This window comes from Cupriavidus sp. 05L411 (assembly GCF_056398045.1).
In genome coordinates this window covers 111,257-166,141 of the sequence record NZ_JBFTOQ010000012.1, presented here as the reverse complement: position 1 = coordinate 166,141, position 54,885 = coordinate 111,257, and the positions used below count along the sequence as shown (strand labels likewise).

The window sequence follows — 54,885 nt, the reverse complement described above, 5'->3', positions numbered from 1 at the left end:
GCGATTGTCAGGCTACAGTCTGCGCAAGGAGCGTGTCATGAACAGCATCGTCTGGTTGGTAGGCGCGGTGGTCATTGTCCTGTTTGTACTCGGCTTTTTCGGCCTGAGGTAACAGCGGGCCGCGACACCAGTTCGATATAGCGTCGAATGGTCGCGGCCTTCTCGTACTGGCGCGACATCAGCGACAGATACGACGTCACCGCCAGGCCCGCGATATCCCGGTAGACAAGGCTGGGCAGGCTGATGTGGCCGGCCACGGCGTTCGGGACAATCGCCACGCCTTCGCCCAGCGACACCAGCGTCAGCACCGCCACCAGCCCGCCCGGCTGCGGGCCCAGCCTGGGCACGAAGCCACCCTGCTCGGCGGTGGACAGCGTGCCCGAAACCTGTTCGGGAAGAATGAATGTCTCCGCCTTGAGATGCGCAGGCTGGATCTCGGCCAGGCCGCACAGCCATGAATCGCTGTGCAGCGCGAGGATAAAGCCTTCCGGCGCCAGCGGCAGCGCGTCCACGCCCTCGGGCAGGTTCATCGGGGAGCGGATATAGGCAATGTCGACCTGCCCATCCCTGACCTGCTCGGGCAGCGTGCCCATGGGCGCCTCGCGCACCAGCAGCTGCACGTCGGGGCAGGCCTTGCGGAATGCCGCGACTTGCCGCTGGAGCACGCCCGAGTAGGCCGCCGAGGCGACATAACCCACATGGATCTTGCCCGTCTCGCCACGCGCCTCGCGCTGCGCGCGCAGTTGCGCGGCCTCGAACTGCGCCACCACGGCTTGCGCCTCCGCCAGCAGTACCTCGCCGGCCGGCGTCAACGCCACCGAGCGCTGGTTGCGCTCGAACAGGCGAATGCCAAGGCTGGCTTCCATCTCCTGGATCTGGCGGGTAAGCGTCGGCGTGGAAATGCCGAGCCGCGCGGCAGCGCGGGTGAAGTGCAAGTCCTGGGCTACCGCGATGAAGTAGCGAAAGTGGCGCAGTTCCATCGGTTTGCTGTTTTCCTTCTTAGTACATTCTGATTGTTAGCTAATAGGCAACAAAATAGCACGGCCGGCGTAACAACGCGCGGCCCTGCCCGCCGTATCCTAGCCCGCATCCCATCAAGGAATGCGACAGGAAGCGACGACATGCAGCGCAAGACGAATCGGCACCCACAGCCCGCCGGGCAAAGCACATCCGGATTTATTTCATTTCAGGCAATATCGCCGGCAGGGCAGTATGAGCGGGAGACGGCATGAGCGGCATGAACTCGCGCGCCGCGCTGCTGACCGCCTCGGGCGCCTGCGCGCTGATCGTCCTGGACACCAATATCGTGGCTGTCACGCTGCCGCGCATCGCGAGCGACCTGCATGCCACGTTCTCCGATATCGAGTGGGTGGTCAGCGCCTACATGCTGACCTTTGCCGGTGGCCTGCTGCCCGCGGGCAGCCTGGCCGACAAGTTCGGCCGCAAGCGCATGCTGCTGACCGGCCTGGCGGTCTTCATGCTGGCCTCGCTGGGCTGCGGCCTGGCGGGGAGCAGCCTGGCGCTGAACCTGGCGCGCGCCGTCAAGGGCGTGGGCGCGGCCATGCTGCTGACCTCCGCGCTGGCGACCATCGCGCACGCCTTTCACGATGAGCGCGAGCGCGCCCGGGCGTGGGCCTTCTGGGGCGCGTGCATGGGTGTGGCCATGCTGGTCGCCCCCGGCCTTGGCGGCGTCATCAGCCAGGCGTTGGGATGGCGCTGGGTGTTCCTGCTGAACCTGCCGGTCGGCATCCTGCTGGGCGCCATGGTGCTGCGGCATATCGCGGAGTCGCGCGACACGGGCGCGGCGCGCATCGACCTGTGGGGCGGGCTGTGCTTTTGCGGCAGCCTGTTCCTGATGATCTGGGCCCTGATCGAGGCCAACCGCATTGGCTGGGGCGATACGCACACCCAGATGCGGCTGGCCGGCGGCGCCGTGCTCTTCGCGCTATTTATCGGCGTGGAGCGCATCCAGCGCCGGCCCATGGTGGATCTCACGCTGTTCCGCAATCCGCGCCTGATCGGCGCATTGCTCGGCATGGCCGCCTATGCCGCCTGCGCCCAGGTGATGATGACCTTGATCCCGCTATATCTGCAGACGGGCCTCGGGTTCTCGGCGATCGCCTCAGGTGCCGCCATGCTGCCGTTTGCGCTGACCATGCTGATCTTTCCGCGCATCGGCGTGCAGCTGTCGGGACGGCTGGACGCGCCGTCGATGCTGGTGTTCGGACTCGTGCTGGTCGGCCTCGGCAACCTGCTCAGCGCGTGGGCAGCCGTCACCATGTCCTACCTGCCTTTCGCGCTGGCCATTGCCGTCACCGGCAGCGGCGCGGGCCTGCTCAACGGCGATACGCAGAAGAACATCATGGCCTGCATTCCGCGCGAGCGCTCCGGCATGGCGTCCGGCATCAGCACCACCACGCGGTTCAGCGCGATCGTGCTGTCCTTCGGCTTGCTCGGCGGCCTGCTCGCCTACCGTACCCAGGCTACATTCGACACGGCGCTGCATGCGCATGAGGAAAGCTCGGGGATGATGCCCGGCCTGGCCGCACACATCATCCCGCGCGTGGTGGCCGGCGACCTGCACGGCGCGATGGCCGATGTGCAAGCACCGCTGCGCAGCGTGCTGGAGCCGCTTGCGCGCACCGCCTTCGCGGATGGCTTCGCCTGGATTCTCTGCGTGGCCGCCGGGGTTGCGCTGCTCAGCGCCGTTCTGGTGCGCCTGCTGATGAAAGACGAAGCGCCGGCGCACCAGGCGGTGCGTGTGGAAGTGCCGGCGCGCCGCTAAAGCGCGTCGTGCCAACCAGTCAATCGATCGTCATGTGCGCGTCGTGCACGATCTTGCCAAGGCGCTGCTTCTCGTCCTGCACAAAACGCGTGAACTCCACCCGCGTGCCCGACACGGGGCGGTAGCCGTAGGTCTCGAGCTGCGCGCGCAGGCCGGCATCGCTGTGGAACGCGGCCTGCGTGGCCTGCGCGATGCGGTCCAGGATCGGCGCCGGCGTGCCCTTGGGCGCATAAATGCCGCCCCAGTGCTCCATGCGGATGCCTGCAAAGCCTTGCTCCGCCGTGGTGGGCACGTCCGGCAACGCCTGCGCGCGCTTGTCGTCGGTCACCGCCAGCGCGCGTAGCTTGCCGCCGTGCAGGAAGCCGAGCACGCCAACCGGGGCTTCCGACGCCAGGTCGATCTGGCCGCCAATGACCGCGTTAAGCGTTTCCGAGCCGCTCTTGTAGTGCACCAGTGTTACTGGCACGCCGAGCGCGGTCTCCACCATCTCCGCCACGAAATGCCCGGTGCTGCCGGCGCCGGCGGTGCCGAACGTGATGCCACCCTTGGCGTTGCCGTAGGCCTGCAGCGCCTTCAGGTCCTTGATATCCTTGCGCTCAGCACCGGCGCCCACCACCATCACCGACGGCGCCGCATTGGTGCTGACCACAGGAACGAGGTCGCTGTCGGCGTAGGGCATCTTCGCGCGCAACAACGCGTTGGCGACCGCACCATTGCCGGCGATCAGCAGCGTATAGCCATCGGGCGCGCTCTTGGCGACAAACTCGGCGCCGATGATGCCGCCGGCGCCCGGCTTGTTGTCCACGATCACGGTCTGGCCCAGCTGCCGGCCAAGCGCCTGCGCGGTCAGCCGCGTGGTGATGTCGCCCGGGCCGCCGGCCGAGAATGGCAGCACCAGGCGGATCGCCTTGTCCGGCCAGTGCGCCTGGGCAACGGCCGAAAGGCTGGATAGGGCCAGCATCGCGCAAGCTGCCATCCGGGCCAGCACGGCACGCCGGGGGATTCGTTGGGTCATGTCTCACTCCTGGTGTTCTTTGTTGTCGGCAGGCACTCAGTCAAACGCGCAGCCCACCGGCGGCGCAAGCAGGGCGAGCAAGTCGCGCACATCGTCGAGCTGCTCAAGATCCCGCACCATGCGCTCGATGGCTTGCTGCCGCTCCGGCGCAATCAGCCCGTCCGTCAGGGCCCTGTACTTCGCGGCCACTTCGTCGCTCGATTGCGGCGCTTCGATGGCGCGCGATGCCGTGCGATTGACCTCGATGCGCTGCCCGTCGGTGAAGGTCACGGCCAGACGCACGCGCCCGCGTGCCCGTTGCCCGCCTGCGTCGAAGGCGGGATCGTGGCGCACGGCGATACGCGGCAGCAGCGCCCAGACATCGTCGGCATCGATGCGCGCCGGCGCGAACTGCGGCACCAGCGCCGCGCCGTCCAGCACCGCCACCGCAAGCGCGTAGCCGATGTTCATCTGCGCGCCGATTGGCGTCAGCGGCCGCTGCGGCACCCACCAGCCATGGTGATAGACGGCATGCGACACATCCACCTCGATAGCGGCGATCTCCCCGGCCTTGAGCGCGCGCTGCGCGCCCACGTCGAACAGCGCATCGAGCGGCGCGTGGATGCCACCCATGGCCGCGTACGGCTTGATGACGATGCGCTCGACTTCCCAACGCTCGCCCAGGCCATCGGTGATCTGCGCAGCGTCCGGTGCATGCCCTTCGCCGAACGTCGAGAGAAAGCCGCCGTACTCGCGCTCGAACACGCGCTTGATGCCGGTGTAGCCGCCCGCCGCCAGCACCGCCGCGTAGAGCCCATTGCGCGCGGCGAAGCCGTGGTGCATGCGCTTGCACATGGCCTCGTACTGCGCCGCCATCAGCCCGGCCGACTGCGTGCCGGCCAACCCCAGCGCATCCTCAAAACGCGCGGCGTCGAGCCCCAGCAGCTTGCCCACCGCGGCGGCGGCCGCGTGCGTGCCGAACACCGATCCGGAATGCCAGCCGCGCGACAACATCTGCGCGCCGTGCAGGGCCATGCCCACGCGCGGGCCCACCTCATAGCCGGCCATGGCCGCCTCCAGGAAGCGCCGCCCGCTGACGCGGCTCTCGCCTTCGGATGCGGCCCACAGCGCGGGCAGAACGAGCGAGGCGCTGTGCAGCGGCCCGAGCGGATGGTAGTCGTCAAGCTCAAACCCCTGGATAAAGGTGCCATTGAGCAGCGCGGCGCCCGGCGCGCTGGTGCGCGCCCCCCAGCCGACGATGGTGCGGTCCCCCWGCCCCTCCATCTGGCGGACGATGTTGGCGGCGGTGCGCGACCACGGCAATTGCGCGCCGACGATGGCACAGCCGATGCCATCGAGCGTGAGCGCCTTGGCGCACTCGCGCGCGGTGGCGCTGGCTTGCTCCAGCCGGAAGGCGGCCAGCCATTGGGCGAGCCTGCCGGTGGGCCCGTCGGGATCGGTTGGCGGCATGGGCGTGGAGCGCTGATTCTGATCCTGATCCTGGTTTTGCATGGTGTGTCTGTCTATGTGGCGTTACGTGAGGCTACGTGGAGAATGGCGCAGTCGGCTGGCAGTCGGGCCCCCTTACTCGAATGGATACTGCTTGACCAGCGCCCCCAGGCGCTCGCTTTCCTGGCGTACCTGCGCGGCAAACTCGGCAGGCGAATTCACCACCAGCTCGGCGCCCGCGGCGGCGACGGTCCGTTGCACTTCCGGATCCTTCACGGCCTCGCGCAGCGCGGCGACAATGCCCTGCGTGATCGCCGCCGGGGTGCCCTTGGGCGCGAACAGGCCATACCAGGTGACCGACTGGAACTGCGGGTAACCGGCCTCGGCCGTGGTAGGCACATCAGGCAGCGCGGCGGCGCGCTTGTGCCCCTGCGTGGCAAGGATCTTCAGCGTACCCGCCTTGTAGTGCGGCAGCGCGGCAGTGATGCCGGTGAACGCCAGGTTGACGTTGTTGGCGATCAGGTCCGTGACGATGGCGCCAGTGCCACGGTAGTTGACGACAATGAGGTTAGGCAAGCCCGCCTCCGCCGCCAGTTGCTTGCCGGAGATGCGCGCTAGACTTTCGCCGGTGCCAAGCGAACAGGTCTTGGCTACGGTCTTGCAGTACTGCACGAGTTCCGCGAACGTTTTCACGGGCAGCTTGGCGCTGGCTACCACCGCGGCGGGCGACTGCGAAATCGCCGTGATGGGGCCGAGCCGCGCCAACGGGTCGACGCCCTTGAGCCCGGGCGTGTACCTGGTGGCCACGATAGCCGGCACCTGCAGCAGCAGGGTATAACCATCGGGCTTCGCCTCCATTACGCGCCGCGTGCCAATCAGGCCGTCGGCGCCCGGGAGGTTCTCCACCACCACAGGCTGGCCCCAGAGCACGCCAAGCGGCTTGGACACCGCGCGCGCGGTGGCGTCCGTACCACCGCCGGCGCTATAGGGGACCACCAGTGTGACCGGACGGTCCGGGCGCCATGCGCCGGGGCTGGCGGAAGGGCTGGCGGCGAAGGCTAGCGTGCCGGCCGACAGCAGTGTCGCGCCGATGGCGAGCGGGCCGACGGCTAGGCGCCTGGTTTGTCGTTGGATCAGGGATGGCATGTTGTCTCCGTATTTCTTAGTGGTAACCCGTGGTGTTTCCGGCTGGCCGTGCGAGCACTCAAGCCGGCGCGACGTTCGCTGGAGTCAGCGGCCGGCCACGCCAGTCGCGCTGGAACACGCCATCGAGCCGGCCCCGCGCGATGGCATGCGCGCGCAGCCACGCCATCAGCGCTTCGCGCGCAAGAGCGGCTGGCGGCTCGGCGGCAAGCGCGAACAGCTGGAACACGTAGCGATGTGGCCCGTGTCCCGGCAGAGGCCGGGGGCCGTCGTAAGCTGCGTGGCCCAACCCGTTGACGGCCAGTGTCACGCCGCCCGGCAGCGGCGCGCGCGACAGCGCGCCTTCGGCCAGCGCGCCGACCGAGGCCGGGCCCCAGGCAAGCGCGTGCACGATGGCGTAAGCCAGCGGCACATCCGGATCCTCGACCATCAACAGCCAGTGCGTGGCCGTTGCCGGCAATCCCGTCCAGGCCAGCGCGGGCGAGCAGTTGGCGCCCACGCCCGCGCCCGCGTGGCGCATGGGCATCGCGCCGTGATCGGCAAACGACGCGCTGTGCAGCGCCAGCGTCTGGGGCAATGCGGCCAGCACGGCGTCGCCGCAAGCCAGGCTGCCATCGCCCGCGTGGCGTCCGCGCAGCAGCAGGCCGGCTGCGCGCAGCAACAGCGGATGCTGCAACCGGGCGTTCATGCCACGTTTTGCCGGCGCACCGTCCAGGCCCAGGGCCGGCAGGTGCGATCGGCTTGCTGCCAGGCACGGATCAGCGCGTCGTCCTTGAGCGTAAGGCCGATATCGTCCAGTCCATGCAGCAGGGCTGCACGACGCAGCCGGTCGACGGGAAACGCGACGGTCGCGCCATCGGGCGCGGTCAGCGTGGCGCTCGCCAGGTCCACGCGCACCGGCGCGCCGCTTGCGCATTGCGCGGCCAGCGCTTGCACCGTTTCGGCGGGGAGCTGGATCGGCAGCACGCCATTCTGGAAGCAGTTGTTGTAGAAGATATCGCCATAGCTCGGCGCGATCACGCAGCGCACGCCCAGGCCCATCAGCGCCCACACCGCGCCCTCGCGCGAGGATCCGCAGCCAAAATTGGCGCCGGCCAGCAGTACCGGCGCGCCGCGAAACGCCGGCTGGTTGAACACGCAGCCCGGGTCCTCGCTGCCATCGGCGCGGTAGCGCAGCGCTTCCAGCGCGTAGGGGCCGAGTTGCTCGCGCGGCAACGCGGTGAGCCGCTCGATGCGGATGATCACGTCGGTGTCGACGTTGGCGCGCAACAGCGGCACGGCAGCGCCCGTTACGACCGTAAAGGGTTGCATGGTCATGTGAGTTTCCGTACGTCGGCAATGCAGCCTGTGACCGCGGCGGCGGCGGCCATCGCGGGGCTGGCAAGATGGGTGCGGGCACCTGGCCCCTGACGCCCGACAAAATTTCGGTTGGAGGTGGAGACCGAGCGCTGCCCGGGCGGCACCTGCTCGCCGTTGGCGGCCACGCACATGCTGCAGCCGGGCTCGCGCCAGGCAAAGCCCGCCTCCTCGAACACGGCACGCAGCCCTTCGGCCTCGGCCGCGCGCTTGACGTTCTCCGAGCCCGGCACCACCCAGGCGGTCACGCCCGGGGCCACGCGCCGCCCGCGCGCCACGGCGGCCGCTGCGCGCAGGTCGGACAGGCGCGAGTTCGCGCAGGAACCGATAAAGACCCAGTCCACCGGCGTACCGGCGATGGGGGCATTGGGTGCCAGGCCCATGTAATCCAACGCGGCGCCAATGGCTGCACTGGCCGCCTGGTTGCTGGCGGCGGCCGGATCGGGAATATGCCCGTCGATCGCCATCGCGTGCTCGGGGCTGGTGCCCCACGTGATGGTGGGCGCCACGGCGGCGGCATCGATCACCTCTTCGCGATCGAACACGGCACCGGCATCGGTGGCGAGCGTGCGCCAGTACTCGGCCGCGACGTCGAACTGCGCGCCGGTGGGCGCATACGGGCGGCCGCGCAGCCATTCGATGGTGCGCGCATCGGGCGCCACCATGCCAAAGCGCGCGCCCAGTTCCACGCTCAGGTTGCACAGCGTCAGGCGCCCTTCCACTTCCAGCGCTTCGATGGCCGTGCCGGCAAACTCGATGGCATAGCCGCCGCCGGCCGCAGCGCCGAGGCAGCCGATGATATGCAGCGCCAGATCCTTCGCGGTGATGCCCTCGGCCAGCACGCCGTCGCATCGGATGCGCATGCGCCGCGGCTTTTGCTGGCGCAGCGTCTGCGTGGCAAGCGCGTGCGTGCTCTCGGACGAGCCCACGCCGAAGGCCATCGCGCCCAGGCCGCCATTGGTGCAGGTATGGCTGTCGCCGCAGATGACCGTCAGGCCGGGCAGCACGATGCCAAGCTCTGGGCCCATCACGTGGACGATGCCCTGCCCCGGCTGGCCAAGGTCGAACATCGTCACACCCGCCGCGGCCGAGCGATCGCGCAGCGCAGACCACAGGCGCCCGCCCGGCACATGGGTATTGCCATCGCGCCCGGGCTGGCTGGAGACGGCGTGGTCCGGCGTGGAGAACACCAGCGCCGGATCATGTAGCGGCAGGCCGCGTGCCGCCACCTCGGCCAGCGCCGGCGGGCCGGAAAGATCGTGCAGCAAGTGACGGTCGATGTGCAGCAGCGCCCAGCCATCGCCGAGCTCACGCACCACGTGCGCGTCCCAGAGCTTGTCAAAGAGAGTGCGCGCCATCGTCAAGCCTTTGCGCTTGCCGGCGCGTCGGGGTTGGTGGCGCGCTCGCCGGCATTGAAGCGCTGGCGCAGGCTATCCCATTCATCAGCGCCGAAGCGCCGGAAGGTCTGCCCCACGCTGGCCGACACGCCCGGCGCGGTAAAGGTGGCCTTGAGCTCGGCAAGCGCTTCGTCGCCCGCCTGGATCGCGGCCTTGAGCATCAGGCCCGGCAGGATGGCCAGCTTATAGCCCATGACCTCGGCCTCGCGCAGGTCGAAGATCGGCGTGCGGCCGCCGGGCACCACGTTCAGCAGGCAAGGGCCGCGCACCAGCCGCGGCACTGCCGCGACTTCCTCGATGGTCTGCGTGGCTTCCACGAAGGCCAGGTCCGCGCCAGCTTCCAGCGCGGCGTTGGCGCGCCAGATGGCCTCTTCCAGCCCGAGCATGGCGCGCGCATCGGTGCGCGCGATGATGACGAAATCCGGCGTGCGGCGCGCCTGCACCGCCGCGCGGATCTTGGAGACGAACTCCACGCGCGAGACCACCTCCTTGCCATCCAGATGGCCGCAACGCTTGGGTGCAACCTGGTCCTCGATATGGATCGCTGCCACGCCACGGGCCTCGTACTCGCGCACGGTGCGGGTGACGTTAAGCTGATTGCCGTAGCCGGTGTCGGCGTCGGCAATCAGCGGGATCGACACGGAGCGCGCCATCACTGCGGCGTTTTCAACCATCTCGCTCATCGTCAGCAGGCCGAAATCAGGGAAGCCGCGCGCCGCCGACGTGCCGGCGCCAGTCATGTAGCAAGCGGAGAAGCCGGCCTGCTCGATCAGGCGCGCGCCGATGGCGTCGTAAGCGCCGGGCGCGATGATCATGCCGGGCGCCTGCAGGCGCTGGCGAAGGATAGCTGCGAGGGTCATGGACGGGTCCTGTGTGCTTGCGGTGGATGACGGAATGCGTACGGAGTGCGCATCAGCGCGGAGGGGAACGGGTTGTCGACCGCCACCCTGTGTTTATGTGTTTATATTCTAGATACAACTTACCGGTTCCGTCAAGAATCGGGAAATTCGCCGCTGGACCGTTGTGCTATGCTGTCCACGCCACTAAACCGTCACCTCATGCCGCGCACGACCGACTCTCCTTCGACGCTGGGCCATATGCCCGGCACCTCACTGCACCGGCAGCTCTTTCTCGTGCTGCGCGACGAAATCACGCGCGGCGTCTATGCGGAAACGGGGGCTTTGCCGAAAGAAGAAGCACTGTGCGAGCGCTTTGGCGTCTCGCGCATCACGGTGCGGCGGGCGCTATCCGAGCTGGCGGCGCTGGGGCTGGTGGAGCGGCGCCATGGCCTTGGCACCTTTGTGCGGGCGGACATGCCGGCGGGGCGCAGCAGCCCGAGCCTTAGCGTGATCGACGGCCTGCGCAAAGCAGCACTGGAGACGGACGTCGAGGTCCTTGAGGTGACCACGGCCGTGCCGCCGGCGGACATTGCCCAACTGCTGCAACTCGCCCCGGGCGAACAAGCCGTGCACGCGCTGCGCCTGCGCAGCATCAAGGGCACGCCGGTGATGCTGACGGATGCATGGGTTCCCGCCGCGCTGGGCAAGCGCGTGTCGGCAGCGGCGCTGCGCAAGCACGCGCTCTATGAGATCCTGATGGCGCAGGGGGTGAAGTTTGGCCGCGTGGTGCAGGAGATCACGGCCCAGGCGGCCGACCCCGCCTATGCGGGCTGGCTGCGCACGGAGGTTGGCGCGCCGCTGCTCAAGCTGGTGCGCCTGCTGCATGACCCGGAGTCGCGGCCGGTCCAGTACATCACGGTGTATATGTCCCCGGAACGCAGCCGCATCCTGATGGATATCTCGGGCGACAAGGTCAACACGCTAAGCGCCGGGCAGTTCGTCCACGACGTGCCACGCGGCTAAGAGGCCGTTTCAACATGAAGCGAAGCGGTTCTGGCCAGGCGCGCGGCCCTGGCGTTCACTGGCTAGCCCTGCCGCTGCTCGATGGCATCGACGCGGCTGGGGTAGAAGGCCACGTGGTCCTTGATGGCCTCGACGGCGGCATACGGCGCCTCGTAAGTCCACACCGCATTGACCGATCGCTCACCGCCCGCGGGGATGCTGTAGTAAGCGCACTCGCCTTTGTACGGGCAGTAGGTGGCGTGGTCCGTGCGGGCCAGCCGTGACATATCGACATCCTTGCGCGGAATGTACTGCACCGCCGGGTAGGATGCCTCGCGCAGCGTGAGCGCGCTGCGGGTGTCGGCAATGACGACGCCGCCGAGCGTCACGACGACGCGCGCGGGGTTCGCCTCGATCACGATCGGATGATCGGGCCCCGGGATCTTGATGGGCTTGCTGGTCATGGCTGGGCTTCCTGATGTGTTGCAGGGCCCGCCAATACTACGCGTGAACGCGCCAGCTTGCCCGGCATCAAGATGCGCCTTGCACCGCCCTGCGCAGTGCCGCCTGCGCCAGCAGCCGCGTGGAATCCAGCGTCGGCAGTGGCGAGTTGGCATCGTTCACGATCAGCGGGATTTCCGTGCAGCCGAGCACAACCGCATCGCAACCCTGTGACTTCATCCGCCCGATAACCCGCTGGAAGTAAGTGAGTGCTTCCGGGGTGGCGATGCCGCCCACCAGTTCGTCCATGATGATGCGATTGATTTCATCGCGCTCGGCGGGGTCCGGCCGCATAAAGCCGAGCCCGCGCGCGGCAAGCTTTTCGGGGTAGACCTCACTGTCGACAAGCCAGCGCGTTCCCGTCAGGCCCAGGCGGGTGAAGCCGCGCGCCGCCGCGCTCTCGGCGACCACCTCGGCAATATGCAGCCAGGGCCGCGGCGAACGCGCCACCACGTACGGCAGCGCCTGGTGAATGGTGTTGTCGGGACAGATCAGGAAATCCACGCCCATGCCGGCGAGCTTGCTGGCAGAGGTGAGCATCAACTCACCTACGGCCTGCCAGTCACCGCGATCCAGGTGCTTGACGTACTCGGCAAGCGACGGGGTGTGCATGGATATCTCGGGATGCGCATGCGGCCCGAGCAGCCGCGCGCCCTCCATGCAGATGGTCCGGTAGCAAAGCGCGGCGCCTTCGGCGGAGCAGGCAACGATGCCGATATGCAGGGTCATGACGGACGGCTCCATGCGATGTGATCAGGGAATGCAGCGTTTGAACGAATTTGGCTGGTAGAGGCCAATCAATAGGCATCATAAATCACTAATCGCTATTGAACGCCTCGGCTCTCCGGCATATACTTTTGGTATATCTCACTCAACAGGAGTGCGGCATGGATACCGCGAAAATCTTCTGGTCTGGGCGATCGCAAGCCGTACGCTTGCCGAAAGACTTCCGTTTCGAGGCAAGCGAGGTGCGCATTCGCCGCCATGGCAACGCCGTCATCCTGGAGCCTATTGTCAGCGATTGGGCGTGGCTGGATCCCATCGTCGGCCCGCTGGACGAAGACTTCGCGCAGGCGGCAAGCGAACAGCCCGCAGATCAGAGCCGGCCAGAACTGGATTTTTTTAAGTGAAATTCCTGCTCGACAGYAATGCCGTCATTGCGCTCCTGAGAGGCCACGCAGGCTTTCTGAAGCGATTGCGGCAACACCAGCCGCAAGATTTCGGCATCCCGGCCATTGTGGCGCACGAGCTATTCTATGGCGCGTTCAAGAGCCAACGCGCCACGGTAAACCTCGCTCGGGTCGAAGGGTTGCAATTCGAGGTGCTGGATTTCGACCGCGAAGATGCGCGTCACGCCGGTGAGTTGCGAGCGGCGCTAGCCACAGCCGGCACACCAATTGGCCCTTACGATGTACTGATTGCGGGCCAGGCCCGCGCCCGAGCCCTGACACTTGTCACCCACAACACCCGCGAGTTTCAACGCGTACCTGGCCTGCGCGTCGAGGATTGGGAGGGCGGATAGAGCGCGCGCGCGCGGGCTCTATCCCTCCTCGCGCAATACGCTCAGCCTGCCACGCGCGGCTTCACACGTCCCGCCGCATCCTTGGCGCGCACGCGGGCCGCTTCCACATCGGCGTCATACGCCAGCGCCACGCCCATGCGGCGCTTGGTGAAGCTCTCTGGCTTGCCAAACAAGCGCAGCTCGGTCTGCGGCACGCGCAGCGCCTCATCCACGCCGTCGAACACTACGCCCTTGGCATCCACGCCGCCATAGATCACCGCACTGGCACCCGGGCTCTTGAGCGCGGTGCTGACCGGCAGGCCGAGAATGGCGCGCGCGTGCAGCTCGAACTCGTTCTGCCACTGGGTGATCATGGTCACCATGCCGGTGTCATGTGGACGCGGGCTGACTTCGCTGAACCAGACCTGCTCGCCCTTGACGAACAGTTCCACGCCGAACAGGCCTTGCCCGCCCAGGTTGGCGGTGACGGCCTGCGCAATCTGCTGGGATTTTTGCAGCGCGGCCGGATGCATCGGATGCGGCTGCCAGCTTTCCACGTAATCCCCGCTGACCTGCACGTGGCCGATCGGCTCGCAGAACTGCGTTTCCACCTGGCCGTCGGCGCCGATCGCGCGCACCGTCAGCAGCGTGATTTCGTAGTCGAAGTCGATGAAGCCTTCCACGATCACGCGGCCGTGGCTGACACGGCCACCGGCCATGGCGTAGTCCCATGCGGCCTTGACGTCGGCGGGGCCGTCAATCTTGCTCTGGCCCTTGCCGGAGCTGCTCATCACCGGTTTGACCACGCACGGGTAGCCGATGCCGCTATCGATGGCGGCCTGCAGCTCTTCCAGCGAGTCGCAGAACTTGTAGGGGCTGGTGGGCACGCCGAGCGTCTCCGCGGCCAGGCGGCGGATGCCTTCGCGGTCCATGGTCAGGCGCGCCGCGCGCGCCGTGGGGATGACGCGCACCACACCGGCGGCTTCCAGCGTCTCCAGCATCTGCGTGGCAATGGCCTCGATCTCCGGCACCACCAGGTCCGGCTTCTCGGCCTCGATCAGCGCCTTGAGCTGGTCCGGGTCGCTCATGGAAATAGTGCGCGCATGGTGCGCCACCTGCTGGCCGGGCGCATCGGCATAGCGGTCCACCGCAATCGTTTCAACGCCGAGGCGTTGCAGCGCGATCAGGACTTCCTTGCCGAGCTCGCCGGAGCCCAGCAGCATGACTTTGGTCGCGCCAGGCGAGAGAGGGGTGCCGATAGTGGTCATGTGGGACCCTTGGGATCAAGTAAAAACAGCGATTGTACGTGGACCGAAAGAGCGCGCCCAGGCGGGTCGGCAAGCCGTCGACAAGTCCCGCGTGCGTGCCGAGGGCTTTGGCGCCAGCAAGCCGATTGCCGACAATGCCAGCGAGGAAGGCCGCGGCAAGAACCGGAGGGTGGAACTGGTGCGCGTGGCTGCCTGAGGAACAAGCCTTGCCGAAATCCACGGAGCCAATACACTAGGTCAGTCGGCCTGCGCTCGGCAGGCCTCCCTACCGGGCATAACCAGGCATAACCGGGCATAACAGGAATGGCCATGAAAATTGATCTCACGGGCAAGATCGCCCTTGTTTCAGGGTCCACCGCCGGCATCGGCTTCGCAACGGCCAAGGGACTCGCTGGCGCAGGCGCCCGCGTCATCCTCAACGGGCGCAGCGACGCCACGGTGGACAAGGCCTTGCAAGCGCTGCGCGCCGCCGTTGCCGGCGCTGACGTGACGGGCTTCGTCGGCGACCTTGCCGACCCCGAGGCCTGCGCCCGCCTGGTGGCGGCCCATCCCCGGGTGGATGTGCTGGTAAATAACCTTGGCATCTTCCAGCCGCAGGACTTCTTTGAGACGCCCGACAGCGAGTGGACCCGCTTCTTCGAAACCAACGTCATGTCGGGCGTGCGGCTGTCGCGGGCCTATGCGCCATCCATGGCCGAGCGTAAATGGGGACGGATCGTGTTCGTCTCGTCGGAGTCGGCACTGAACATCCCCGCCGACATGATCCACTACGGCTTTTCCAAGACCGCGCAACTGGCAGTCTCGCGCGGGCTGGCCAAGCGGCTTGCCGGTACCGGCGTGACCGTCAACGCGGTACTGCCCGGCCCCACGCTGTCGGAGGGCGTCACCGACATGCTCAAGGATGCCATGGCAAGCTCGGGGCAATCCGCCGAAGCCGTGGCAGCGGACTTCGTCAAGACACACCGTTCCACCTCGATCATCCAGCGTGCCGCCAGCGTCGAAGAAGTCGCCAACATGATCGTCTATGCCTGCTCCCCGCAAGCCTCGGCCACCACCGGCGCCGCATTGCGCGTGGACGGCGGGGTTGTGGATACGATCGCCTGAGTCCTGTGCGCGGCTTTCCTTGCGCGGCCATGCGGCCGCGCCAGTTGGCCGTTCCCGACGCTTGCGCTTCGCCCTGAATCTGTATAGGCTGAACTACGATTCAATCTATCTCAGTTAAGCCATGTCCCACATCAGCACGGGCGTCGAATACGGACTGCACTGCCTCCTGTTCCTCGCCGACCCAACGGCAAGCGTCAAGGAAGCCAGCGTGCGCGACCTGGCCGAGCTGCAGGGTGTCCCTGCCGAATACCTCGCCAAATTGTTCACCAAGCTGGCCAAGGCCAACCTGGTCGTGGCCACCGAAGGCATTCGCGGCGGCTTCTCGCTGGCGCGGCCGGCGGCAAAGATCACGGTCATGGAGGTCGTGCAAGCGATCGACGGCGACAAGGCGCTGTTCGACTGCCGCGAGATCCGCGAGCGCTGCGCGCTGTTCGATGCGTCGCCGCCCGCCTGGGCCACCCGTGGCATCTGCTCCATCCATGCCGTCATGCAGGCGGCAGAAAAGGCCATGCGGCAGGAGCTGGCCAAGCACACGCTCGCCGATCTCGCCGAGCGGACCATCGTCAAGGCACCGGCCAACTTCGGCCCGCACGTAGTGCGATGGCTCGCCGACCGCGCCACCCACCGGCGCGGCGAGCGCGATACGTCAGAAAAAGACTAGGCTTGGCGAGCGCGATTCCGGCCAGCCAACGCAGCGGATTTACGCTACCACGGTGCGATCGGGATTGGCCGCGGCCAATGCCTGCGCGCGATCGGCGCTGGGTGGATAGATCCATTCGGAATTAATCCGGCCCTTCAGCGCCTTGGCGTCCGCGCCAACGAGCTTGACTTCACGCTCCCAGCCCTCGGTGTAGACCGCGCCCCACGGGCCCAGGTCCAGGCAGGTAACGTACCTCGGCTGGCGGTAGGGAATTGGTGCGAGGCCGAGCAGGTCCGCAGCAACGTTGTGCCCCGCCGAGCGGCCAAGGTTCATCGCGTGCTGGCATGACATCGCGGCATAGTTGCCGTCATCGTCCGTGGCGGCATAAGCGACATCACCGGTGGCGAACACGGCGTCCACGCCCTTGACGCGCAGGTTGCTGTCCACATGCAGGCGACCGAATGCATCGCGCTGCGCGGGGATCTGCTGCGTGAGCGCGCTGGCGCGCACGCCCGCCGTCCAGATCACCGTCTTGGCATCGATGCGCTCGCCGTCTGCCGTGGTCAGGCCGTTCTCGTCGACCGATGCCACCGACGCGCCTGGCCGCCAGGTCACGCCAAGCTCTTCAAGCGCTTGCGTGATGACGGGACGCGGGCCGGCGCCGAGCTCGGCGGCCACTTCGTCATGGCGATCGACCACGATGACGTTCACCTCGGCGTCCTCGCCCAGCGCTTCGCGCAGGCGCGCCGGCATTTCGGCCGCGGTCTCGATGCCGGTGAAGCCGCCACCGGCCACCACGATGGTATTGCGCGCGGCGGATGCCGGATGATCGGCAAGGCGCTTGATATGCGCCTCCAGCTCGGCCGCTTCATCGATCTGGTCCACGCTGAACGCATGCTTGTCCAGGCCTGGGATCTGCGGGCGGAACAGGCGGCTGCCCGTAGCGAGCACGAGGCGGTCATAGGACAGCGTGGACCTCGCTTGATCGGCGCCAACCACCTCGACCTCATTGCGGTCCGCATGGATCCGCTCGACGGTGCCCTGGATGAACCTGACGCCGACCGCATTGAAGATGTCGCGCAGCGGCGCCTTCATCCGCGCGGCGCCTGCCTCATAGAAGCGCGGACGCACATGCAGTTCCGGCTGGGGCGCGATCAGCGCGATCTCCACATCCTTCTGGCCGTGCAGATCGATCAGGCGCGCCGCGCCCAGCGCACTCCACATACCGGCGAAGCCGGCGCCAATGATCAGGATACGTTTGGCCATCATGCAACTCCTCTGAATTTACGCATGGGTTCATGCTGCCGGACCTCGCACGCCGTGCCACGCGCCGGCCCACAACTCCGATTCTATGAGTCGTAGTTTTGAAACTCAAGGGATTTTTTCGCGGCACGTTGCCAGCGCATCGCTCGCCGCACGCGGCACGCGATGCGCCTTGCCTGCGGCAGCAGCACGAAATCGTAGCGAGGGAATCGAGCGCGCCAAGCAGCATTGCGTGATGTTCGACATCACGTTGGCACGTCAGTGGTGGCGGCGTTGGTGTTGGTGGTGGTGGTGGTGGTGGTGTTGGTGTTGGTGTTGGTTGCCACCCTGTGATGGCCGGCACCGTGCGGGCAACACTCGCGCGGCGCCGGTGTGGCGGGTCTTGGCGAATTGCTTTTGCAGTTATCGCCGTGGCTTACTTCCGAGGGCTATTCTGCTATTCCTGATGGCTAATGCCTTTAGCTTTATTCATTTTCATTTAGCCTCTTGCTCCCGAACGATGCGCTCAAAAAGATACGCAGCCGCTTAGCGCGCATATCTTCCGATGACGCTTTGGCCGCCCAGCGCATGGCCTTTCAGCGCCTGCATCAGTTCGTCCCTGTTCAGGCCGGGTGGCAGCGCGGTTGGCGCAAGGTCTGTGGCGATGACGGTCAACACATAATGGTGCGGCGCATCACCAATCGGCGGACAAGGTCCACGATAAATCGGCTCGCCCCGTACATTCTTGCCAACGGTGACGCCGTGGCCATCGGCCTGGCCCTCGCCTTCCTTCAACTGACCGCGATCGGCGGCGATGTTGTAGGCGACCCAATGCGAATTGCCTAGCCCCATATTGCCGTCAGGATCCAGTAGCAGCACCGCCATGGACTTGGTGCCGGCGGGAAGATTCGACCACGACACCTGCGGCGACACGCCTTTTCCGCCGCAATCGGACGTATTGTTGCCATACAGCGTAGGGATCGTCGCCCCATCCGCGAACGATGCGGACGACACTTGCATGCCTGCCGCATATGCCGTGCCAATGCAGCCCAAAACCAGTGCGCCAGCCAGCGGCGCGAAGCGTGTTCTGATGAGATTCATTTGTGTCTCGCTCCGATGGAATGAGTGGAATGTATTCGGCACACGCAAAGGAAGGTGCGCGTATACCCTCTGGCATTCACGATTGACCAGACTTAATATGGGCTTGATCGTGCTCAAGGCTGTTGCTAAGTACGGACGATGTCATTAGAAATAACGTTAAAAATATAACGACTAAAGGAGACATCCATGCAAGATTATCAAAGCCTTGTGTTCATGTGCGCGATCGGCTTGGTGTGCCTCTATGTCTTGCTCGGCACACTCTCCCAATCGCTCGCGATCAAATACGGTGCGCCCGCCATCGTTTCCGTCCTGATGGTGGCGTTCTCCGTCTCGCCATGGCACGTGGTGGGRTAAACCACAATCACCAGCGGCCGCGGAGGCCTGGATGCGCCGAGTGGCCGTTAAGTGCGTTCTAGCGGGAGTGACCGCATTGCTGGCCGCGCCCGGTGTGGCGCTTGCGCAGCCTGCCCAAGCCTTTACCACTGGCCCCGTCAACTTGCGTGCCGGACCCGCGCCGGATTACCCGGTGGTAGCGCAACTGTCCGGCGGCGTGCCGCTCACCGTGATGGGGTGCGTCAGCCAGTACACATGGTGCGACGTGGCGCTGCCCAACCTGCGTGGCTGGGTCTATGCCGGGCAGCTTGGGTACGCCTATCGGGGCGGCAGTGTTCCTGTGCTGAACTACGGCACCGTGATTGGCCTTCCCATCATCACGTTCTCCATCGGCTCCTACTGGGGTAACTACTATCGCGGACGGCCTTGGTACCACGACCAAGGACGCTGGGCGCATCGTCCGCCATATGGGCCGGGACCGGGCTATCCGCCAGTACATGTGCGCCCGCCAGGTGGTTATCCGCCCGGCCGTCCGCCTGGTCATGGGGGCGGAGGCAGCCATGGTGGTGGTCACGGTGGCGGCGGTGGTCACGGGGGTGGGGGCGGCGGCGGTCATGGTGGTGGCGGTCACGGAGGCGGCGGCCATGGTGGCCATGGTGGCCACGGCGGCCGATAGCAGCCCGCCCAAACGGCCCTCGCGACGCACACTGGCAAACGGGTTCAGCCAGCCTGGAAATTTTGGCCATTGCCGGGCACGCCGGCGTGGCCCAGAATTTCGCGCACCCCCTGTCCATACGGACGGCTGCGATTCATACAAGAAAACCAGGAGACCACCATGCGCGACTACGCCGAGGCTATCGCCGGCTTTTCCTATGAGGCATCGATCTCGGAGCGCCTGAGCGGCAAGCTCGATGCCATCAATGCCTGTGTCGAATGCTGCGACCGCCATGCACTGCCAGGGCGCATCGCGCTGTTCTGGGAGAGCCGCGACGGCACCAGCGAGACCTATACCTTCAGCCAGTTGCAGAAGCTCTCCGCGCAGTTTGCCAACTTCCTCGCGGCGCAGGGCATCGGCCCCGGCGATCGTGTGGCTGGCCTGCTGCCGCGCACCCCGGAGTTGCTTGTCACCATCCTGGGCACCTGGCGCGCCGGCGCGGTCTACCAGCCGTTGTTCACGGCCTTTGGCCCCAAGGCCATCGAGCATCGGCTGCAAACCTCCGGCGCCCGGCTCGTGGTCACCGACGGCGCCAATCGCGGCAAGCTCGATGAGGTGGAGAACTGCCCCCAAGTACTCACCGTTGGCGGCACCAAGGGCCGCGGCATCGCGCGCGGAGACTTCAGTTTCTGGGCGGAGCTCGACCGCCATCCGGCCCGGTTCGATCCGGTCATGCGCACCGGCGACGATCCGTTCCTGATGATGTTCACCTCCGGCACCACCGGCCCCGCCAAGCCGCTGCTGGTGCCGCTCAAGGCCGTGGCTGCGTTCGCGGGCTATATGCGCGACGCGGTCGACCTGCGCCCCGAGGATGCATTCTGGAACCTCGCCGATCCTGGCTGGGCCTATGGCTTGTATTACGCGGTGACCGGGCCTCTGGCCCTGGGCCATCCCACCACGTTCTATGACGGCCCATTCAGCATCGAGAGCACATGCCGGATGATCGACAAGTACGGCATCACCAACCTGGCCGGCTCGCCCACCGCCTATCGCCTGCTGATCGCGGCGGGGCAGGCCGTGGCCGGCCCGCTGCGCGGCAAGCTGCGCGCGGTCAGCAGCGCGGGCGAGCCACTCAACCCGGAAGTGATCCGCTGGTTCGCCGACCAGCTCGGCGTCACCATCCACGATCACTACGGCCAGACCGAGCTCGGCATGGTGCTGTGCAATCACCACGCGCTGCGCCATCCCGTGCACCTGGGCGCGGCCGGCTTCGCCAGCCCGGGCCATCGCGTGGTGGTGCTGGACGACGACGCACGCGAATTGCCGGCCGGCCAGCCTGGCACGCTCGCGCTGGATATGTCGAAATCGCCGATGGCCTGGTTCGCCGGCTACCATGGCACGCCCACCGGCGCCTTCGTCGGCCAGTACTACCTGAGCGGCGACACCGCGGAGCTGAACCCCAATGGCAGCATCAGCTTTATCGGGCGCGCCGACGATGTCATCACCACCTCTGGCTACCGTGTCGGCCCGTTCGATGTGGAGAGCGCGCTGATCGAGCATCCGGCGGTGGTCGAGACCGCGGTCATCGGCAAGCCCGATCCGGAACGCACCGAACTGATCAAGGCCTTTGTCGTTCTCGGCCCGCAATACAAGGCGAGCCCGGAGCTGGCCGAAGAACTGCGCCTGCATGTGCGCAATCGCCTCGCTGCCCACGCCTATCCGCGCGAAATCGAGTTCGTGCCCGAGTTGCCGAAGACACCGAGCGGCAAGGTCCAGCGCTTTATCCTGCGCAACCAGGAAGTGGCGCGGCAGCGCGAGGCGCAGGCGTAGCATTGCCGGCACGGCTGCTGGCACAGCAGAACAGAGAGGGCGCTGCCTGGCAGCGCCCTTTTTCCTTTCTCCCGAGTCCGCGTGTGGCTGGAAGCGCTTTTTGACGGGCCGCTGAAGATGTCCAATCTTATCGAACAAGATTGCCAACTCTTTCGTACGGCTTATTGCCCTGCGCTGCCCATACTCCATTCACACCACCACACCACGTTCTCAGGAGAACACCATGAATCGCTTCGAAGGCAAAACCGTATTGGTCACTGGCGGCAACAGTGGCATGGGCCTGGCTACCGCGCAGGCATTCGCCGCCGAGGGCGCGCGCGTCATCGTGACGGGCCGGGACACCGCGACGCTGGAGGCCGCCAAGCCCACGCTGGGTGCCAACGCGCTAGCCATCCAGAATGACGCCGGCACCGTGGCCGCAGCCCGCGCGCTGGCAAAACGCCTCACCGATGAAGGCATCAAGCTCGACGCCGTGTTCATCAACGCGGGCATCGCCAGGTTCGCACCGCTGCCGGATGTCGAGGAATCGATGTGGGACCAGACCTTCAATACCAATGTGAAGGGTCCCTTCTTCCAGATCCAGGCACTGACACCGCTGTTCAATCCAGGCGCATCGATCGTGCTCAACGGGTCCATCAATGCGCACATCGGTATGCCGTCATCTGCCGTCTATGCGGCCAGCAAGGCCGGCCTCATCTCGCTGGCCAAGACACTCTCGGCCGAACTGCTGCCGCGCGGCGTACGCGTCAATGTGCTCAGCCCGGGCCCGGTGACCACGCCGCTCTACGGCAAGCTCGGCCTGGACGCCGACGCCCTCGCCAACACCGCTGCCCAGATCAAGAGCCAAGTTCCGCTCGGCCGCTTTGGCGAGGCGAAGGAAATCGCGGCAACGGTGCTGCATCTCTCGGCCACCGAGTCGGCGTTCATCGTCGGCACGGAGATCATCGTCGATGGCGGCATGAGCCAGTTGTGAGGCTTGAGCGGGCTTAACTGGCTTAACTGGCTTAACTGACTTTACTGACTTATCTGACCTGGCATCAGCAAGGAGCACTGAACACCATGAGCGAAAGCATCGCCTTTATCGTCCACCTGCCGGGTAAGCCGGAGCATCGCGACGAACTCGAATCCAGCTTGCTGCAAGTGCTGGAGCAAATGGCCAAGGAGCCCGATTTCGTCAACACCTACCTGCATCGCTCGGTCGAAGACCCCGATACGCTGGTGCTCTACGAGACCTGGGCTTGCAGCCCCGCGTATTTCCAGACGCATCACTTGAGCCGGCCCTATCGGCAAGCGTATGAGCAGGCATTGCCGACGCTGCTCAAGCGCGAGCGCACGCTGGAATTCCTCAAGCCGCTGCGCGCGTTCGAAAAAAAGCCGGCAGCATAAGCTCGGGCAGTTGACATTGCCCTTATGGCGGAAGGCACGGTACTACCGAAAGCACCCCCACACAGTTGGGTACGCGCATGTCGACCTTGCTGCACAGCAGCAAGCGAGATACCCAATTTGTTCGGGTATCTCCCTAGGGGCTATCCAAATAGAGGGCTCTAGAATCTGCCCTTGGATGGTGCACTGCGCAAATCGGTGATACCACCGCCTTTCCGAATCTCATATTCGACCCGCTTGCCGCGACGGCACATCCCGTGCATGTCGACCCGGCTGCCGGGCGATACACAGGAGAACACGCATGTTCGTTTTTTCGTCCGACCAGTTCGCTGAAGCCCAGAAAGCCCATTTCGCCAACTTGTTCGCGCTGACGAATACGGCTTTCGACGGTTTCCAGAAACTGGCCGAGCTGAACCTGCAAGCCGTGAAGTCGAACCTGGCGGAGAGCCAGGAGAGCGTGCAGGCGGCCTTGTCCGGCGGCGACCTGAAGGATGTCTTCAGCGCACAGGGTAAGTTCGCGCAGCCGGCAGCCGACAAGGCGCTTGCGTATGCCCGCCATGTGTACGAGATTGCCTCGGCCACGCAGGCCGAGCTCACCAAGACGGTGGAGGCGCAATACGAACAGCACAGCCGTAGCGTGCAGACCTTCGTCGATACGTTCGTGAAGAATGCGCCGGCCGGATCGGAGGCGATCACCGCCCTGCTGCAGCAGACGGTTGCCGCCGCCAACAACACCTACGAATCGGTGCAGAAGGCTTCGAAGCAAGCGGCTGAAACGGTGAAGTCCAACATCGAAGCATCGACCGCGGCCGCGACTGGCGCAGTCCAGCAAAGCGCACGCCGCGCTGTCAAGGCATCTTGAAGTGAAGCACGCCTGCGCAGCGCGGCCTTCCCGTGCTGCGCGGGAGATTCGCGCATTGCCTTCGGCTACGCCGGGCGCCCTAGAGGCTGTCTCAAAATAAAGCGAAGCGGTTCTGGCTAGGCGCGTGGCCGCAGACAGTACAAGTGGTACGGCAGGCCGCGCAACGACGCCAGCATCTTTTTGAAACGGCCTCTTAGTGCAGGTGCCCGCCAAACAGCCCTAGCAAGCCGATGATGATCAGGTAGATTGCCACGATGTAGTTCAGCAACCRCGGCATGATCAGGATCAGGATGCCCGCGATCAGCGAGATCAGCGGGCTGGCGTTCGTGATGGCGATCATGATGGATCCCTTTCACAGCAGTGCAATCCATGCACTGCGATGGACGCGCTGGCATGACGCCGTGGCGCGGCCCGCCAAGCCAGGATCTGGAGCGATCCGGGCTTGACGAGGCTGTGCGCAACAGGCTTGTCGCTTGCGCGGACTTGCGCTTGCTCGCGCTTACTTGCCCTTCGGCTTCATCAGGTTTTTCGCCTCTTCGATATTCTGCTCCGCGCGCTTGGTAATCACGGCCAGCGCCTCGGCCTGCGATTTCTGCGCCATTTCCGCCAGTTCACGCATATTGTTGAACGCCTTCTGCAGGCCCTGCTGAACGAACTCGCCCTGCTTGGCCATGGCCTCGGCCGGGTTGCCGCCGGTAGTCATCTTTTGCGCCGCCGACTGGATCTCCTGCATGGTCTTGCTCAGGATCTCCGTTTGCTTCTGCACCAGTGCCTGCATGCCTTCGTAGGCCACCTTGTTGGCCTCCGTGATGGCTTCGATATCCTTGCGCCGCGCTTCGATTACCGAGGTCATATCGACCCCGGGGAGCTTGTACTGCTCGAGCAACTTGCTGAAATCGGTGAACGGATTGGACGGTGTCGACATGATGCATCTCCTCGCTGGGGGTAGGTGAAGCAGGAAACTGGCCGCGCCGGGATCCGGATGCTTCTGCCCGATCCACCTCTCGATCGCGGGCGCGGTAGCTCAAGTGTAGCGCGTACCGCACGCCGCTAGGAGGGGAATGCGCCACCGTTTGCAGCCGAGCGCTCCGAAATTCACTTCAGGCCGCCCCGGCCCTCACCATGGCTTCACCAGGCCGTTCGAATTCGGCGAACGCTTCCTTGAAAACTATGAACTGGCCCGCCCCGGGGGCCGCCGATACACTCGCCCGCACCATAACGAATTGTCTTGCGGAGACCCCATGCTTCATCAGGCCCTGGCCGGCATCAAGGTGCTGGATTTGTCCCGGATACTGGCCGGCCCATGGTGCACGCAGAACCTGGCCGACCTGGGCGCCGAAGTCACAAAGGTGGAACGCCCCGGTCATGGCGACGATACGCGCGGCTGGGGCCCGCCCTACTTGCACCCGCCCGAAGGCAGCGCGGGCGGTGATGGCAAGGCTGGCCTCTCCGCCTACTTCATCTGCTGCAACCGCGGCAAGCAATCCGTGGCCATCGACTACGCCACCCCAGAAGGCGCCACGCAGATCCGGAAACTCGCGCTGCAGGCCGATGTGCTGGTGGAGAACTACAAGGTTGGGACGCTGCGCCGCTACGGCCTGGACTATGAATCGCTCAAGGCGCTCAACCCGCGGCTGGTCTACCTGTCGATCACCGGCTTTGGCCAGAGCGGCCCGATGGCCGACAAGCCCGGCTACGACTATGTGTTCCAGGGCATGGGCGGGCTGATGAGCTACACCGGGCACCCCGACGGCGAGCCTGGCGCCGGCCCGCTGCGCACGGGCGTGGCGGTGGTGGATCTGACCACCGGCATGTATGCCACCTCGGCGGTGCTGGCGGCATTGCTGCGCCGTCACGCCACCGGCGAAGGCGCATACCTGGATATCGCCCTGCTCGACGTGGCAGTCGCGCTCAATGCCAACCAGGCCTCCAACTACCTGGTGTCCGGCAAGGCGCCGCAACGCAGCGGCAATGCGCATCCCAACTGCGCGCCGTACGAAGTCTTCCGTTGCGCGGATGGCCACCTGATCCTTGCCATCGGCAACGACGCGCAGTTCGCGCGCTTCTGCGAAGTGGCCAGCCTCGGTGCGCTGGCAACGGACCCACGCTACGCCAGCAACTCCGGACGCATCGCCAACCTGCCGTCGCTGCGCAAGCTGCTCACCGACGTGTTCCCCACCCGCGACCGGCAGAGCTGGACGCAAGCCTTCGACGCGGCCGGCGTGCCATGGGGCCCGATCCACTCCATGGCAGAAGTGTTTGCGCATCCGCAGGTCGCGCACCGCCAACTGGTGCAGCAAGCCGAGCACCCCGTGCTTGGCCGCGTGCCGATGATCCGCAACCCCATGCTGGCCGGCAGCGGCACGCGAGCACTGGCGCCGCCGCCGCTGCTCGATGAGCACGGCCGGCGTAATGACAGCTAGTACCTGCGCGCCGACACCTAAAGAGAACCCATCCGGAGACATCGCTTGAACAATCGCATCATCGCCACCACCCTGCTCGCTGGCCTGAGCCTTGCCAGCGGCGCGCACGCCTCGGCCTACCCCGACAAGCCCATCAAGCTGATCGTGCCCTACGCGGCCGGCGGCACCACCGACATCATCGCGCGCATCGTCGGCACCCGGCTCGGCGCCGTGCTCAAGCAGCCCGTCGTGGTGGAAAACCGCCCTGGCGCGGGCGGCGCCGTGGGCAGCGCCTATGCGGCCAAGCAGCCCGCGGACGGCTACACGCTGGTCATGGAAGTGGAAAGCTCGCACGCGGTCAACCCAAACGTGTACGCCAAGACAGCCTACGACCCCGTCAGGGATTTCGAACCCATCAGCAACCTCGCCGACGTGCCCAACGTGCTGGTGGTCAACCCCGCCTTCCCGGCCAGCGACCTGCCCGCCTTCATCAAGCTGCTCAAGGCCAACCCGGGCAAGTACTCGTTCGGATCTTCGGGCAATGGCGGCCTGAGCCATATGAACGGCGAGCTGTTCATGAACGAGACTGGCACCAGGATGCTCCACGTGCCCTACAAGGGCCTGGGTCCCGCGCTCAACGATGCGGTGGCGGGCCAGATCCAGGTGGTGTTCGACAACATCCCCTCCTCCTCCAGCCTGATCCAGGGCAACCGCCTGCGCCCGCTGGCGGTGGCGGCCAGGCAGCGGCTCAAAGTACTGCCCAATRTGCCAACCTATGCCGAGGCTGGCCTGCCGGCCATGAACAATCCCTCCTGGTTCGGCCTGGGCGCGCCCGCCGGCACGCCGGCGGCTATCCTGGACAAGCTCAACGACGCAGTGCGGCAAGTGCTGGCCGATCCCGAAGTCGTCACCGCCATCGAGAAACAAGGCGCCATTCCAGCACCGATGACGCGCAAGGCATTCGCCGAGCTGATCCGCGGCCAGAACGCGCACTGGAAGAAGGTCGTCGAAGATATCCATTTCACAAAACTGCAGTGAGACCACGCCATGAGCCAAGCAGATAACAAGCAATACGCCGGCATCGAGATCAATGCGCTCGGCATCGCCACCCTCACCATCCGCGAGGCCGGCTCGCTCAATATCCTGAGCACGCCGGTCATCGCCGCACTGACCCAGGCCGTGGCCGAGCTCGCGGCCCGGGACGAGATCCGCGTGCTGATCGTGCAAGGCGCCGGAGAAAAGGGCTTTATCGGCGGCGCCGACATCAAGGAGATGGCCGCCCTGACCCGTGACAGCGCGCAGCGCTTCATCAGTGGCCTGCGTGGCCTGTGCGATGCGCTGCGCCACTTCCCCGTGCCGGTGATCGCGCGCATGCCCGGCTGGTGCCTGGGCGGCGGCCTGGAACTCGCGCTGGCCTGCGACATCCGCGTCGCCGCGGACAACACCCACGTCGGCATGCCCGAGGTCAAGGTCGGCATTCCGTCGGTCATCCACGCCGCGCTGATGCCCCGCCTGATCGGCAACGCCCGCGCCGCGTGGATGCTGCTGACCGGCGAGATCTCCGACGCGCGCGAAGCGCTGGCCTGGGGCCTGGTGAGCAAGGTGGTGCCGCTAGCCGAACTGGACGCCGAGATCGAACGCCTCGCCACGCTGCTGGCCGGCTTCGGCCCTGCCGTGGTGCGCCAGCAAAAGCGGCTGTTGCGCGAGTGGGAAGAGGCGCCGCTGGATGTGTCCATCAACAACAGCGTGGCGGAGTTTGGCAGTGCCTTCGAGACCGGGGAGCCGCAGCGGTACATGAATGAGTTCTTGCAGCGCAAGCGGTAAGCGGTAAGCGGGAAAAAGGGGCCAAGGGAGCCAGGACGGACTGTTCGCCGGCAGGAACAGTTTGTTCCGGGAACTCCCTTTTTTGCATTGTCCTTATGAGGCTACATTGACGCCGCTGCGATGCCCGAGCCCTTGGGGCGTCGCAAATCATAAGGAAATCAACGCAATGAAATCTCGTGCATGGCTGGCGCTGTTGCCGCTCATTCCCGGCGCCGCAATGGCGCAAGGCAGTATCACGCTTTACGGCGTGGTCGATGCCGGCATCGAATACCTGAGCCACGTGCCCAACGCCACCGGCGGCAGTGACTCCACGGTGCGCATGTCCACCGGCAACCTCTCTACCTCGCGCTTCGGCCTGCGTGGCACGGAAGACCTGGGCAACGGCCTCAAGGGCGTATTCGTACTGGAGAACGGCTTCGACCTCGACACCGGCAAGGTCAACCAGGGTGGCCGCCTGTTCGGCCGCCAGGCCTTCGCCGGCCTGCAGGCCCAGTACGGCACGCTGACCCTCGGCCGCCAACAGACGCTGCTGTACGATCTCTCGTCGGCGTTCGACCCCATGGTCATCTCGACCCGCTACTCCCTGCTGATGCACGACAAGTGGATGTCCGGCCGCGCGGACAACGCCATCAAGTTCACCGGCACCACTGGCGGCATCTACTACGGCCTGCTCTACAGCACCGGCTACGACAGCACCGCCGGCGGCGAAATCGCCGGCGCATCCAAGGCGGGACGGGAATGGAGCGCCAGCGTGGGCTACGCCAGCGGCCCCCTGTCCGCGCGCGTGGCCTACGACGAAGTCCGCGGCAGCACGGTCACGCTGCAGGACAACCGCGAGCGCCGCGCCGCCGTGGCCGCGGCCTATGCCTTCTCGTCGGTCAAGGTGCTGGCGGGCTACCGCTACTACCGTGGCGACTTCACCACCAGTTCCCTGCGCACCAACCTCTACTGGGCCGGCGTGCAGTACCGGGCCACGCCAGCCATTTCGCTGACCGGCGCTGCGTACTACACCGACGTGCGCAACACGTCGGCCGATCCGCTGAGCTTTGTGTTATCCGGCACCTACGCACTGTCCAAGCGTACCGATCTCTACACGATCCTCGCTTACGCGAAGAACCGCGATGGGTCTGCGATGGGATTGTCCGGGTTCGGGCCGTCGCTGAATGCCAATGCGACAACGCTGGTGAGTACCACGGAACAAGTCGGCGCCGGGCAGAGCCAGGTGGGGGCGATTGTGGGCATGCGGCATCGGTTCTGAGCCGTTTTTCCTGCAGTCGGGGCTGTGTCGGCATCGCCGGTCTGTTCGCCACCGGGCGCATGACCGACAGTGAGGGTTCCCATGTCATTATTGCCTCTTGTCTTGATCAAGCACATACCCAAGTTTTGGCACGGTGCGGATGATGTGTGGCTGCCCGCCGGCGTGACTCAACTTCTTGCGCAGGCTGACGATGGCGACGCGCAGATAATGCGCATCGCCCTGATGCGAAGGGCCCCAGACCTCGCTGAGCAGGCGAGATTCGCGCGGCGTGACCGCGATGGTCTTTACGCGGTCGAGGCTTGGTACATGAAGGAGAACAATGTTCCCGTTTGTACCGGCCAGGTTGGCAGCGACGGGCCTGCAACCCCCAATGGATGCTTGAACAGTGCCTTCTTCACCGACCCGAGCAAGCGCTTCAAAACCAGCGAAATCGCCGTGGTGGATTACCTGAACTGGCAGTTCAGCTCGGGCCGGCCAGCGGCGCGCAGCCGATGTTGCCGCTGGCGAAGGGACACGGCGGCCATCCCTGAATCCTGGCGGGTGGCGAGCGCATCGGCATGACGAGGCCAGATCGATCGCATCGCCACCGGGTCCGGCGCCGGCCGCCAGCCACGAACTATCGCGGTGCTACCGTGACCCTTTCCTCGCTGCGCGTATGGCGCGCGACCTCGCCCGCCTCCAGGCGCAGCGGCTTGCGGCCAAAGCCCGTATAGAGGGCGAGCTGGTCGCTGTAGTGCGGTGAGCGGGTGCCATCCGGCGCGACGAACCCGCTCTGCCCCGGCGCCACTACATCCCATGCCTGCGTCTTGCCGGCAGCGGCGGCACTGCCGAACACGATCAGGTCATTCTCCGTCCCGCGGTTCTGGTACTCCGGCACGCGAATGGCTTCGGCCGCATCCGCCTGCGGAATGCCGAAGAAGTTGTTCGCGCGGAAGGTGAGCATCACGGCTGGCGGTTGCCAGCGGGCGATATCGTCCCCGTACTTGGCCGACAGCGATGCCCAGGTGTCGCCCAGTGCGGCGCGAATGACATCGTCTGGCGCAGCGCCGCCAAACAGGTCCACGCGCTGGGGAATGGCCGAGCGAGATCCCAGCAACGCCTCGTAAAGAACCTTGCTGCCCGTGCTGAGGTTCAGCGAGCCGGTGGGCCCATCCTGCGTCGTCTCGTAGCCACTGGCCATGTACCACTTGTCGAACGGCGCGGGAACCGCCTTGACGACGGTCCTTGCCAGCATCGACGTGAGCCAGGCGTTCATGATGGCCGAGCCGGGCTGGGCGTACTTTCCGGTGTCGCGCGGGTCGTCGTTGATGCCGTTCCAGCCCGCCAGCGTATCGGCAAGGCGGCGGCGCGGATCATCGGCAGGCAGCGCCGCCGCGGCATTGCGGATGAACGGCAGGAAGTGCCGCACGTTCAGGTCCGAGCGGCTGGTGTCCTTCAGGATCTGCCAGGCATCGTCGCTGTCGAGCGTCGCGTGCGCCTCGATGCGCTGCTGGATTTCGACATTGCGGTCCGCCGCGCCCCACAGGAAGGCAAACAGATCCGAGGCCGGGTAGCCCTGCTCAGGCGAGTTGTTCCAGTTGGCGATATAGCCGGAGCGCGGGTTGTAGACCTGCGGGTTGGTGGAGAACGGCAGCACGCCGCGCCAGTCCCATTCCCCGGTACCGGGCACGGGCAGGCGCGGGTCGTGGCCCGTCCGACGATGCGGATAGGCGCCGGTGTGTGCGTATCCGATATTGCCCTGGCGGTCCGCGTAGTACCAATTGATGGTCAGGGCCTGTCGTGCGGCCTGGGCTGTCCAACTCTTCCAGTCATGCGCCTGCGCCTGATGGGTCCACGCCAGGAGCGACTGCACTTCCTTTCCGCTCCAGGCACGTGACTTGGCATAGGCAGTGTGCGTGGCGTCGTCCCGCTGCATGACGATGCCGTGCACGGTACGGTAGACGTCGAGTGTCACGGGCGCGCCATCCTTGACGTGGATGATCTCGGCGCGCTTTTGCATCTGCACCCACTTGCCGTTGTGCCAGTAGAAGTCAGGCCGAGCGGGGTCGACGCGCTCGGCAAACATGTCGATGTCATCGCCAAAGCCGGCAGTCGATCCCCATGAGATCTTGCCGTTGTGGCCAAACAGGATGCAAGGGTAGGCAAACGGCGTATTGCCCACGATATCGAAGCCCGCGCCATGCAGGCCGATACCGTAGGTGTAACCCGGGTTGAACCAGCCAAACTGTGGCCCATTGAGCATGATCGCCTTGGCGCCGCGCGCACGCTGCTTGCCGATCACCCACATATTGCTGGTGGTCGGGAAGCCGGCAGGGCCGTTGGCGCCGCTCTGCGCATACTGGGCGAACACGGTGTCGCGGTTGGCCTGCGTGTCGAGCGCGAGCAGCATGCCGTCGTCGCCGCGCGCGGGCCGCTCCGCCATCGGCGGCGGGCCGTCGTAGCGTGGCAATGCGTAGGCAAGTTCGCCGGTGCCTGCCGGGGCGCCAAGCCGTATCGGGTAAGTACGCTCGCCGGCCGCGATGGTGGTGACCGCCTTTGGATTGACGAGCCACTTCAACTGCGTGAACAGATCCATGCCACGCGCTTCACCATACCGGTCTTTCAGGGCGCTAAACAACGCCAGGTTGTCCACCTCGCTGGTGCTGTCGGAGAAGCGGTTCGCCATGGTACCGACGAACACCATCGCCACGTCGAATGCGCTCCAGTCTGACGGCTTGAAGCCCGCATCGTTGAACTGCTTTGGCATCAAGGTGTCAGGCCGCGCACGGACCTGCGCGATCCACGCATTCATCCCGGCGGCATAGCCATCGAGGATGTCGCGCTCCCTCTTCGGCAAGGCCGCGATTTGTTGCTCGATCGCCGCGGGCCAGTAGTTGCCGCGCGTTGCCAGGTCGAACTTGACGAACTTATCGCCCAGCACCTCGGCCACCGTTCCTTGCGTGCTGCGCTTAGCCATCTCCATCTGGAACAGCCGGTCTTGCGCGACGGCATAGGCATAGCCATAGAAGAGCTTGTAGGCGGTGTCCGCGTAGATATGGGGCACGCCATACTCGTCACGCTTGATCACGACCTGCTGCGCGGCACGGGACGAGGCCGCATGCGCCGTCGCAAGACCAATGGGAATATCCGCGATGCCGCCGAGGGCGAGGATGACGGCAGTCGACGCAATGCGGGCAAGGCGGGGGCGCAGGGTCATGATGTCTCCGGGGTCTTTGTTCTTTATGGCGCCGGCACATCCTAAAATAAACCGACCAGACGGTCAATTAATAAAGGCGCATCTGCCCCTGCAACACTTCCCTCCGGCTGTCATTTGCCATTTGTCATTTTCCGCATGCGGGGGCGGCGCCCGTGAGGCAGGGCGACTGCATCCTCGGAGTGGCCGATTGCCCATGCATTGATGTCGCGTACAGGTAGCGGCGAATCGCTGGTAAGCGACTCTTGGCAACCGTGCGGAAACTAGCCGAGTTGTGGGGGCGGCAACAGGATTCGTCAGCGTCACTTCCAGGATCGGTGACAGACGGCAATTTGCATCGTTGAAGCGACAGTACCCTGGCGCGCCTGGCGGAATGCTTGCGAAGTCATTCCCGGCTCGCCCACTAAGGTATGCACTCGGGCTCCAGAGCGGCGAAAAGAGGGGGGCTCTGACGCCTAGGGCAAATTTCTGCCGGGAAGTGAAGGCGTCCTTCCGCGTGGGCCACTGGCGCGCACTGCTTGCCGGTTGACGGCTCGCGTGCGGTTCCTGTCCCGGCCTGCTGCAGTGAGCCCATGGCTGTCGGGCAGGCTGCGGCCGCCCAGGTAATTGTCGGCGCGGCCACCGAAAACGCCGAGCCTGACTTCCTCGCCCATCCCCCCGACAACATGCTGCGCCTGGGCGGCTCCCGAGGTCGCCGCCAGCGTGGCGATCGCCATCAGGGCAAACGAGTAGATCTTGTTCATGCGATTTTCCTGCATTTCATGTTGTACGGCATGCCGCTGTATTGGCGGCCGCCGTCTTTTGTGGCTCGGGGAGCATAGTGCGACGGGCCTCCCTCGGTTGTAATCAATTGTTAGCACCTGGCAGGTGCGAGGGCGAAAAGCCACAATGCACGCCCCGTGGCGTGCTGGTCCGGCTATTGCGCCTGCCTTTCACGTCATTTTCGAGCGGCCGACTCTACAGAATCGCGATACCGCTGCCGTTAATGGAGACGGCCGTCTACAACAAGCCCTTCGCCCCGAAAGATCTCGCGATCCATGAATTCCAACCGGCCAGACCAGACCCAACCGATTACCTTCCAGTGGGCGCTCGCGCTCACCTTCGTGGCCTGGTTTGTCGAGGTGATACTGACCATGTTGCTGCGCCCGGCCTTGCTGCGCAACGGCATGCAGCCAATGGCCGCTGCCAGTCTCATTCGCGTGGTCTGCTACGGGCTGGTGTTCAGCACCTTGCTGCATGCCAGCGGGTTGAGCTATCGCAAGCTGTTCCACGAGGGCCGGGCCAGCGTGGCGGCCACGCTGGGCGTGCTGGGCCCGCCGATCCTGCTGATGGTGCCGCTGATCCTGCTGCTGGACGGACTGGCCATGGTCGGCATAGAGGCGCTGTTCCCGTTTTCCGCCGATGATGCGCGCATGATCACGGAGATGACCAGCGGGGGCATTGGCATCTGGGTGCTGGTGTGCGTGATCGCGCCGTTCGTGGAGGAGATGTTCTTCCGCGGCATCCTGCTGCGCGGCATGCTCCGTCGGTACGCGCGTGCCGATGCCACCGTGTATTCGGCCTTCGTCTTCGGCGTGGCGCACCTGAACATCTACCAGTTCGTGATTGCGTTCGCCATCGGGCTGTTCGCGGCGGCGCTCTATTGCCGCACACGTTCGCTCTGGCCTGGCATCGTCCTGCATGCGGGCCTGAACACCGGCGTCATGATCTCAGCCGCGATGGCGCCGGAAAGCACGGCGCTGGAAGCGCCGCTCGGCGTGTGGGCGTTAGCCGTACCATTGGGGCTGGCCGGGGCCTGGATGCTGCGCCGGCTGCTGTGGTACCCGCGTGGCGCGGGTGCGGCCGAAGGCCAATCCTGACAGCCCGCTTCCTCCTTGCAGGCAATCCACGAGGCCAGCGCCCGGGCAAACTTCATCCCTCGCCTCGAGGCAACCGTTGAACACCAAAGCGGGCTTAAATGTTCCAGCGATCCGCGATGGCCGCCAGACGCTGCCTGAGGTCGTCGAACTCGTCGGACAAGCGCAGCGTCAGCGAGATATAGCCAGCCCATTGCGGCGCGGCGGTGCCCGCGACTTGCGCGAGCGAACAACTACCGCGCGGGGCCAGGCGCGTCACCACGCCATGGGTCAGCGCACGCGCCATGCCGATCAGCATGGCGCAGACGCGGCGGTTTTCTTCGGCAAGATGGTCGCGCACGAATGCCTTGTCTTCTTCGTCGTCAACGCGCGGGCGCGTGGCCGCGAGCACTTCCAGCAAGCTGATGCACACGCGCATGCCATGCTGGATGGCTTCGAGCTGCTCCATCGATACATTGATCTCCTTGGCCACCGACGGCATCAGCGATCGCAGTTGTACCAGCAAGCTGCCTTGCAGCACCATGGCCCGCTGCAGCACGGCCCGGTCGAAGCCCGCGTCGTTGACGATGGCCGTGTGCATCCTGGCGCAACTGCGCAGGGCCTCGGCTAGCTTGTAGCGCCACGTATAGGTGGCGTGCAGGGGCAGCGCGAAGGAGAACAGCAGCGCGATCGCGATGCCGATCAGCACATCCGCCGCGCGCCAGAGGCCGTCCGCAATGGCGTTCTCGCCATGGCCGGCGACGATAAAGATGGTAATGGCAGAGAGCAGCGCCACGTAGCCACCCTTGCCGATCGCGTGATACGCACAGATGGCGCAAGCGATCACGATCAGCGCGTAGCTGAGCAAGGGCGCGTGCAAATACGATTGCTGCAGGATGATCACCAGCCCCGCGCCCGCGCCGATCAGCGTGCCGAGCGCACGCTCGGCCGCCTTCTTGCGGATATTGCCGTGGTGCTGCAGGCCGCCGATGACCACCAGCAGCGTGATTGACGCCCATTCGCCATGAGGCAGGTGGATGCCCGTGGTCAGCGCAATGGACGTCAGCAGGCCAAGCGCTACCCTGGCGGCATGAATCACCTTGGCATGGCGGTAGCGGCGCGCCGGATCCAGCACCGGGCGCAGCACACGCCGCAGCACCGGATGGACGCGCGCGAGCAGACGGGTGATTCTTGGCAGCATCATCGGCGACCTGGCTGACAGCGAAGCGGCGCTGGGCGCAGTCGCCCGGCTGGCACCGGCAAAGTACGCTAGTGTCCTCCGCCTTTCACCGTAAGGCAACCGGGGCCCGGGCACGCTGGCACGCGCCCTGCGTCACCAGCCGCACCAGCATCGGCGCGGGTATATTGCCCACCAGGCCTGAGGGCCGCTTGAAGATGTGGGGGTTGGCGTGCTCGCTGTACGCCATCTCAGTTCAGCCTCCGGTAAACAACTGGCTCGGCGCGATGTACACCCGTATCCCCTTGGCCTGCGCCACCTCCGGGAAGATGGTCCTCATATCGACCGAGGTCCCGCCGATGGCCTCCAGGAACGTCCAGCCGACGGTCTTGTCGCCAGCGCGAAAGGCCACCGTTTCGCCGGATGCCACGTTCACGTAGTTCATGCCCGGGGCCAGCGTGACCGTGCGGGTCGTCGTGCTCACGTCGGCGGGACTGCCGAACAGGGCGGCGACACGGGCGGCTTTCGTGGCCGGCGTGGGCGCGGTGGCGCTCCAGGCGGAGGGACTGGCGGCGGCGATGCCGAGGAGGGAGAGTGCCAGAGCGGCGGCGAGCGTTTGCTTCTTGTTCATCGTTTTTCCTTGTGCCTACCCTTGTCAGATTTGGGTACACGAGGAAAGTGTAGCGACGATGAATCTATTCTAAAAATGATATATTCATCGTGCATTCAGTCGCTTTTTTCATGTTCAGTGGTGACGCCGGCAACTACGCGACCGGGGCGCCATCCTCCCGCGTGGCGGCAACACGCGGATCATTGAGCAGGAATTGCACGAACGCCGCCGTGAAGGACGGCAGCTTGCCTTCGGCGCGCACGATCAGGTTCAGCTCGCGGCGGGCCCAGGTTTCCGCCAGCCGCACGCCAGCTATCCGGGCTTCGCGCAGGGCCGCCGCGGCCACGCTGCGCGGTACCAGCGCCACGCCCACGCCGGCTTCGACCAGTGACAACGCGGCCTCGAAGCTATGGGCGTGCAGCCGCACGTTGGGGCTTTTTCCGGCGCGCTGCGCCATGTCGCGCAGGAAGAGAAAGTTGCTGCTGCCGCGGCTCATGCACACGAAATCGAAATCCAGCGCGGCACCGAAGCGCAGTTCGGCCTGGCGCGCCAGCGGGTGGCCGTTGGGCACCGCCAGGATCAGTTCGTCCACCGCGTAACGCACGGCACGGACGTCGCTGGCATCGATATCGCCAGCCAGAATGCCGATATCGGCCTCTTGCGCAGCCACGGCGCACGGAATCGCCTGGCTGGCGCGCTCTTCCAGGTCGATGTTGACGTCCGGGTTGGCGGCCAGGAAGCGGCTCACGCTGGGGATGATAAAACCGTTGAGCGAGCTGCTGTTGGCCAGCAGCCGGATATGGCCCTTGAGTCCGGCGGAAAAGCGCCCGACCTCGCCATGCATGCGCTCCACGCCGCGCAGCAGTTCGCGCACGTGCACCAGCAAGGTCTCGCCGGCAGGGGTGAGTTCCATGCCGCGCGCGCTGCGCACGAACAAGGCCGTGCCCATCGCGTGCTCGAGATTCTTGAGGCGGTAGCTGGCGGCGGATGCCGTGATGTGGCTGGCAGAAGCGCCACTGGACAGGCTCTGCGCTTCTGCAATCGCCTGGAACAGGCGCAGGTCGGTGAGCTCGTAGCGCACTGTGTCTCCGGGGGCTGTCTTGTTGCTTCGCCGTTTGGCGCTTGATGCCGCACGCGAGACAAAGCAGACGGCCCCGCGCAAGGGGGCTCATTTTAGAGCATTGCGCGGGGCCGGCCCCGGGGACGCAGGGATGGAGATGCGTGCTTAGATCAGCGTCAGGCGCACGTCGATATTGCCACGCGTGGCATTCGAGTACGGGCAGACCACGTGCGCCTTGTCGACCAGGTCTTGCGCGACGGCGCGGTCCAGGCCGGGCAGCGCGATGTTCAGATCCACCTCGATGCCAAACCCGGTGGGAATAGCGCCGATGCCGACCTGGCCGGTGATGGCGGTGTCGGCAGGCAGTGCCACCTTGTCACGCGCCGCCACGAACTTCAGCGCGCCCAGAAAGCAAGCCGAGTAGCCTGCTGCGAACAGCTGCTCCGGGTTGGTGCCGGCGCCGCCCGCGCCACCCAGCTCGCGCGGGGTGGCCAGCTTGATATCCAGGGCGCCATCGGACGACACGGCGCGGCCGTCACGGCCTCCGGTTGCGGTGGCGGAAGCACGGTAGAGGACTTTTTCGATCGACATGATGACACTCCTGGCTAGTTGATAAAACTGGCTCATCGAGCCTTGGGTTGGAGAAAGCCTGTTCGCTTTCCATATTTAATAGCTAGCTATTAAATAGCACGCTATATATTAGACAATCAAAACGGGCTGTCAAGTTGTTCAGCCCGTCATCAGCCGCCGCTCCCATCGCGCCGGCGCCTTGATCCTTACCCGCCGGCCGCTACGGCAAACCGCTCGCGCAACTGGTCCAGCTCCGCCTTCACGGCCACCACCTGATCGACGCTGCAGCCCGAGGCACACAGCACCGCGCGGGGCACCGCCTCCGCCGGCTCCTTGAGCGCATGGCCTTCGGCGGTCAGCGTGACAATGACCTGCCGCTCGTCGGCAATGGCACGTTCACGCCGCAGCAGTTGCTGCGCTTCCATGCGCTTGAGCAGCGGGGTCAGCGTGGCCGAATCCAGATGCAGGCGGCCGCCGATTTCCGACACGGTCAGGCCATCGGCTTCCCACAGCACCATCATCACCAGATACTGCGGATATGTCAGGCCCAGCGGTGCCAGCAACTTGCGGTACAGCTTGTTCAGCGCAAGCGACGTGGCGTACACGGAAAAGCAGAACTGCTGGTCCAGAAGCAACGCCGACGCGGCATTTGCCGTGGCGTCATGTACGGCCTGCTTGGTCCGGGAGGTGCGTTTCGTGTCCATGGGCTGAAATATACATAGCGAGCGATTCAATTGCAAGCTATTTTTCCTTGCCGAACCGGCCCTTACCGGCCCTTACCAGGCAGTCGTGGCCATGACGCTTTACATCAAAGTGCGGAATTCAGCCGGCTTGAACCGCGTCAAGCAGAAAAAGGGTCCGTCGGCGTGCCCTGGTGAAACGACATCTGCCAACCCTTGTCAGTCAGCGTCCAGATCGAGGTGCGCAGGGTGTACCGCTCCAGCCGGCTGTCGGGCTGCTGGCAGGCAGAGCGGTAGTTCAGCATGGCCACGCCCGGCGCAAGCGAGCGCAGCGAGAAATCCTGCGCCCAGATCGTGCCCGAGGCGGCTTCGGTGGGCAACTCGTCCAGCGTGTCGGCCTTGGTGTAGATGCCACCGGAGCGGCCGAATTCCAGGAAGTCGTCGTGCAGCAGCGCGTCCAGCCGATGGCGGTCGCCGCGCGCGGCGGGACGGTGCAGCTCGGTTTCGAGTTGCCGGAGCAAGGGCAGCAAATCGATCTCTTGGTTCTCGTTGTTCATGTCGTGGTGCTCCTTGGTGTTCCCGCCAGCGCTCAGCATCCTGCCTCACTGCGCGTCGTCGTCCATGCCAATGGCAGTCGTGTCGATTCTCTCGACCTTGCCTTTTTGCCGCACCTCCGTGCGCAGCACGAACGCTTCCGTCGGACAGTACCAGTCGGTGACGTTCATGATCGCGGGCTCGGTCTGGATGAGGTCATCGCCCATCATCAAAGGCCCCAGCGAGGTGCGCTTTTCGTAAGTGATCGGCATGCATTCGCGGCGGCCCAGCATGGTCTCGATGGATTGCGCACGGCCGACACGGCGCTCGCCAACCGAAACCGAGGCCGATGGCGCGCGAATGGTCGTGACCATTTCGTCCGTTGCCAGGCTGTGGATCTCGAGATCCAGGCTGGAACTGAGCGTCTCGCCCGGCAGCACCACGCCCTCCCGTATCGCAAGGCCCGCGTAGCTGAGCACGCCTTTGCCCTGGAATGATGCCTGCCCGAACAGCCGCGTGTAGCGCGCCTGCGCATTGATGGTGGCGCGCTGGCTGCTCACGGTGCCGACAGAGCCGGCCGCCGCGCCGCGGTCGAACGTCATCTTGTGGACCTGGTCCATCACCACCGGCGGGCCCATCATGGCCGCCAGCGCCGACTTCGAGTGGATCGACAGCCAGGCGCTGCAGCCATTTTCCGTGAACGTCGGGTTCCGGATGGTCATGGTGATTGACATCGGCATGTCGCCACTGGCCTCCATCTGTGCCCGCGCGCCGGACTGGAACCAGGGCGCGTCGCAGATGGTGCCGGGCACGCCCTGCGCCGGGCTGTCGGTGGGGCCTTGCTGCGCCAGGGCTTCATCGGCCAGCCCGCATAGCAGCAATGGAAGCAGCACCGCACCCACCCGCCTGAAGGCGGGCTTCGGCCCGTGAGGGTGAGCAGTCATGTCGTGTCCCGAGCAAAAAACCTGCCGCTGGCGCTTCCCCATGGGTCGGGGTTTCAACCCGGACGGGCCGCCAGCACGCCCAGAAGGTAGCACTTGGCATGACGCCCCACAACCCGGATTGGCGCCAGCATCAAAGAATCTAAGCCCAAGAAGAACATGCCTAATTCGGCCCTCGGCCGGATTGCGGCGGAACGGGCGCCGCCGGGCCGGGACGGCCACCGAATACGGGATAAGGCACGCCGCGCGCCGGATCCGCCGTGATCTGGTCGACCACGATCTCCACGTCGGCGACTTCGCGCAGTGCGGCCACGAAGGGCTGCCCGGGGAAACCCCGCCCCACGCAGCCCTGTACCAGCAGCCAGCGGCCCCGCACGGTGAGCCACAGCGTGGATTCCCGCCAGCCCGGCAGCGTGATCGACAGCGACTGCAGGCGGCGCTGCGTGCTTTCTACGATCTCCGTCTCGTACTGGTAGGCATTGCCGAGACGGCAGCGGCCCTCGACATAGCAGTGGTTGCCGTCCTCGATCCGGTGATGGGCGTCGCGCCGCCATTGTGCTTCGTCCACGCGAGGCCCGAGCGGCTCCGGGCAATCGGCAATGCGCGACGAGATCTGGAAGAAGGGATCGTGGCCACGGTTTTCCTGGTCGCTGTCGGCGCCGCGCGCCGGCCAGGCCAGCATGGCGGTGCCGGCCAGCGCCACCATGGCGATCTGCGCGGGCAAGGACAAAGAGCGGACGGGCACGGCAAGCTCCTTGATGGCGGCTCTCGTCTGCGTAGGATAGAACCGGCTGGCTTGCGCGCCAAGCCCGGACAAGCGCGAGCGTCCAGGCTCAGCTGCCCTGCTTGCGCGCCAGCCACGCGCCCCAGAACAAGCTGCCGAAGAAGCGTTGCGGCGCGGCAAAGCCCGCCTCGGCGAGCAGCGCCTGCACGGCAGCCTCCGAGTGCGGCGGGTCCGCGCCTTGCAGGATCTTGCCCAGCTTGGCCTGGACCTCGTCGGCGCTGGCGCCTTGCATGCGCCAGCGCTCGCCCCACGCAGCCAGCAGCAGCGGCTCGCTGGCATAGGCGCGGTAATTGCCGGCGAGGATCAGCGGCGCGCCCGGTTTCAGGCGGGCAGCGATGGCGCGCAAGATATCGCGCTTGGCTTCGTCCCCCGGCAGGTGATGCAGCACGCCGATCAACGTGGCGGCGTCGAAACGCGGCGTGGCGGGCAGGTCCTCCACCACGCCCGCCACGGCATGCGTGCGCTCGGCCAGCCCGGCCTGGGCGACGCGCGCCATGGCAAGGTCCAGCATCGGCGCCGACGGATCGACCGCCGTAAAGCGCCACGCCGGCTCCAGCCTGGCCGCGCAGACGATCTCCTGCGCCGTGCCGCCGGCGCCGACCACCAGCACCTCGGCCGCGCGCCCGGCGCCGAGCGTTGCCGCCAGCATGCAGGCGGACAGTTCATGGCAGGCGTCGTAGCCAGCCAGCGCGATACGGCTTTGCTTTTCGTACTCGCCAGCGCGGTTGGGGTCGAATTTGGCGGCGGGATCCGCGGCGGCAGTTTTATTGGGGGTCATGGAAGCGTTCCTCTTCGTTCGCTCTGTCTTGTTGCGGGGAGATGACCCTGAACAGCCTAAAGGGCCGGTCCCGGCGCGACAAGATGACAACTTATGCTGGTATGAGACCTACCAGCACAAGATCGAATACAAAAGCGGAAACGAACCCGTCGCGAAGGCATCGACGCGGCAGATGGAACGCACCCCGGCGCATCAACGCATCGACGTACAATCTGCGCATTCCAAAAATAACCCAAGGAGACCGCGATGGCATTCATCGGCCCCGATGTGAGCTTGCACCCCACCGCCTACGTGCACGAATCGGCCTACCTCTACGGCAAGATCACCGTGCACGAGGGCGCATCGATCTGGATCAATGTGGCAGCGCGCGCCGAGAGCCGGGAAATCGTGATCGGCGCCTACACCAATATCCAGGACTTCGCGATGCTGCATATCGGCGATCGCACGCCGACCATCATCGGCAGTCACTGCTCGATCACCCACCACTGCACCATCCACGGCTGCACTATCGGCGACAACTGCCTGATCGGCATCAACGCCACAATCATGGACGGCTGCGTGATCGGCGATAACTGCATCATTGCCGGACACGCTTTCCTCAAGGAAGGCACCGTGATTCCGCCCAACTCCATCGTGATGGGCAGCCCGGGCAAGGTCACGCGCACGCAGAACAACTATGTGCGCAACCGGCTCAATGCGTTCTTGTATTACAAGAACGCGCTGGCCTATGCGGAGCAGAATTATCGGGCGTGGGAAGGGCCGGCGTTTTCGGCGCAGATGATGCGGGAGGTGGAGAGGCTGCAGGCGGAGTTGGACGCGACCGACGCTTGACACCCGCCACGATCACCGCGAGCTAGACCAGCCCGATATCCACTGCCCGCGCATCGGGAAACACATGCGCCAGGCGCGCATCGTCCAGCCCGTACAGGCGCTTGAAGATCCCGCCCAGCATCGCGCGGTATTCATTGAGCACCGGCCAGTCGCGATTCTGGTTCAGCGTGCGCTGCTCCACCGCCACTTGCTCGCCGGCGATGCGCCCGCCACGCACGGCGCCGCCGGCCACCCAGTACACCGTGCCATGGCCGTGGTCGGTGCCGCGCGTGCCGTTCTCGCGGAAAGTGCGGCCGAATTCGGAGACCACCACCACGGTGGTCTTGCTCCACACAGGTCCAATCTCGTCCGCGAATCCGGAGATGCCGCGCCCGAGGTTATCGAGCAGGTTGGCCAACTGCCCCTGTGCGCCGCCCTGGTTCACGTGCGTATCCCAGCCACCGACATCGATAAAGCCAAGATTGAAGCGCTCGCGCATCAGCCCCGCCATGCGGCGCGCTTCCACCTCGAAGCCCTTGGCGCTGAGCGCGCGGCGGTTGGCCGCCTGCATCTCCTGCATGCGGCCCGCCATGTCAGGCTCGGCCTGCGCGGGCAGGTTCGCGGCCATCATTGTGTTGCGGCGCTGCATGGCCTCGGCCTCCTGCGCCACGGTCTGGCGCAGCTCGAAGCCCTCGTTGATCAGCGACTCGAAGCGGGTGCCGCGATACATCTGCGCAAGCATGCGGGTCTGGCGCTCGTCGAAGGGCGTGCGTCCGGTACCCTTGAGCGAGACATTGGGCACGGTGAGCGCGCCGCTCAGCACCATCGGCAGGCCGTCGGTAAAGGCGACGGGCGCGGCGCGTCCGCCCATGGATTCGGCCAGCCGGTTGAGAAAGCCGGTGCCGCGCAGCGAGGCATCGATGCGTGCGCTGCCCTTGCCGTTGCCGGCGAGCGGCAAGCCGGCCTCGACCCCGTCCTGCGTCTCGAAGTGGCTGCGCGAGAGGTCATCGGTGCCGGCAAACGGCACGAACGCAAGCTGCTGCTTCTGCCACAGCGGCAGCAGGCTGTCCTTGAGCGCGGGGTGCAGCGCCCACGCATCGATGCCCCTGCCCGCGCCGCCATCGAAGGCCGCCGCCAGCGACAGCGCGGCGCGCGGATCGGCCGGAGCGCCCTGCGCCACCGGCCTGGCAATGGCGATGGTCGGGCGCGATGCGTAGTAGAAATCGCTGCCCGCGGGCACCAGCACGTTGGTGGCATCGTAGCCACCACGCAGGAACACCAGCAGGAAACGCGCATCGGCCTGCTGCGGCAGCGCGTAGGCGCGCGAGACGATGCCGGGCGCCAATGCCGCCAGTCCGGCAAGCCCCGCGCCCTTTAGCCAGTCACGTCGTTGCATGGGGTACTCCTTGTTCAGGGCGGACTGCTCAGTCCTGCATCCATTCGGGCGACGACAGCAAGATGGTGTTCCACTCCGCCTGCGACGTTGCCTGCGTCATCGCGGTGCGCGTGGCGGGGCCGAGCGTGGATTCGATGCTGTCGAAGAACACGCGGTTGGTCAGCAAAGGAAAGCCGGTGCGCTCGGCCGGCTTGCCATCATCCTTGGAGAACAGCCCGGCCTGCCCCGAGCCAATGGCGCGCGCGATCTCGAAGCGCTTGACCATCTGCCCGGAACTGGCCCATGCGCTCTCCGCTGCCGGGAAACCGTCCGGCGTGATGCGGCCATAGAGCGGCTCGCCAAGCTGGTTAAGCCAGCCGATGGCGGGGCGCAGGTTGGCCACCGTGCGGCCGTCATATGCCAGCCGCAGCGACGAAGCCACAAACTGCATCGGGTCCTTGAACTTGCGCGTGCCGGAGGCCAGCGTGGTGTTCAGCTCAGGCGACAGGAACAGCGTGCGCAGCACCGCCGCGATATCGCCATCGGTCTGCGTGAAGGTGCCTGCCATGCGACTGACGAGCGACGGCGGCGGCGCATCGCCGACGAAGTGCGCGGCGAGCTTGTAGGAGATGAAGCGCGCGGTGGCCGGATCGCGGCTGAGAATCTCCACGGCCTGCTCTACCTCGTGGAAACCGCTCGGCTCGATACGATGGCCAAGCAAGGTCTTGGGCCCGAAGTCGTGCCGGTTCGGGTTGAACTCGAACAGCCCGCCCGCGCGGTAAAACGCCTGCTTTTGCGGCGCGAGCTTGGGCGGCTCGCCGCTGGCGTTGATGCCCAGGCCGGTCAGCACGCGGGCCAGCTCCTGCACATCCTGCTGCGTATAGCGCGAGCCGCTCGGGCCGCCGGCCACGCCCAGCGTGTGCAGCTCCATCAGCTCGCGCGCATAGTTCTCGTTGATGCGGTTGACCGCGCTCTGCGCGTTGTCCAGGTACTCCAGCATGGCGGGCGATGTCACGGTCGCCATCAGCAGGTCGCGGAACTTGCCCAGCGCTTGCGGGCGCACCGCCTTGTCCTCGTAGTCGGCCAGCACCCAGCGCACCGAGCCCTTGCCGGAGTACACGCTGAAGTGGTTCATCCAGAACCACGTCATCTGCTCGCGCAGCTGTGCGGGCGAGTAGAGGGCGCGCAGCAGATGGCGGCGGCTGGTGTCGAGCACCACGTCGTTGCCGCTGCGGTTGAGCGCGTCGCGCGCCTTCTGTTTTTCGTCTTCGTCGGTAAGGGTGTTGATGCGCTGCTGCTCGGCGCGCACGCCGCGCAGCCTTTGCTCACCGCTTTGCTGGGCGATGCTCAGCGCCCCGATGGTGGTGGCAAGCTCGCCCGTATCGGTGCCGGGCGCCTTGAGTTGCTCATCGAGATAGCGCTCGCGCCCCAGCTTGCGCAGGCGCTCGATGCTGGACTGGTTGGCGCCGAAGGTAACGGTGTTGAGCCAGTGCAGGTCGGCCGGCTTCAGGGCCGCACCGGTTGTGCCCTCCGGCGCGCCGCCGCCTTGCGCGCAAGCACCCAGCAGGCCTGCGGCCGCACTCAGGAGGCAAACCGACATCAGGCGTGACAGCAGGCGTGAAATGTTCAAGGACATGGTTGGCCTGTCTCGAACCCCAAGGGGTGACACCGCTCTTACGCTGGCGGACGGGATTTGGTTGACGTGGATTCACCCGATATCCAGCCTGAACCCGTAAGCAAAATGAAAGTTCCCGCCGCTTTATCGCCGCTTTATCGCCGCTTTATCGCCGTGTTACCGACGTAAGGTCACCCCCCAGAATACCAGCGCGGCCGCGCTGATCGCCGCGCCCAGCATGCAAACGCCGGACCATCCTGCGCATGCATAGACATGCGTCGAGGCGATGGACCCAGCACCGCTGCCAAGCGCATAGAACAACATGTAGCAGCCCACCAGCCGGCCGTGCGCTTCCGGCCGCACCCGAAACACCATGCTCTGGTTGGTGACATGGATGGCCTGCCCGGCCAGGTCCAGCACGATGATGCCCGCCACCAGCAGCCACAGCGACTCCCGCGCAAACGCCAGCGGCGCCCAGCACGCCACCAGCAGCACCAGCGCGATGCCGGTGGTCCACTGCCCCAGCCCGCGATCCGCGAGGCGCCCGGCGCGCGCAGCCGCCAGCGCGCCCACGGCGCCAACCAGCCCAAAGGCACCGATAGCGGTATGCGACATGGAATACGGCGGCGCGCTCAGCGGCAGCACCAGCGCGGTCCAGAACACGCTGAACGCGGCGAACATCAGCATGGCGAGCACGCCGCGGACCTGCAGCGTGCGCTCCTGCGCCAGCAGCGTGAACATCGACGCGAGCAGGCTGATGTAGCGCATCTTCACCGGCGCGCTGGCCTGCCGCGGCAAACGGCGCGCCAGCAGCCCGATCATCAGCAACGCCAGCACGCCCGAGACCACGTACACCGCGCGCCAGCCGGCAAGATCCGCCAGCGCGCCCGCCATGGCCCGCGCCATCAGCAAGCCGATCACCACGCCGCCCTGCGCGGCGCCCACCACGCGCCCGCGCTCGGCCGGCGCGGCGAGCGTGGCCGCGAACGCAATCAGCCCCTGGGTCATCGCCGTGCCCAGCAAGCCCACCGCGAGCATGCCTGCCAGCAATGCCGTGCGGGTGGAAGCCGCCGCCACAAGCGCCAGGGCGACGGCGAGCAATAGCAACTGCAGCAGGATCAGGCGGCGCCGGTCCACCAGGTCGCCCACCGGCACCAGCAGCAGCAACGCCAGCGCGCAACCCGCCTGCGTGGCCGTGACGACGATGCCGACCGAGCCATAGCCGAAGCCGAACTCGCGCGCCATCGCATCCAGCAAGGGCTGCGCGTAGTAGACGTTGGCCACGCTCAGCCCACACGCCAATGCGAACAGCCAGACCAGCGACGACGGCATGGCAGACGGCGCGTCCGAGGTCTGCGCCAACGGTGCGGTGGCCAGGGTGGCGGCGGTGGCTGGGTTAGGCGTCATCATGGACCCACTTGGTTTTATAAAGAAACTGAACGGAGTCTAAGTCACATTGGTTTCTTTAAGCAACCAGATAGAAATAACCATACGTCAAGTAGGCACTATTAGGTGGCGCAAAGTCCTCTCCAGCAGAGCCGCGACGTATATCGTATAGTCACGATATTAATTTTGTGAGAAGCGGATATATGTTTCGCCGAAACGCGAAACAGCCCGCGCCTCCGATACCGGACAAACCCACGCAATGGACATCGACGCCATCCACAAGGCCCTGGCCAATCCCGTACGGCGCAGCATCCTCGCCTGGCTGAAAGCCCCGCAGGAGAATTTCGCCGTGCAGGACTATCCGCTCGAGCTGGGCGTCTGCGCGGGCCTGATCGACGCGCGCACCGGATTGTCGCAATCCACCGTGTCGGCACATCTCGCCACGTTGCAACGCGCCGGGCTGGTGACTTCCAAGCGGGTTGGCCAATGGATTTTTTTCAAGCGCGACGAGCAGACCATCCAGGCCTTTCTCGATCACATGCACAGCGATCTTTGATACCGGCGGCGCGCGAGCGCCTACTTACGCACCCACGGTGCGCCACTCTCCTCGACACCCAGACAAACTGACATGACCTCTCTCTTCGACCCCATCCGCATCGGCGACCTCGACCTCCCCAACCGCGTCATCATGGCGCCGCTGACGCGCTCGCGCGCAGTGGGCGGCGGCCGCGTGCCCAACGCCCTGATGGCCGAGTACTACGTGCAGCGCGCCTCCGCAGGCCTGATCCTCAGCGAAGCCACCTCGGTCACCCCGCAAGGCGTGGGCTATGCCGACACCCCGGGAATCTGGTCCGACGAGCAAGTCGCCGGCTGGAAGGTGGTGACCGATGCCGTTCACGCCGCCGGCGGCCGCATCTTCCTGCAGCTGTGGCACGTGGGCCGTATTTCCGATCCGGTCTTCCTGGACGGCGAACTACCGGTGGCGCCCAGCGCCATTGCCGCCGCGGGCAATGTCAGCCTGGTGCGCCCCAAGCGCGCGTTTGTCACGCCGCGCGCGCTGGAAACCGATGAGATCCCCGGCATCGTCGCGGCCTACCGCCACGGCGCCGAGAACGCCAAGGCCGCCGGCTTCGACGGCGTGGAAGTGCACGGCGCCAACGGCTACCTGCTCGACCAGTTCCTGCAGGACAGCACCAACAAGCGCACCGACGCCTACGGCGGCTCGCTCGAAAACCGCGCCCGCCTGCTGCTGGAAGTGACCGACGCCTGCATCGACGTGTGGGGCGCATCGCGCGTGGGCGTGCACCTGGCACCGCGCGCCGATGCGCACGACATGGGCGACTCGGACCTGCCGGCCACCTTTGGCTACGTGGCGCGCGAACTCGGCAAGCGCGGCATTGCCTTCATCTGCTCACGTGAAGCGCTGGGCGAGCCCCGCCTCGGCCCCGCGCTGAAGAAGGCATTTGGCGGCACCTATATCGCCAACGAGAAGATGACCAAGGAAACCGCCGAGCACGTGCTGCAAGCCGGTGAAGCCGATGCGGTGGCCTTTGGCCAGCTGTTCATCGCCAACCCGGACCTGCCGCGCCGCCTGCAGATCGACGCGCCGCTGAACGCGCCGCAGCCGGAGACTTACTACCACTCGGGCGCAGAAGGTTATATCGACTACCCCGCGCTTGCCTGAGCACGGCTGCCGGGCCCGCGCTGGCTTGCATGAGCGCGCGTGGCCAGGCGAACTGGTCGAGTAGTTGAACGGTTGAACGCCCCGCCCAGCGCGGGGCGTTTTCCGTTGGTCGGGACGGTTTGCGCTTGTCGCCGTCATGCCATAATCCGCAGCCATGGCACCCACCGACCAAGCAGAAGGCCCGCAGTCAGACCCATCGCAGCTGCGCATCCATCGCGCGGAGTACACGCGGCGCATGAACCGCGTGCTCGACTATATCGACCAGCATCTGGACACACCGCTCGACCTGGCCCAACTGGCGGACGTCGCTAACTTTTCCCGCTTCCATTTTCACCGCTTGTTCGCGGCCTGGATGGGCGAGACGCTGGGCGACTACGCACGCCGGCGCCGGCTCGAGTCCGCCGCATTTCAGCTGGCTTGCAAACCCGGCGCCTCGGTGCTGGAAATCGCACTGGCCACCGGATTCGGCTCCGGCGAGGCATTCGCGCGCGCCTTCAAGCTCAAGTTTGGCTGCACGCCCTCTGCCTGGCGCGCCGGCGCAGCCGAACACCGGGCCACGCAGGTCGCGGCGGCGCGCGCGCGCCTGGCCGACCGCCATAGCAATCCGGATCAGGTCCTGCGCAATGCCGATCAGGTGGATGGCGGTGCTTTCATCGACCATGGCCTCTCCTGCCAAACAGATGGAGAGAGCAATATGGAAGTCCGCGTCATCGATCTACCCGAGGCACGTGTCGCCTACCAACGCCACATCGGCCCCTACGGTCCGGCGATCGGCACCTTCTGGCGTGAAGCCGTCGCGCCATGGATGCACGCCAACGGCCTGGCCGGGCAAACGTGTTACGGCATCGGGCACGACGCCCCCGGCATCACGCCGCCGGACAAGTGCCGCTACGACGCCTGCGTGGAGATACCTGAAACCTTCCAGCCCGGCGGCCAGGCCAGCATCTCCGTCCTGCCGGGCGGACGTTACGCCGTGGCGCAATTCAGCGGCGCCCCTGCCACCATCGCCCAGGCATGGACCTGGCTGACCCGCGAATGGCTGCCGTCCAGCGGTCTGCAATGCGACGAGCGCCCGTGCTTCGAGCGGTTCTCGGCAGTGTCGGCGCTGGACGCGCGAACGGGCTCACTGACTTGCGAGCTGTGTATTCCCGTGCGTGCGCTATAGCGCTGCGGAACTACCAACTGGATGAGAGGACCCACGAGACGATCTGCGCGGTGCTAAAGCGCAGGCGGGCATGGCGGACGGGATCCCCCCCCGGACTCAAAAGAACGGCCGGAGCCGCCATGCGGCGCCCGGCCATTCTTTTCCTTACGCCACGCGCTTAGAGTGGCTTATGTGGACGCCGCCCTCAGGGAATTGGGTGGGCGAAACTACATGAAACTGTCAACGGAACCAAACCAATCCCGATTGACACGGGGGGTCATATCAGCCTCTCGACCATCGCTCCCCAAAAGCGAATACGTGGCTCGCCCATGCCTGACGTTCAATCGGCGAAAGCCGATGTGATCGCCTCCACGACGACACGCACTCTGGCCGTGCGCGCCAAGTCTTGGTGCAACACCAGCCACGCCTCGTAGGGCTTGGCCCGCCGGCACTCCGGCCATAGCCGCACCAGCGCGGGATCGCGCCGGGCCAGGTACTCGGGTAACTCGCCTATCGCCAAGCCGGCGCGCACGAAGGTCGTGAGCATCAGACTCGAATCCAGTTCGGCAACGACGCGACCCTGTGCCCTGGATTCACCCGCCAGCGTGTCGTCCTGCCGGCCGGTCACACCCTCCTGGTAGAGCGCAATGTCATGGCTCGCAAAGCCTTTTCCGGGCTGCGGTTCACCATGCTTGGCCAGATAGCCTCGGGTTGCGTACAGGCCAACTTCCCAGCAGCCGAGTTGGCGGACGATCAAGTCCGGTTGCTCCGGCCGCAGGGTACGTACAGCAATGTCGGCCTCCCGCCGCGCCAGGTCGAGCAGCCGCGTCGTGGTGCTCAGGATCACCCGCACCTCGGGATGGCTGGCGCGCAGGCGTTCAATGGCCGGAACCACGAAGTCCACCGCCAACGCGTCGGTGGTGGTCACGCGCACCTCACCGGCCACGCGCGCATCGGCACCTTCCCCGCGGCGCTCGAAGGAGACAGCCATGCGCTCCATGTCCTCGGCCATGCGCAGCACTTGCTGGCCGGTGTCGGTCAGCACCAAGCCGCCCGTGGTGCGCAGGAACAGCCGGCTGCCCAGCGCCTGCTCCAATCCGGTCAGACGCCGACCCACCGTGGTCTGGTCGATGGCCAGTTGCTGCGCTGCCCCGCGCAAGGTGCTGGCGCGCTGAATTGCCAGGAATATCCGCACGTCGTCCCAGTTCATCACTGCCCCATTGTCAATACTGCAAATATGCAGCCATAGGCTGCTGTTTCGTGCATTTTCACATGGAAGGCATCTCCGTAACATAGCGCCCATCCCTTCTGAACCTTTGACGCGCAGCCGGCCCGCCTGGCTGCCGGGAGCTGCCATGCCTCGCTTACCGTTCATTCTGACCGTCGCCATGCTGAGTGCCTTCGGCCTGATTGCTTCGGACGTCTATCTGCCCGCCATGCCGAGCATGACCACGGAATTCGGCGTCGCCGACTGGCAGATGCCGCAGACAATCTCGTTCTACCTGCTGGCACTAGCAATTGCCCAGTTGGCCTACGGGCCACTGTCGGACCGCAATGGCCGCAAGCCCGTACTGCTGACCGGCATCGCCTTCTACATCGTCGGCTCGGTGGGCTGTGCCACCTCGGCCACCTACAACGGGTTCCTAGCGTGGCGCATGCTTGAAGCAGTCGGCGCGGCGGCAGGCCTTGTCGTTGGCCGCGCCCTGATCGCCGACACTTGCGACAAGCGCACCTCTGCCAAGGTCTATGCGGTGATCTACCCGCTGGTGTCGCTGTCGCCAGCCCTGGCACCGGCCATAGGCGGGCACCTGGCAGCGGCCTTCGGCTGGCGGTCAGACTTCTTGTTCGTTGCCGCGTTCGGTGTCGTGGCACTACTGATGGTGATGACGCTGCTACCGGAAACGCTACCCATCGCTGCCCGCACCCGGACCTCTCCCTTTGCCGGCTTCAGTCATGTCCTGCGCGACCGAACTTTTCGCCGCTATACATTGGTGGTCTGCGCGATCTATTGCGCTTGGTTCGTCTACTTGACCCAATCGCCGTTTCTTTTCGCGCGCCAAGGATTGAGTGAGGAACAAAGCGGCTGGCTGTACCTGCCGCTGACGGCCGGCATCATCGGTGCCAACCTGCTGGCCAAGCGGTTGCTTGATCGCTGGCTCTACGACCGCATCCTCGCTGCCGGCATCATGTGCTTCGTGCTTGGCGGCGTGGCATTCCTGGCCGTGGCGGCGCTGGGGCTCCATGGCGCGACCGCAGTGGTGCTACCGATGTGCCTGGTCAGTCTCGCCAATGGTTCGTCGCTGTCGCTGGCGGTGTCCGGGGCCATTGCAAGCGAGCACGGGTATGCGGCCACCGCGTCGGGACTGGTAGGGTTCTGTCAGATCGGCAGCGCCGCGCTGGTGGCAATGGGTGTCAGCGCGGCCTTCGGCACCGGTCTTGGCGTGCTGAGCGGCGCGGTGCTGGTGCTCGGCCTGATCGCGCTGTCCACCTGTCTGCCACGGCCTGGACGCCGGACGGGCGTGGTCTGAGGCCATCAGGTACGCCTCTTGAATCCCCGATCCCCAGCCATGAACGCCTCCAGCATGTGGGGGCTCAGTTTCGTCACATCGACGGCTTCGCCGTAGGTCTGCGTGTGGTCCAGTGCGTAGCAGGCATCGATCAGCTTTCTGCTTGCCTTGCTACCAGCACGATGCGTAAAATGAACAAACGTTCGTTCATATTATTCCGTTGTGAGCCAAAATAGACATCAGACGGATCGTCGTACCGTCATCATGCAGGCCGCCATCGACTGCTTCATAGACAAAGGCTTTCACGCGACCAGCATGCGCGATATAGCTCTGGCTGCGTCAGTCAGTCTGGGCAACCTGTACAACTACTTTCCCGGCAAACAGGCTCTTATTGCCGAAGTTGCAAATCAGGAGCAGGCCGAACTAGCGCCGCTGCTACGCACACTCGAAAGAACCACCAATCCATCAACGGAACAGGTAAAGCAGTTCCTTGCAGCATACTGGGCGCTTTGCCGGCAGCGCGAATGGGCGATACTGGGCGTTGAATGCCTGGCGGAAATCGCGCGAAGTCCCGCTCTTATGCCTGCGTTCGAGAGCAATCGCAGGCAGTTGCTCGATACCCTGACAAATGCCATCGAACGTGCCACGAAGCGCGGCGTGTTCAAACCGACTGCGCCCGCGCGGCTAGTGGCACAGGCGATGCTAGATATCGTTGAGAACGATGCCTTGCGCCAGGCGTTGATGGCGCAGGCAGAAACCGCCGGCTACCAAGACAATCCCTCTGTCCAGGCAATGGATGCGCTCCATCCAGGACTCCTGCACGGCTTGCTTGGAACATGACGTCTGCTCCCCCTGCAAAACCGCGCCTGGATGGTCTGGATCTGGCTCGCTATCTGGCGCTGGCCGGAATGATACTGGTCAACTTCCGGTTAGCGATGCAGCCTGCCGCCCGTGGGCCGGCGTGGCTGGACGGACTATTGGGCTTCCTTGAAGGCAAGGCGTCAGCCACCTTTGTCGTCCTGGCTGGCTTGGGCTTGGTGCTAGCCACACGCAATCTGGAGTCGACAACGGCACGCATATGGACGCTACGCCGTTCGCTATTCCTGCTATCTGTAGGATTACTTAATCTGCTGATATTTCCCGCCGACATCATCCACTACTACGCAATGTATTTCCTGCTGGTATTGCCGTTGCTGCGAGCTAGGACAGCACCGTTGCTCGCCACCATGTTGGCCGTGGCAACTGTTTCATTGTGGGCTTTGCTGAACGCCGACTACAGTCAAGGTTGGGAATGGGCAGCGTTACACTACACCGACCTGTGGACGCCGGCCGGCTTCGCTCGTAACCTGCTGTTCAACGGATTCCATCCGGTGCTGCCATGGTTGGCGCTGTTTCTATATGGCATGTTGCTGGCACATCTACCACTGCAATGCGCCAGTACGCAATGGGCGTTGGCAGGAGCCGGATTGTCGATGGCCTTGCTGGCTGGTGTAATCTCACACCTGTGCCAGGACAGCGCCTTTGCCTGGCTGCTAGGCACGACACCTATGCCACCGGGCCCGCTATATCTGCTCATGGGCATTGGCTGCGCCAGCGCTGCCATTGGCGTTTGCCTGCGAATTTCCAGCCAGTGGCCCGGTCGGCCATTGAGATTCGTGCTACCCGCCGGGCGCATGACCCTCAGCATCTATCTGGCACACATTTTCATCGGCATGGGCCTGCTGGAATCACTTGGGGCGCTGGATGGCAACTGTACTCTGACCGACGCCGCGCTGGCCGCATCAGCTTTTCTGGCATTTGCAACAATCGTGGCCTGGGTTTGGAGCTTCAAGATGAGGCAAGGCCCAGTTGAACGCCTGATGCGATGGCTGACAGCCGTGCGTTAGACGCATGGATTCCGGTCACTTGCAAGCCGCTGCGCCATCGCCTCATGGCTACGCTCAACAGGTATGTGGCGAGACATGGTTTTGTTAGCCGCGCTTAATCAGCCTGCGCGCCCGAGCGTTTTACCACCGCGCCCCACTTGCGGATCTCGCTGTCGACGAACTTGCCGGTTTCCTCCGGGCTCATCGGCATCGGCTCCGAGCCGCGGTCGGTGATGAACTTCGACAGCTCGGGCGACTGCAGCGCCTTCACCGTTTCCGCGTTGAGCTGGCTCACGAGCGCGGGTGGCAGGCCCTTGGGCGCCATCAGGATGGCCCAGCCCAGCGCTTCGAAGCCGGGAACGCCTTCCTCGCGCACCGTGGGCACTGACGGCAGCTGCGGCACGCGCTTGGCCACCGTGACCGCCAGCGGCACGGCCTTCTTCGACTGGATCAGGGGCAGCGCCGCCGTCACCGAATCCACCATCAGCGGGATCTGGTTGCCGAGAAAGTCCGACTGCGCCGGGCCGCTGCCCTTGTAGGGGATGTGCACCATGAAGATGCCGGCCTGGGCCTTGAGCATTTCGGCCGACAGATGCTGGGTCCCCCCCACGCCTGCGCTGGCGTAGCTGAATTTGCCGGGCGCGGCCTTGGCCTTGGCGATCAGGTCGCACAGCGAGACGATGCCGGAAGCCGGCGTGGCGAGGAACACCAGCGGCACCGAGAACACGCCGGAGATCGGCTGGAAATCCTGGCGCGGGTTGTAGTTCAGTTTCTTGTACAGCGTCTGGTTGACTGCCATCGCGCTGCCGGCCATCACCAGCGTGTAGCCATCGGGCGCGGCGTGGGAAGCGATCTCCATGCCGAGGTTGCTGCCCGCCCCGGCACGGTTGTCCACCACCACCGGCTGGCCAAGCTGCTTGCCCAGCCGCTCGGCCAGCGCGCGCGCAAAGATGTCGGTGGCCTGCCCCGGCGGGAAGGGCACGATCAGCTTGATGGGCCGCTCGGGATAAGCGGCGTGGGCAAGGGTGGCAGCCGTCGTCAATGCGGCTGCGGCGGCGATGAGGGCAAAGGGCTTCTTCAAGGGGGGCTCCTGCGTTATTGGTTTTATGTGTGGTGCTGGGTATGTGCATGGCGTGCGGCGCATGAGAGCGGCCGCGCAGGGGAGGATTCTACGGGATGGCGCAGCGCCGCCGCATCGCCACCTGCCGCCCTTGCATTTCCATATGCCGATTGCGGCGTTGGCAAGCCCGGGCGGCAGCCGTATGATGTTCCGCTCCCCCTTCTTCCGGAGCGCCGCATGAACGCCGTCACCGAACCGCTGCTTGCCTTGTCGGACCCGAGCCTGTCCCTCCCCGCGCTGCACTTCCCCGCCGTCCAGGCCGAGGTCTCGCCCGCCGAGTGGGCCGTGCGCGTGGAGCTGGCGGCGGCCTACCGGCTGGCGGCGCAGTTCCGCTGGACCGATCACATC

58 protein-coding genes and 1 pseudogene (1 of these 59 running past the window's edge) are annotated in these 54,885 nt (G+C 65.5%); 26 read left to right on the top strand and 33 right to left on the bottom strand.

Annotated features, from left to right (window positions below; all coding sequences use genetic code 11):
• Positions 1-71 precede the first annotated feature (71 nt).
• Entirely contained in the window at positions 72-980 is a 909-nt protein-coding gene (locus AC1DQR_RS16970; protein WP_416050957.1) for a LysR family transcriptional regulator, read from the bottom strand.
• Positions 981-1,228: 248 nt separating this feature from the next.
• On the opposite strand from AC1DQR_RS16970, the gene AC1DQR_RS16965 reads away from it, so the two are divergent.
• Positions 1,229-2,785, top strand: coding sequence for an MFS transporter (locus AC1DQR_RS16965; RefSeq protein WP_416050958.1), 1,557 nt, complete (start codon positions 1,229-1,231; stop codon positions 2,783-2,785).
• Positions 2,786-2,804: 19 nt separating this feature from the next.
• On the opposite strand, the gene AC1DQR_RS16960 is transcribed toward AC1DQR_RS16965, so the two are convergent.
• The 7 genes from AC1DQR_RS16960 to AC1DQR_RS16930 all read right to left on the bottom strand — a co-directional run bounded on the left by AC1DQR_RS16960 (position 2,805) and on the right by AC1DQR_RS16930 (position 9,984).
• Positions 2,805-3,800: a Bug family tripartite tricarboxylate transporter substrate binding protein gene (locus AC1DQR_RS16960; protein ID WP_416050959.1), complete on the bottom strand. Its 996-nt coding sequence runs from the start codon at positions 3,798-3,800 to the stop codon at positions 2,805-2,807.
• 36 nt (positions 3,801-3,836) lie between these two features.
• Positions 3,837-5,291: an MmgE/PrpD family protein gene (locus AC1DQR_RS16955; protein WP_477133398.1), complete on the bottom strand. Its 1,455-nt coding sequence runs from the start codon at positions 5,289-5,291 to the stop codon at positions 3,837-3,839.
• Between the two features lie 72 nt (positions 5,292-5,363).
• On the bottom strand, positions 5,364-6,374 hold the full coding sequence (locus tag AC1DQR_RS16950; protein WP_416050961.1) for a Bug family tripartite tricarboxylate transporter substrate binding protein: 1,011 nt from the start codon (positions 6,372-6,374) through the stop codon (positions 5,364-5,366).
• A gap of 58 nt (positions 6,375-6,432) precedes the next feature.
• Positions 6,433-7,059 (bottom strand): YbhB/YbcL family Raf kinase inhibitor-like protein, encoded by a 627-nt coding sequence (locus tag AC1DQR_RS16945; RefSeq protein ID WP_416050962.1) that lies wholly within the window; start codon positions 7,057-7,059, stop codon positions 6,433-6,435.
• Positions 7,056-7,682, bottom strand: coding sequence for a 3-isopropylmalate dehydratase small subunit (gene leuD / locus AC1DQR_RS16940; RefSeq protein ID WP_477133411.1), 627 nt, complete (start codon positions 7,680-7,682; stop codon positions 7,056-7,058). The genes AC1DQR_RS16945 and leuD overlap by 4 nt, the downstream gene beginning before the upstream one ends.
• A gap of 2 nt (positions 7,683-7,684) precedes the next feature.
• Positions 7,685-9,085, bottom strand: a complete 1,401-nt coding sequence (gene leuC / locus AC1DQR_RS16935; RefSeq protein ID WP_416050963.1) for a 3-isopropylmalate dehydratase large subunit — start codon at positions 9,083-9,085, stop codon at positions 7,685-7,687.
• 2 nt (positions 9,086-9,087) lie between these two features.
• Positions 9,088-9,984 carry an isocitrate lyase/PEP mutase family protein gene (locus AC1DQR_RS16930; RefSeq protein WP_416050964.1) on the bottom strand — a complete coding sequence of 299 codons (897 nt, stop codon included), beginning with the start codon at positions 9,982-9,984 and terminating at the stop codon, positions 9,088-9,090.
• Between the two features lie 198 nt (positions 9,985-10,182).
• On the opposite strand from AC1DQR_RS16930, the gene AC1DQR_RS16925 reads away from it, so the two are divergent.
• Positions 10,183-10,986: a GntR family transcriptional regulator gene (locus AC1DQR_RS16925; protein ID WP_416050965.1), complete on the top strand. Its 804-nt coding sequence runs from the start codon at positions 10,183-10,185 to the stop codon at positions 10,984-10,986.
• 62 nt (positions 10,987-11,048) lie between these two features.
• Here the strand turns inward: AC1DQR_RS16925 and AC1DQR_RS16920 are convergent, their stop codons facing one another.
• Both AC1DQR_RS16920 and AC1DQR_RS16915 read right to left on the bottom strand, forming a co-directional pair.
• On the bottom strand, positions 11,049-11,429 hold the full coding sequence (locus tag AC1DQR_RS16920) for a DUF427 domain-containing protein (RefSeq protein ID WP_416050966.1): 381 nt from the start codon (positions 11,427-11,429) through the stop codon (positions 11,049-11,051).
• 67 nt (positions 11,430-11,496) lie between these two features.
• Positions 11,497-12,195, bottom strand: a complete 699-nt coding sequence (locus AC1DQR_RS16915) for an aspartate/glutamate racemase family protein (protein WP_477133397.1) — start codon at positions 12,193-12,195, stop codon at positions 11,497-11,499.
• Positions 12,196-12,353: 158 nt separating this feature from the next.
• Between AC1DQR_RS16915 and AC1DQR_RS16910 the strand changes: the two genes are divergently transcribed.
• Together AC1DQR_RS16910 and AC1DQR_RS16905 are read left to right on the top strand one after the other, a co-directional pair.
• On the top strand, positions 12,354-12,596 hold the full coding sequence (locus AC1DQR_RS16910; protein WP_416050968.1) for an antitoxin: 243 nt from the start codon (positions 12,354-12,356) through the stop codon (positions 12,594-12,596).
• Complete coding sequence (locus AC1DQR_RS16905) at positions 12,593-12,988, top strand: PIN domain-containing protein (protein WP_477133396.1); 396 nt, start codon at positions 12,593-12,595, stop codon at positions 12,986-12,988. The genes AC1DQR_RS16910 and AC1DQR_RS16905 overlap by 4 nt, the downstream gene beginning before the upstream one ends.
• A gap of 41 nt (positions 12,989-13,029) precedes the next feature.
• Here the strand turns inward: AC1DQR_RS16905 and purT are convergent, their stop codons facing one another.
• Positions 13,030-14,235: a formate-dependent phosphoribosylglycinamide formyltransferase gene (gene purT / locus AC1DQR_RS16900; RefSeq protein WP_416050970.1), complete on the bottom strand. Its 1,206-nt coding sequence runs from the start codon at positions 14,233-14,235 to the stop codon at positions 13,030-13,032.
• Here purT and AC1DQR_RS16895 point away from each other — a divergent pair.
• The 3 genes from AC1DQR_RS16895 (at position 14,234) to AC1DQR_RS16885 (ending at position 16,000) form a co-directional block, all read left to right on the top strand.
• The gene (locus tag AC1DQR_RS16895; RefSeq protein ID WP_416050971.1) at positions 14,234-14,431 is read left to right on the top strand and encodes an OmpA family protein; all 198 of its coding nucleotides are present in this window, start codon (positions 14,234-14,236) and stop codon (positions 14,429-14,431) included. The genes purT and AC1DQR_RS16895 overlap by 2 nt on opposite strands.
• A 113-nt stretch (positions 14,432-14,544) precedes the next feature.
• Entirely contained in the window at positions 14,545-15,339 is a 795-nt protein-coding gene (locus AC1DQR_RS16890; RefSeq protein ID WP_416050972.1) for an SDR family NAD(P)-dependent oxidoreductase, read from the top strand.
• Between the two features lie 121 nt (positions 15,340-15,460).
• Positions 15,461-16,000, top strand: a complete 540-nt coding sequence (locus tag AC1DQR_RS16885) for an RrF2 family transcriptional regulator (RefSeq protein ID WP_416050973.1) — start codon at positions 15,461-15,463, stop codon at positions 15,998-16,000.
• Between the two features lie 39 nt (positions 16,001-16,039).
• On the opposite strand, the gene AC1DQR_RS16880 is transcribed toward AC1DQR_RS16885, so the two are convergent.
• Both AC1DQR_RS16880 and AC1DQR_RS16875 read right to left on the bottom strand, forming a co-directional pair.
• Positions 16,040-17,245 carry an NAD(P)/FAD-dependent oxidoreductase gene (locus tag AC1DQR_RS16880; RefSeq protein WP_477133410.1) on the bottom strand — a complete coding sequence of 402 codons (1,206 nt, stop codon included), beginning with the start codon at positions 17,243-17,245 and terminating at the stop codon, positions 16,040-16,042.
• A gap of 522 nt (positions 17,246-17,767) precedes the next feature.
• Positions 17,768-18,322, bottom strand: coding sequence for a YbhB/YbcL family Raf kinase inhibitor-like protein (locus AC1DQR_RS16875; RefSeq protein WP_416050974.1), 555 nt, complete (start codon positions 18,320-18,322; stop codon positions 17,768-17,770).
• A 186-nt stretch (positions 18,323-18,508) separates the two neighbouring features.
• Between AC1DQR_RS16875 and AC1DQR_RS16870 the strand changes: the two genes are divergently transcribed.
• The 6 genes from AC1DQR_RS16870 to phaP all read left to right on the top strand — a co-directional run bounded on the left by AC1DQR_RS16870 (position 18,509) and on the right by phaP (position 23,385).
• A complete protein-coding gene (locus AC1DQR_RS16870) occupies positions 18,509-18,676 on the top strand; it encodes a hypothetical protein (protein WP_006164149.1) in 168 nt (55 codons plus the stop codon).
• Positions 18,677-18,743: 67 nt separating this feature from the next.
• On the top strand, positions 18,744-19,331 hold the full coding sequence (locus AC1DQR_RS16865) for an SH3 domain-containing protein (RefSeq protein ID WP_477133395.1): 588 nt from the start codon (positions 18,744-18,746) through the stop codon (positions 19,329-19,331).
• Between the two features lie 159 nt (positions 19,332-19,490).
• Positions 19,491-21,140 carry an acyl-CoA synthetase gene (locus AC1DQR_RS16860; RefSeq protein WP_416050976.1) on the top strand — a complete coding sequence of 550 codons (1,650 nt, stop codon included), beginning with the start codon at positions 19,491-19,493 and terminating at the stop codon, positions 21,138-21,140.
• A gap of 223 nt (positions 21,141-21,363) precedes the next feature.
• A complete protein-coding gene (locus AC1DQR_RS16855) occupies positions 21,364-22,113 on the top strand; it encodes an SDR family oxidoreductase (protein ID WP_416050977.1) in 750 nt (249 codons plus the stop codon).
• An 86-nt stretch (positions 22,114-22,199) separates the two neighbouring features.
• Positions 22,200-22,526 (top strand): putative quinol monooxygenase, encoded by a 327-nt coding sequence (locus AC1DQR_RS16850; RefSeq protein ID WP_416050978.1) that lies wholly within the window; start codon positions 22,200-22,202, stop codon positions 22,524-22,526.
• A 298-nt stretch (positions 22,527-22,824) separates the two neighbouring features.
• Positions 22,825-23,385, top strand: a complete 561-nt coding sequence (gene phaP, locus AC1DQR_RS16845) for a TIGR01841 family phasin (protein WP_416050979.1) — start codon at positions 22,825-22,827, stop codon at positions 23,383-23,385.
• A gap of 193 nt (positions 23,386-23,578) precedes the next feature.
• Here phaP and AC1DQR_RS16840 read toward each other — a convergent pair whose 3' ends face one another.
• Entirely contained in the window at positions 23,579-23,725 is a 147-nt protein-coding gene (locus AC1DQR_RS16840; protein WP_477133394.1) for a DUF3096 domain-containing protein, read from the bottom strand.
• Positions 23,726-23,884: 159 nt separating this feature from the next.
• Positions 23,885-24,310, bottom strand: coding sequence for a phasin family protein (locus tag AC1DQR_RS16835; RefSeq protein ID WP_150984274.1), 426 nt, complete (start codon positions 24,308-24,310; stop codon positions 23,885-23,887).
• 316 nt (positions 24,311-24,626) lie between these two features.
• On the opposite strand from AC1DQR_RS16835, the gene AC1DQR_RS16830 reads away from it, so the two are divergent.
• The 4 genes from AC1DQR_RS16830 to AC1DQR_RS16815 all read left to right on the top strand — a co-directional run bounded on the left by AC1DQR_RS16830 (position 24,627) and on the right by AC1DQR_RS16815 (position 28,869).
• Positions 24,627-25,808 (top strand): CaiB/BaiF CoA transferase family protein, encoded by a 1,182-nt coding sequence (locus AC1DQR_RS16830; protein ID WP_416050980.1) that lies wholly within the window; start codon positions 24,627-24,629, stop codon positions 25,806-25,808.
• A gap of 45 nt (positions 25,809-25,853) precedes the next feature.
• Positions 25,854-26,825, top strand: a complete 972-nt coding sequence (locus AC1DQR_RS16825) for a Bug family tripartite tricarboxylate transporter substrate binding protein (RefSeq protein WP_477133393.1) — start codon at positions 25,854-25,856, stop codon at positions 26,823-26,825.
• A 9-nt stretch (positions 26,826-26,834) separates the two neighbouring features.
• Positions 26,835-27,611 carry an enoyl-CoA hydratase gene (locus AC1DQR_RS16820; RefSeq protein ID WP_253931641.1) on the top strand — a complete coding sequence of 259 codons (777 nt, stop codon included), beginning with the start codon at positions 26,835-26,837 and terminating at the stop codon, positions 27,609-27,611.
• A gap of 166 nt (positions 27,612-27,777) precedes the next feature.
• A complete protein-coding gene (locus AC1DQR_RS16815) occupies positions 27,778-28,869 on the top strand; it encodes a porin (protein ID WP_477133392.1) in 1,092 nt (363 codons plus the stop codon).
• Positions 28,870-28,956: 87 nt separating this feature from the next.
• Here AC1DQR_RS16815 and AC1DQR_RS16810 read toward each other — a convergent pair whose 3' ends face one another.
• The 3 genes from AC1DQR_RS16810 to AC1DQR_RS16800 all read right to left on the bottom strand — a co-directional run bounded on the left by AC1DQR_RS16810 (position 28,957) and on the right by AC1DQR_RS16800 (position 32,805).
• Positions 28,957-29,073, bottom strand: a complete 117-nt coding sequence (locus AC1DQR_RS16810) for a winged helix-turn-helix domain-containing protein (protein WP_477133409.1) — start codon at positions 29,071-29,073, stop codon at positions 28,957-28,959.
• 412 nt (positions 29,074-29,485) lie between these two features.
• Complete coding sequence (locus AC1DQR_RS16805) at positions 29,486-32,065, bottom strand: penicillin acylase family protein (protein ID WP_477133391.1); 2,580 nt, start codon at positions 32,063-32,065, stop codon at positions 29,486-29,488.
• Between the two features lie 452 nt (positions 32,066-32,517).
• The gene (locus AC1DQR_RS16800) at positions 32,518-32,805 is read right to left on the bottom strand and encodes a hypothetical protein (protein WP_416050984.1); all 288 of its coding nucleotides are present in this window, start codon (positions 32,803-32,805) and stop codon (positions 32,518-32,520) included.
• Positions 32,806-33,099: 294 nt separating this feature from the next.
• Here AC1DQR_RS16800 and AC1DQR_RS16795 point away from each other — a divergent pair, with 294 nt between their 5' ends.
• Entirely contained in the window at positions 33,100-33,921 is an 822-nt protein-coding gene (locus AC1DQR_RS16795; RefSeq protein WP_416050985.1) for a CPBP family intramembrane glutamic endopeptidase, read from the top strand.
• A 94-nt stretch (positions 33,922-34,015) separates the two neighbouring features.
• Here the strand turns inward: AC1DQR_RS16795 and AC1DQR_RS16790 are convergent, their stop codons facing one another.
• From AC1DQR_RS16790 to AC1DQR_RS16750, 9 genes are all read right to left on the bottom strand, one after another.
• Positions 34,016-35,098, bottom strand: a complete 1,083-nt coding sequence (locus AC1DQR_RS16790; protein WP_416053318.1) for an FUSC family protein — start codon at positions 35,096-35,098, stop codon at positions 34,016-34,018.
• Positions 35,099-35,330: 232 nt separating this feature from the next.
• Positions 35,331-35,705 (bottom strand): CzcE family metal-binding protein, encoded by a 375-nt coding sequence (locus AC1DQR_RS16785; RefSeq protein ID WP_416050986.1) that lies wholly within the window; start codon positions 35,703-35,705, stop codon positions 35,331-35,333.
• A 133-nt stretch (positions 35,706-35,838) separates the two neighbouring features.
• Positions 35,839-36,765 carry a LysR substrate-binding domain-containing protein gene (locus AC1DQR_RS16780; protein WP_174426806.1) on the bottom strand — a complete coding sequence of 309 codons (927 nt, stop codon included), beginning with the start codon at positions 36,763-36,765 and terminating at the stop codon, positions 35,839-35,841.
• Between the two features lie 144 nt (positions 36,766-36,909).
• The gene (locus AC1DQR_RS16775) at positions 36,910-37,335 is read right to left on the bottom strand and encodes an organic hydroperoxide resistance protein (RefSeq protein WP_043353183.1); all 426 of its coding nucleotides are present in this window, start codon (positions 37,333-37,335) and stop codon (positions 36,910-36,912) included.
• A gap of 185 nt (positions 37,336-37,520) precedes the next feature.
• Entirely contained in the window at positions 37,521-38,018 is a 498-nt protein-coding gene (locus tag AC1DQR_RS16770) for a MarR family winged helix-turn-helix transcriptional regulator (RefSeq protein ID WP_416050987.1), read from the bottom strand.
• Positions 38,019-38,155: 137 nt separating this feature from the next.
• Positions 38,156-38,551, bottom strand: a complete 396-nt coding sequence (locus AC1DQR_RS16765) for a nuclear transport factor 2 family protein (protein ID WP_477133390.1) — start codon at positions 38,549-38,551, stop codon at positions 38,156-38,158.
• A 45-nt stretch (positions 38,552-38,596) separates the two neighbouring features.
• Positions 38,597-39,472, bottom strand: coding sequence for a hypothetical protein (locus AC1DQR_RS16760; protein WP_477133389.1), 876 nt, complete (start codon positions 39,470-39,472; stop codon positions 38,597-38,599).
• A gap of 160 nt (positions 39,473-39,632) precedes the next feature.
• Positions 39,633-40,151 (bottom strand): BON domain-containing protein, encoded by a 519-nt coding sequence (locus AC1DQR_RS16755; protein ID WP_416053319.1) that lies wholly within the window; start codon positions 40,149-40,151, stop codon positions 39,633-39,635.
• 151 nt (positions 40,152-40,302) lie between these two features.
• On the bottom strand, positions 40,303-41,031 hold the full coding sequence (locus AC1DQR_RS16750; protein WP_477133388.1) for an SAM-dependent methyltransferase: 729 nt from the start codon (positions 41,029-41,031) through the stop codon (positions 40,303-40,305).
• Between the two features lie 246 nt (positions 41,032-41,277).
• On the opposite strand from AC1DQR_RS16750, the gene AC1DQR_RS16745 reads away from it, so the two are divergent.
• Positions 41,278-41,862 (top strand): gamma carbonic anhydrase family protein, encoded by a 585-nt coding sequence (locus tag AC1DQR_RS16745; protein WP_416050991.1) that lies wholly within the window; start codon positions 41,278-41,280, stop codon positions 41,860-41,862.
• 22 nt (positions 41,863-41,884) lie between these two features.
• Here the strand turns inward: AC1DQR_RS16745 and AC1DQR_RS16740 are convergent, their stop codons facing one another.
• From AC1DQR_RS16740 to AC1DQR_RS16730, 3 genes are all read right to left on the bottom strand, one after another.
• Complete coding sequence (locus AC1DQR_RS16740; RefSeq protein ID WP_477133387.1) at positions 41,885-43,237, bottom strand: DUF1501 domain-containing protein; 1,353 nt, start codon at positions 43,235-43,237, stop codon at positions 41,885-41,887.
• A gap of 28 nt (positions 43,238-43,265) precedes the next feature.
• On the bottom strand, positions 43,266-44,852 hold the full coding sequence (locus AC1DQR_RS16735) for a DUF1800 domain-containing protein (RefSeq protein ID WP_477133386.1): 1,587 nt from the start codon (positions 44,850-44,852) through the stop codon (positions 43,266-43,268).
• Between the two features lie 156 nt (positions 44,853-45,008).
• Positions 45,009-46,238: an MFS transporter gene (locus AC1DQR_RS16730; RefSeq protein ID WP_416053320.1), complete on the bottom strand. Its 1,230-nt coding sequence runs from the start codon at positions 46,236-46,238 to the stop codon at positions 45,009-45,011.
• 238 nt (positions 46,239-46,476) lie between these two features.
• On the opposite strand from AC1DQR_RS16730, the gene AC1DQR_RS16725 reads away from it, so the two are divergent.
• The 3 genes from AC1DQR_RS16725 to AC1DQR_RS16715 all read left to right on the top strand — a co-directional run bounded on the left by AC1DQR_RS16725 (position 46,477) and on the right by AC1DQR_RS16715 (position 49,066).
• Complete coding sequence (locus AC1DQR_RS16725) at positions 46,477-46,773, top strand: ArsR/SmtB family transcription factor (RefSeq protein WP_174427524.1); 297 nt, start codon at positions 46,477-46,479, stop codon at positions 46,771-46,773.
• 72 nt (positions 46,774-46,845) lie between these two features.
• On the top strand, positions 46,846-47,901 hold the full coding sequence (locus AC1DQR_RS16720) for an alkene reductase (protein ID WP_174427523.1): 1,056 nt from the start codon (positions 46,846-46,848) through the stop codon (positions 47,899-47,901).
• A gap of 154 nt (positions 47,902-48,055) precedes the next feature.
• On the top strand, positions 48,056-49,066 hold the full coding sequence (locus AC1DQR_RS16715) for an AraC family transcriptional regulator (protein WP_477133385.1): 1,011 nt from the start codon (positions 48,056-48,058) through the stop codon (positions 49,064-49,066).
• Between the two features lie 319 nt (positions 49,067-49,385).
• Here the strand turns inward: AC1DQR_RS16715 and AC1DQR_RS16710 are convergent, their stop codons facing one another.
• Positions 49,386-50,255: a LysR family transcriptional regulator gene (locus AC1DQR_RS16710; RefSeq protein WP_416050995.1), complete on the bottom strand. Its 870-nt coding sequence runs from the start codon at positions 50,253-50,255 to the stop codon at positions 49,386-49,388.
• Positions 50,256-50,361: 106 nt separating this feature from the next.
• Here AC1DQR_RS16710 and AC1DQR_RS16705 point away from each other — a divergent pair, with 106 nt between their 5' ends.
• Positions 50,362-51,573 (top strand): multidrug effflux MFS transporter, encoded by a 1,212-nt coding sequence (locus AC1DQR_RS16705; RefSeq protein ID WP_477133384.1) that lies wholly within the window; start codon positions 50,362-50,364, stop codon positions 51,571-51,573.
• A gap of 5 nt (positions 51,574-51,578) precedes the next feature.
• Here AC1DQR_RS16705 and AC1DQR_RS16700 read toward each other — a convergent pair.
• A pseudogene (locus AC1DQR_RS16700) lies at positions 51,579-51,692 on the bottom strand (DUF2274 domain-containing protein); the annotation flags it as partial.
• 124 nt (positions 51,693-51,816) lie between these two features.
• Here AC1DQR_RS16700 and AC1DQR_RS16695 point away from each other — a divergent pair.
• Positions 51,817-52,392 carry a TetR/AcrR family transcriptional regulator gene (locus AC1DQR_RS16695; protein ID WP_416050997.1) on the top strand — a complete coding sequence of 192 codons (576 nt, stop codon included), beginning with the start codon at positions 51,817-51,819 and terminating at the stop codon, positions 52,390-52,392.
• Positions 52,389-53,438 carry a DUF418 domain-containing protein gene (locus AC1DQR_RS16690; RefSeq protein WP_416050998.1) on the top strand — a complete coding sequence of 350 codons (1,050 nt, stop codon included), beginning with the start codon at positions 52,389-52,391 and terminating at the stop codon, positions 53,436-53,438. The genes AC1DQR_RS16695 and AC1DQR_RS16690 overlap by 4 nt, the downstream gene beginning before the upstream one ends.
• A 94-nt stretch (positions 53,439-53,532) precedes the next feature.
• Here the strand turns inward: AC1DQR_RS16690 and AC1DQR_RS16685 are convergent, their stop codons facing one another.
• Complete coding sequence (locus tag AC1DQR_RS16685) at positions 53,533-54,498, bottom strand: tripartite tricarboxylate transporter substrate binding protein (RefSeq protein ID WP_416050999.1); 966 nt, start codon at positions 54,496-54,498, stop codon at positions 53,533-53,535.
• Between the two features lie 216 nt (positions 54,499-54,714).
• Between AC1DQR_RS16685 and AC1DQR_RS16680 the strand changes: the two genes are divergently transcribed.
• Positions 54,715-54,885: the beginning of a class II aldolase/adducin family protein gene (locus AC1DQR_RS16680; RefSeq protein ID WP_416051000.1), read on the top strand. 651 nt of this gene lie beyond the right edge of the window; 171 of the gene's 822 nt are visible here — the first part of the coding sequence; its start codon is at positions 54,715-54,717; its stop codon lies off the right edge, out of view.

Coding starts and splice junctions, on each gene's coding strand:
- AC1DQR_RS16970 (WP_416050957.1), bottom strand. CDS start 980: ATGGAACTGCGCCACTTTCGCTACTTCATCGCGGTAGCCCAGGACTTG.
- AC1DQR_RS16965 (WP_416050958.1), top strand. CDS start 1,229: ATGAGCGGCATGAACTCGCGCGCCGCGCTGCTGACCGCCTCGGGCGCC.
- AC1DQR_RS16960 (WP_416050959.1), bottom strand. CDS start 3,800: ATGACCCAACGAATCCCCCGGCGTGCCGTGCTGGCCCGGATGGCAGCT.
- AC1DQR_RS16950 (WP_416050961.1), bottom strand. CDS start 6,374: ATGCCATCCCTGATCCAACGACAAACCAGGCGCCTAGCCGTCGGCCCG.
- AC1DQR_RS16945 (WP_416050962.1), bottom strand. CDS start 7,059: ATGAACGCCCGGTTGCAGCATCCGCTGTTGCTGCGCGCAGCCGGCCTG.
- leuD (WP_477133411.1), bottom strand. CDS start 7,682: ATGCAACCCTTTACGGTCGTAACGGGCGCTGCCGTGCCGCTGTTGCGC.
- leuC (WP_416050963.1), bottom strand. CDS start 9,085: ATGGCGCGCACTCTCTTTGACAAGCTCTGGGACGCGCACGTGGTGCGT.
- AC1DQR_RS16930 (WP_416050964.1), bottom strand. CDS start 9,984: ATGACCCTCGCAGCTATCCTTCGCCAGCGCCTGCAGGCGCCCGGCATG.
- AC1DQR_RS16925 (WP_416050965.1), top strand. CDS start 10,183: ATGCCGCGCACGACCGACTCTCCTTCGACGCTGGGCCATATGCCCGGC.
- AC1DQR_RS16920 (WP_416050966.1), bottom strand. CDS start 11,429: ATGACCAGCAAGCCCATCAAGATCCCGGGGCCCGATCATCCGATCGTG.
- AC1DQR_RS16915 (WP_477133397.1), bottom strand. CDS start 12,195: ATGACCCTGCATATCGGCATCGTTGCCTGCTCCGCCGAAGGCGCCGCG.
- AC1DQR_RS16910 (WP_416050968.1), top strand. CDS start 12,354: ATGGATACCGCGAAAATCTTCTGGTCTGGGCGATCGCAAGCCGTACGC.
- AC1DQR_RS16895 (WP_416050971.1), top strand. CDS start 14,234: ATGTGGGACCCTTGGGATCAAGTAAAAACAGCGATTGTACGTGGACCG.
- purT (WP_416050970.1), bottom strand. CDS start 14,235: ATGACCACTATCGGCACCCCTCTCTCGCCTGGCGCGACCAAAGTCATG.
- AC1DQR_RS16890 (WP_416050972.1), top strand. CDS start 14,545: ATGAAAATTGATCTCACGGGCAAGATCGCCCTTGTTTCAGGGTCCACC.
- AC1DQR_RS16885 (WP_416050973.1), top strand. CDS start 15,461: ATGTCCCACATCAGCACGGGCGTCGAATACGGACTGCACTGCCTCCTG.
- AC1DQR_RS16880 (WP_477133410.1), bottom strand. CDS start 17,245: ATGGCCAAACGTATCCTGATCATTGGCGCCGGCTTCGCCGGTATGTGG.
- AC1DQR_RS16875 (WP_416050974.1), bottom strand. CDS start 18,322: ATGAATCTCATCAGAACACGCTTCGCGCCGCTGGCTGGCGCACTGGTT.
- AC1DQR_RS16860 (WP_416050976.1), top strand. CDS start 19,491: ATGCGCGACTACGCCGAGGCTATCGCCGGCTTTTCCTATGAGGCATCG.
- AC1DQR_RS16855 (WP_416050977.1), top strand. CDS start 21,364: ATGAATCGCTTCGAAGGCAAAACCGTATTGGTCACTGGCGGCAACAGT.
- AC1DQR_RS16850 (WP_416050978.1), top strand. CDS start 22,200: ATGAGCGAAAGCATCGCCTTTATCGTCCACCTGCCGGGTAAGCCGGAG.
- phaP (WP_416050979.1), top strand. CDS start 22,825: ATGTTCGTTTTTTCGTCCGACCAGTTCGCTGAAGCCCAGAAAGCCCAT.
- AC1DQR_RS16835 (WP_150984274.1), bottom strand. CDS start 24,310: ATGTCGACACCGTCCAATCCGTTCACCGATTTCAGCAAGTTGCTCGAG.
- AC1DQR_RS16830 (WP_416050980.1), top strand. CDS start 24,627: ATGCTTCATCAGGCCCTGGCCGGCATCAAGGTGCTGGATTTGTCCCGG.
- AC1DQR_RS16820 (WP_253931641.1), top strand. CDS start 26,835: ATGAGCCAAGCAGATAACAAGCAATACGCCGGCATCGAGATCAATGCG.
- AC1DQR_RS16815 (WP_477133392.1), top strand. CDS start 27,778: ATGAAATCTCGTGCATGGCTGGCGCTGTTGCCGCTCATTCCCGGCGCC.
- AC1DQR_RS16805 (WP_477133391.1), bottom strand. CDS start 32,065: ATGACCCTGCGCCCCCGCCTTGCCCGCATTGCGTCGACTGCCGTCATC.
- AC1DQR_RS16800 (WP_416050984.1), bottom strand. CDS start 32,805: ATGAACAAGATCTACTCGTTTGCCCTGATGGCGATCGCCACGCTGGCG.
- AC1DQR_RS16795 (WP_416050985.1), top strand. CDS start 33,100: ATGAATTCCAACCGGCCAGACCAGACCCAACCGATTACCTTCCAGTGG.
- AC1DQR_RS16790 (WP_416053318.1), bottom strand. CDS start 35,098: ATGCTGCCAAGAATCACCCGTCTGCTCGCGCGCGTCCATCCGGTGCTG.
- AC1DQR_RS16785 (WP_416050986.1), bottom strand. CDS start 35,705: ATGAACAAGAAGCAAACGCTCGCCGCCGCTCTGGCACTCTCCCTCCTC.
- AC1DQR_RS16775 (WP_043353183.1), bottom strand. CDS start 37,335: ATGTCGATCGAAAAAGTCCTCTACCGTGCTTCCGCCACCGCAACCGGA.
- AC1DQR_RS16770 (WP_416050987.1), bottom strand. CDS start 38,018: ATGGACACGAAACGCACCTCCCGGACCAAGCAGGCCGTACATGACGCC.
- AC1DQR_RS16765 (WP_477133390.1), bottom strand. CDS start 38,551: ATGAACAACGAGAACCAAGAGATCGATTTGCTGCCCTTGCTCCGGCAA.
- AC1DQR_RS16760 (WP_477133389.1), bottom strand. CDS start 39,472: ATGACTGCTCACCCTCACGGGCCGAAGCCCGCCTTCAGGCGGGTGGGT.
- AC1DQR_RS16755 (WP_416053319.1), bottom strand. CDS start 40,151: ATGCTGGCCTGGCCGGCGCGCGGCGCCGACAGCGACCAGGAAAACCGT.
- AC1DQR_RS16750 (WP_477133388.1), bottom strand. CDS start 41,031: ATGACCCCCAATAAAACTGCCGCCGCGGATCCCGCCGCCAAATTCGAC.
- AC1DQR_RS16745 (WP_416050991.1), top strand. CDS start 41,278: ATGGCATTCATCGGCCCCGATGTGAGCTTGCACCCCACCGCCTACGTG.
- AC1DQR_RS16740 (WP_477133387.1), bottom strand. CDS start 43,237: ATGCAACGACGTGACTGGCTAAAGGGCGCGGGGCTTGCCGGACTGGCG.
- AC1DQR_RS16735 (WP_477133386.1), bottom strand. CDS start 44,852: ATGTCCTTGAACATTTCACGCCTGCTGTCACGCCTGATGTCGGTTTGC.
- AC1DQR_RS16730 (WP_416053320.1), bottom strand. CDS start 46,238: ATGACGCCTAACCCAGCCACCGCCGCCACCCTGGCCACCGCACCGTTG.
- AC1DQR_RS16725 (WP_174427524.1), top strand. CDS start 46,477: ATGGACATCGACGCCATCCACAAGGCCCTGGCCAATCCCGTACGGCGC.
- AC1DQR_RS16720 (WP_174427523.1), top strand. CDS start 46,846: ATGACCTCTCTCTTCGACCCCATCCGCATCGGCGACCTCGACCTCCCC.
- AC1DQR_RS16715 (WP_477133385.1), top strand. CDS start 48,056: ATGGCACCCACCGACCAAGCAGAAGGCCCGCAGTCAGACCCATCGCAG.
- AC1DQR_RS16710 (WP_416050995.1), bottom strand. CDS start 50,255: ATGAACTGGGACGACGTGCGGATATTCCTGGCAATTCAGCGCGCCAGC.
- AC1DQR_RS16695 (WP_416050997.1), top strand. CDS start 51,817: ATGCAGGCCGCCATCGACTGCTTCATAGACAAAGGCTTTCACGCGACC.
- AC1DQR_RS16690 (WP_416050998.1), top strand. CDS start 52,389: ATGACGTCTGCTCCCCCTGCAAAACCGCGCCTGGATGGTCTGGATCTG.